The organism is Roseospira goensis (genome assembly GCF_014197795.1).
In the GTDB taxonomy this organism is placed as follows: Bacteria; Pseudomonadota; Alphaproteobacteria; order Rhodospirillales; family Rhodospirillaceae; genus Rhodospira; species Rhodospira goensis.
The window spans coordinates 105,863-147,204 of record NZ_JACIGI010000007.1; the positions used below are offsets into that span (position 1 = coordinate 105,863).

At 72.7% G+C, this 41,342-nt stretch carries 38 protein-coding genes; 19 read left to right on the plus strand and 19 right to left on the minus strand.

Features of this window, described 5'->3' with window-relative positions:
• The first annotated feature begins 94 nt into the window (after positions 1-94).
• From GGD88_RS06055 to GGD88_RS06070, 4 genes are all read left to right on the plus strand, one after another.
• A complete protein-coding gene (locus tag GGD88_RS06055; RefSeq protein ID WP_184432791.1) occupies positions 95-1,054 on the plus strand; it encodes a calcium/sodium antiporter in 960 nt (319 codons plus the stop codon).
• 102 nt (positions 1,055-1,156) lie between these two features.
• Complete coding sequence (locus GGD88_RS06060) at positions 1,157-1,699, plus strand: O-acetyl-ADP-ribose deacetylase (protein ID WP_184432794.1); 543 nt, start codon at positions 1,157-1,159, stop codon at positions 1,697-1,699.
• 109 nt (positions 1,700-1,808) lie between these two features.
• On the plus strand, positions 1,809-2,546 hold the full coding sequence (locus GGD88_RS06065; protein WP_246423595.1) for a pyrimidine 5'-nucleotidase: 738 nt from the start codon (positions 1,809-1,811) through the stop codon (positions 2,544-2,546).
• A gap of 6 nt (positions 2,547-2,552) precedes the next feature.
• Positions 2,553-3,659 carry an alpha/beta hydrolase gene (locus GGD88_RS06070; RefSeq protein WP_184432797.1) on the plus strand — a complete coding sequence of 369 codons (1,107 nt, stop codon included), beginning with the start codon at positions 2,553-2,555 and terminating at the stop codon, positions 3,657-3,659.
• 26 nt (positions 3,660-3,685) lie between these two features.
• Here GGD88_RS06070 and GGD88_RS06075 read toward each other — a convergent pair whose 3' ends face one another.
• The gene (locus tag GGD88_RS06075; RefSeq protein WP_184432800.1) at positions 3,686-4,663 is read right to left on the minus strand and encodes a glycosyltransferase family 2 protein; all 978 of its coding nucleotides are present in this window, start codon (positions 4,661-4,663) and stop codon (positions 3,686-3,688) included.
• A 140-nt stretch (positions 4,664-4,803) separates the two neighbouring features.
• Here GGD88_RS06075 and GGD88_RS06080 point away from each other — a divergent pair, with 140 nt between their 5' ends.
• On the plus strand, positions 4,804-5,850 hold the full coding sequence (locus GGD88_RS06080) for a glycosyltransferase family 2 protein (RefSeq protein ID WP_184432803.1): 1,047 nt from the start codon (positions 4,804-4,806) through the stop codon (positions 5,848-5,850).
• Between the two features lie 22 nt (positions 5,851-5,872).
• On the opposite strand, the gene GGD88_RS06085 is transcribed toward GGD88_RS06080, so the two are convergent.
• The 3 genes from GGD88_RS06085 to rfbA form a co-directional block, all read right to left on the minus strand.
• A complete protein-coding gene (locus GGD88_RS06085; protein ID WP_184432807.1) occupies positions 5,873-7,789 on the minus strand; it encodes a hypothetical protein in 1,917 nt (638 codons plus the stop codon).
• Between the two features lie 367 nt (positions 7,790-8,156).
• Positions 8,157-9,926, minus strand: a complete 1,770-nt coding sequence (locus GGD88_RS06090) for a type I secretion system permease/ATPase (RefSeq protein WP_184432810.1) — start codon at positions 9,924-9,926, stop codon at positions 8,157-8,159.
• Positions 9,927-10,078: 152 nt separating this feature from the next.
• On the minus strand, positions 10,079-10,951 hold the full coding sequence (rfbA, locus tag GGD88_RS06095; RefSeq protein WP_184432814.1) for a glucose-1-phosphate thymidylyltransferase RfbA: 873 nt from the start codon (positions 10,949-10,951) through the stop codon (positions 10,079-10,081).
• A 272-nt stretch (positions 10,952-11,223) separates the two neighbouring features.
• Here rfbA and GGD88_RS06100 point away from each other — a divergent pair, with 272 nt between their 5' ends.
• Entirely contained in the window at positions 11,224-12,024 is an 801-nt protein-coding gene (locus tag GGD88_RS06100) for a hypothetical protein (RefSeq protein WP_184432818.1), read from the plus strand.
• Here GGD88_RS06100 and rfbC read toward each other — a convergent pair.
• Positions 12,014-12,577, minus strand: a complete 564-nt coding sequence (rfbC, locus tag GGD88_RS06105) for a dTDP-4-dehydrorhamnose 3,5-epimerase (RefSeq protein WP_184432822.1) — start codon at positions 12,575-12,577, stop codon at positions 12,014-12,016. The two genes, GGD88_RS06100 and rfbC, sit on opposite strands and share 11 nt — an antisense overlap.
• A 173-nt stretch (positions 12,578-12,750) precedes the next feature.
• Between rfbC and rfbB the strand changes: the two genes are divergently transcribed.
• Together rfbB and rfbD are read left to right on the plus strand one after the other, a co-directional pair.
• Positions 12,751-13,812, plus strand: coding sequence for a dTDP-glucose 4,6-dehydratase (gene rfbB, locus GGD88_RS06110; protein ID WP_343056288.1), 1,062 nt, complete (start codon positions 12,751-12,753; stop codon positions 13,810-13,812).
• Entirely contained in the window at positions 13,809-14,741 is a 933-nt protein-coding gene (gene rfbD / locus GGD88_RS06115; protein ID WP_184432828.1) for a dTDP-4-dehydrorhamnose reductase, read from the plus strand. Before rfbB ends, rfbD begins: the two co-directional genes overlap by 4 nt.
• 17 nt (positions 14,742-14,758) lie before the next feature.
• Here rfbD and GGD88_RS06120 read toward each other — a convergent pair whose 3' ends face one another.
• Both GGD88_RS06120 and GGD88_RS06125 read right to left on the minus strand, forming a co-directional pair.
• Entirely contained in the window at positions 14,759-15,697 is a 939-nt protein-coding gene (locus GGD88_RS06120; RefSeq protein ID WP_184432831.1) for an alpha-E domain-containing protein, read from the minus strand.
• Between the two features lie 4 nt (positions 15,698-15,701).
• Positions 15,702-17,123, minus strand: a complete 1,422-nt coding sequence (locus GGD88_RS06125; protein WP_184432834.1) for a circularly permuted type 2 ATP-grasp protein — start codon at positions 17,121-17,123, stop codon at positions 15,702-15,704.
• A gap of 234 nt (positions 17,124-17,357) precedes the next feature.
• Between GGD88_RS06125 and holA the strand changes: the two genes are divergently transcribed.
• Entirely contained in the window at positions 17,358-18,422 is a 1,065-nt protein-coding gene (gene holA / locus GGD88_RS06130) for a DNA polymerase III subunit delta (RefSeq protein ID WP_184432837.1), read from the plus strand.
• Between the two features lie 7 nt (positions 18,423-18,429).
• Here the strand turns inward: holA and GGD88_RS06135 are convergent, their stop codons facing one another.
• Together GGD88_RS06135 and GGD88_RS06140 are read right to left on the minus strand one after the other, a co-directional pair.
• Positions 18,430-20,586: a TRAP transporter permease gene (locus GGD88_RS06135; RefSeq protein WP_184432840.1), complete on the minus strand. Its 2,157-nt coding sequence runs from the start codon at positions 20,584-20,586 to the stop codon at positions 18,430-18,432.
• Positions 20,587-20,896: 310 nt separating this feature from the next.
• Positions 20,897-21,544, minus strand: coding sequence for an alpha/beta hydrolase (locus GGD88_RS06140; protein ID WP_184432843.1), 648 nt, complete (start codon positions 21,542-21,544; stop codon positions 20,897-20,899).
• Between the two features lie 934 nt (positions 21,545-22,478).
• On the opposite strand from GGD88_RS06140, the gene cysE reads away from it, so the two are divergent.
• From cysE to mnmA, 6 genes are all read left to right on the plus strand, one after another.
• Positions 22,479-23,438, plus strand: coding sequence for a serine O-acetyltransferase (gene cysE / locus GGD88_RS06150; protein WP_184432846.1), 960 nt, complete (start codon positions 22,479-22,481; stop codon positions 23,436-23,438).
• Positions 23,439-23,538: 100 nt separating this feature from the next.
• Entirely contained in the window at positions 23,539-24,000 is a 462-nt protein-coding gene (locus GGD88_RS06155) for an Rrf2 family transcriptional regulator (protein ID WP_184432850.1), read from the plus strand.
• A gap of 40 nt (positions 24,001-24,040) precedes the next feature.
• Complete coding sequence (locus tag GGD88_RS06160) at positions 24,041-25,144, plus strand: cysteine desulfurase family protein (RefSeq protein ID WP_184432853.1); 1,104 nt, start codon at positions 24,041-24,043, stop codon at positions 25,142-25,144.
• A 217-nt stretch (positions 25,145-25,361) separates the two neighbouring features.
• Positions 25,362-25,691 (plus strand): ferredoxin family 2Fe-2S iron-sulfur cluster binding protein, encoded by a 330-nt coding sequence (locus tag GGD88_RS06165; RefSeq protein ID WP_184432855.1) that lies wholly within the window; start codon positions 25,362-25,364, stop codon positions 25,689-25,691.
• A gap of 54 nt (positions 25,692-25,745) precedes the next feature.
• On the plus strand, positions 25,746-26,525 hold the full coding sequence (gene tenA / locus GGD88_RS06170; RefSeq protein WP_184432858.1) for a thiaminase II: 780 nt from the start codon (positions 25,746-25,748) through the stop codon (positions 26,523-26,525).
• 34 nt (positions 26,526-26,559) lie between these two features.
• A complete protein-coding gene (gene mnmA, locus GGD88_RS06175; protein WP_281392846.1) occupies positions 26,560-27,687 on the plus strand; it encodes a tRNA 2-thiouridine(34) synthase MnmA in 1,128 nt (375 codons plus the stop codon).
• Between the two features lie 35 nt (positions 27,688-27,722).
• Here mnmA and GGD88_RS06180 read toward each other — a convergent pair whose 3' ends face one another.
• From GGD88_RS06180 to cobT, 4 genes are all read right to left on the minus strand, one after another.
• A complete protein-coding gene (locus GGD88_RS06180; protein ID WP_184432861.1) occupies positions 27,723-28,361 on the minus strand; it encodes an ABC transporter substrate-binding protein in 639 nt (212 codons plus the stop codon).
• 121 nt (positions 28,362-28,482) lie between these two features.
• Positions 28,483-29,916 (minus strand): SPOR domain-containing protein, encoded by a 1,434-nt coding sequence (locus GGD88_RS06185; protein WP_343056289.1) that lies wholly within the window; start codon positions 29,914-29,916, stop codon positions 28,483-28,485.
• A gap of 611 nt (positions 29,917-30,527) precedes the next feature.
• The gene (locus tag GGD88_RS06190; protein ID WP_184432864.1) at positions 30,528-31,490 is read right to left on the minus strand and encodes a DMT family transporter; all 963 of its coding nucleotides are present in this window, start codon (positions 31,488-31,490) and stop codon (positions 30,528-30,530) included.
• Complete coding sequence (cobT, locus tag GGD88_RS06195) at positions 31,487-32,542, minus strand: nicotinate-nucleotide--dimethylbenzimidazole phosphoribosyltransferase (RefSeq protein WP_184432867.1); 1,056 nt, start codon at positions 32,540-32,542, stop codon at positions 31,487-31,489. Before cobT ends, GGD88_RS06190 begins: the two co-directional genes overlap by 4 nt.
• 84 nt (positions 32,543-32,626) lie before the next feature.
• Between cobT and GGD88_RS06200 the strand changes: the two genes are divergently transcribed.
• Genes GGD88_RS06200 through cobU form a run of 3 tightly spaced genes read left to right on the plus strand, consistent with a single transcriptional unit; the run spans position 32,627 to position 34,664 of the window.
• On the plus strand, positions 32,627-33,430 hold the full coding sequence (locus tag GGD88_RS06200; protein ID WP_184432870.1) for an adenosylcobinamide-GDP ribazoletransferase: 804 nt from the start codon (positions 32,627-32,629) through the stop codon (positions 33,428-33,430).
• 29 nt (positions 33,431-33,459) lie between these two features.
• Positions 33,460-34,113 carry a histidine phosphatase family protein gene (locus tag GGD88_RS06205; protein ID WP_184432872.1) on the plus strand — a complete coding sequence of 218 codons (654 nt, stop codon included), beginning with the start codon at positions 33,460-33,462 and terminating at the stop codon, positions 34,111-34,113.
• Positions 34,114-34,121: 8 nt separating this feature from the next.
• Positions 34,122-34,664, plus strand: a complete 543-nt coding sequence (gene cobU / locus GGD88_RS06210; RefSeq protein ID WP_246423596.1) for a bifunctional adenosylcobinamide kinase/adenosylcobinamide-phosphate guanylyltransferase — start codon at positions 34,122-34,124, stop codon at positions 34,662-34,664.
• On the opposite strand, the gene aroA is transcribed toward cobU, so the two are convergent.
• A complete protein-coding gene (gene aroA, locus GGD88_RS06215) occupies positions 34,642-36,036 on the minus strand; it encodes a 3-phosphoshikimate 1-carboxyvinyltransferase (protein ID WP_184432878.1) in 1,395 nt (464 codons plus the stop codon). The two genes, cobU and aroA, sit on opposite strands and share 23 nt — an antisense overlap.
• 56 nt (positions 36,037-36,092) lie before the next feature.
• Here aroA and GGD88_RS06220 point away from each other — a divergent pair, with 56 nt between their 5' ends.
• The gene (locus tag GGD88_RS06220; RefSeq protein WP_221237028.1) at positions 36,093-36,464 is read left to right on the plus strand and encodes a hypothetical protein; all 372 of its coding nucleotides are present in this window, start codon (positions 36,093-36,095) and stop codon (positions 36,462-36,464) included.
• On the opposite strand, the gene modA is transcribed toward GGD88_RS06220, so the two are convergent.
• The 5 genes from modA to GGD88_RS06245 form a co-directional block, all read right to left on the minus strand.
• Positions 36,461-37,255: a molybdate ABC transporter substrate-binding protein gene (modA, locus tag GGD88_RS06225; RefSeq protein ID WP_184432883.1), complete on the minus strand. Its 795-nt coding sequence runs from the start codon at positions 37,253-37,255 to the stop codon at positions 36,461-36,463. The two genes, GGD88_RS06220 and modA, sit on opposite strands and share 4 nt — an antisense overlap.
• 133 nt (positions 37,256-37,388) lie before the next feature.
• Positions 37,389-38,345: a proline dehydrogenase family protein gene (locus GGD88_RS06230; RefSeq protein WP_184432886.1), complete on the minus strand. Its 957-nt coding sequence runs from the start codon at positions 38,343-38,345 to the stop codon at positions 37,389-37,391.
• Positions 38,346-38,595: 250 nt separating this feature from the next.
• Positions 38,596-39,018, minus strand: a complete 423-nt coding sequence (locus GGD88_RS06235; RefSeq protein ID WP_184432888.1) for a type II toxin-antitoxin system VapC family toxin — start codon at positions 39,016-39,018, stop codon at positions 38,596-38,598.
• Positions 39,015-39,272, minus strand: a complete 258-nt coding sequence (locus GGD88_RS06240) for a FitA-like ribbon-helix-helix domain-containing protein (RefSeq protein ID WP_184432890.1) — start codon at positions 39,270-39,272, stop codon at positions 39,015-39,017. Before GGD88_RS06240 ends, GGD88_RS06235 begins: the two co-directional genes overlap by 4 nt.
• Positions 39,273-39,606: 334 nt before the next feature.
• Positions 39,607-40,821: an NADP-dependent isocitrate dehydrogenase gene (locus tag GGD88_RS06245; protein ID WP_184432893.1), complete on the minus strand. Its 1,215-nt coding sequence runs from the start codon at positions 40,819-40,821 to the stop codon at positions 39,607-39,609.
• Between the last annotated feature and the right edge of the window lie 521 nt (positions 40,822-41,342).

A 41,342-nucleotide genomic window follows, 5' to 3' on the forward strand; every position in this document is an offset into this window, starting at 1 on the left:
AGCCGGTCGTCCGGCCGGTCACCGTGATCGCGCACCGAAGCCGGCGGTCGGGACGACCGGTCGCCGTGCCAGAGGGCTGTGACGAGAGGTCGGCATGAGTCTCGCCATGCTTCTGATCGGGGGGGTCGTGTGCCTTGTCGTGGGCGGCGAGTCCCTGGTGCGCGGCGCCGTCGCGGTGGCGCGGCACATGGGGGTGTCGCCCCTTCTGATCGGGCTTACCCTGGTGGGTTTCGGCACCTCGACGCCGGAACTGGTGACCAGCCTTCAGGCCGCCGCGGCCGGTTCGCCGGGTGTCGCGGTCGGCAATGTCATCGGCAGCAACATCGCCAACATCCTGCTGATCCTCGGCGTGGCGGCGCTGGTGCGTCCGGTGATGGCCTCGCCGGCGGCCTTCCGGCGCGACGGCCCCATGGTCGTCCTGGCGGCGCTGGCGGCGCTGGCGGTGGTCGTGATCGGCGAGGTCGGGCGCGCGGTGGGGGCCGCCCTGGTCGCGGTTCTGGTGGTCTACGTCGTCGCCACCTACCTGCTGGAGCGCAGGGCCGCGGCGGCCGATGCCGGCGCGGTCATGCACGCCGCCGAGGCGGACGCGGCGCTGGCCCCGCCGGCCGGTCTGGCGGGAGCGATCGGATACCTGGTCGGCGGCCTGGCCCTCACCGTGCTGGGGGCCCGTCTGCTGGTGGACGGCGCCATCGGGCTGGCCGCCGACCTGGGGGTGTCGGACACGCTGGTGGGGTTGACCCTGGTCGCGGTCGGCACGTCGCTGCCGGAGCTGGTGACCTCGGTGATCGCCGCCCTGCGGGGCCAGTCGGACGTCGCCTTCGGCAACATCATCGGCAGCAATATCGTCAACATCCTGGGGATCCTCGGGCTGACGGCGGTGGTCGTGCCGATCCCGATTCCGCCGGAGGTCGCCGCCGTCGACATCTGGGTCATGCTGGCGGCAACCGGGGCGCTGCTGGCGGCGGTGGTCAGCGGCTGGCGCGTGACCCGGCTGGAGGGCGCGGTCCTGCTGGCCGGCTACGCGATCTATCTGCTGCGGTTCGCGGTGGTCTGACGGCGGGCGCCCTTTGCCCGGACCGCCTTGACCGCTATGGTTCTTCCCACGACGTGGCCCGGCACGGGCGCACCAACCGCAACGAACCGACAGGGAGGGACCATGAACGCGGCGATCCTGGACCGCATGCAGGTGGTGGAGGGCGACATCACCGCCGAGTCCGTCGACGCCATCGTCAACGCCGCCAACGAGACCCTTCTGGGCGGCGGCGGCGTCGACGGGGCCATCCACCGGGCGGCGGGACCCGGCCTGCGCGAGGAGTGCGCCCAGCTCGGCGGCTGCCTGCCAGGGCAGGCCAAGGTGACCGGCGCCTACGATCTGCCGGCGCGCTGGGTCGTGCACACCGTGGGGCCGGTCTTCGAGGGCCTGAAGCCCGACGACGCCGACCGGCTGCTCGGGGCCTCCTATGTCAACGCGTTGCGCGCCGCCGCCGAGGCCGGCGCGCGCTCGGTGGCGTTCCCGGCCATCTCTACCGGGGCCTATGGCTTCCCGCAGGACCGCGCCGCGCGCGTCGCCATCCTGTCGGTGGCGCGTGCGCTGGAGACCGACGACCGCATCGAGGCGGTGCGCTTCGTCTGTTTCTCGCCCGAGGCGGCGCGGCTGCACCGGGCCGCGATCGAGGCGCTGCGTCAGTTGTCGGACTGACGGCGGCGCACGCCTCCGGCCGGCGGGGTGACGGCGGGCGCCCGCGGCCCCATATCCGAAGGGCGCATCCGCGCCGCCGTCCGTTCGCTCGAACCCCCGAGACCGTCCCATGACCCCCACGCCCATGCCGTCCTGTGGCCTGCGCCATGTGGAACACTGGGTGTTCGACTTGGACAACACGCTGTACCCGGCCAGCGCCCAGGTGTTCGCCCAGATGGACCAGCGCATGAAGCGGTTCATCGCCGACTACCTCGATCTGCCGGAGGACGAGGCCTTCGTCGTCCAGAAGCGGTACTATCACCGCTACGGCACCTCGCTGCGCGGGCTGATGATCGAGCACGGCATGGACCCCCATGCCTTCATGGATTTCGTGCACGACATCGACCATTCGGTGATTCCGGCGGCACCGGCCCTGGACGCCGCCCTGGGGCGTCTGGAGGGCCGCAAGGTGGTGTTCACCAACGGCTCCCTCAAACACGCCGAGCGGGTGCTGGAGCGGATCGGCATCGCCCACCATTTCGAAGCCATCTTCGACATCGAGGCCGGCCTGTTCGTGCCCAAGCCGCACCCCGAGACCTACCAATCCATGCTGGGCCGGTTCGCCCTCGATCCCCGGGTCACGGCCATGGTCGAGGACAGCCTGAAGAATCTGGTGCCGGCGCGCGCCGTCGGCATGACCACGGTGCTGGTGCGCGATCCCACGCACTGGGCGTTCGATCCGGACGCCGACTGGAGCCACTGCCACCATATCACCGACGACCTCACCGGCTGGCTGGCGGCGCTTGTCGAGGCGCGCCGGGCGGCGCGGCCGCACCGCGCGCCGGGATCGGCCCTCGCGGCCGGATGAGCGGGCATGACCGGCGCCGGTGCCGAGCCGCCTGACGACCATGGGTCGGGTTGGGGCCGCCGCTCGGCCCTGAGGCTGGGGCTGCTGGCCGCGGGCGCGCCCGTGCTGGCCGCCTGCGCGCCCCGGCTGGCGCCGCCCGGCCCGGGCACGGCGGCGGCGGCGCCGCGCCTGGGCAGCGACGGCACGGTGTTCGTGGCCGGCGACGGCGCCCGGCTGCCCCTGACGCGCTGGGAGCGCAGCGACGATCCGGCCGCCGTCGTCATCGCCCTGCATGGCTTCAACGACTACGCCAACGCCTTCCGCGAGGCGGGACCGTTCCTGGCCAACCGCGGGTTCGCGGTCTGGGCGCCGGATCAGCGCGGGTTCGGGCGCGCGCCCCATCGCGGCCTGTGGGCCGGCACCGCGCGTCTGGTGGCCGATCTGCGCGAGTTGGTGGCGGTGGCCCGCGCCGCCTGGCCCGGCCGCCGCGTGGTGGTGCTGGGCGAGAGCATGGGCGGTGCCGTGACCATGGTCGCGCTGACCGATCCGGACCGGCCGCTCGCGGTCGACGCCACGGTGCTGAGCGCCCCGGCGGTGTGGGGGCGCGCCGCCATGCCGTGGCTGTACCGGATGGTGCTGGACGTCACCAGCGCCCTGGCGCCGGGCCTGCGCGTGACCGGCAAGGGGCTCGACATCTGGCCGTCCGACAACATCGAGATGCTGCGACGCCTCGGCCGCGATCCGCTGATGATCCGGGCCACCCGCACCGACACCATTCGGGGCCTGGTGGCGCTGATGGACGCCGCGTTGCGGGCCGCGCCCCGGGTGCCGCCACCGGTGCTGTGCCTGATGGGGGCCAACGACCACATCATCCCGGCGCGACCGACCCTGAAGGCGCTGTCGGCGATGGTCGGGGACGGTGACGATCCGCGCCGGCGGGCGGCCCTCTATCCCGACGGCTGGCACATGCTGCTGCGCGACCTGGGGGCGGTGACGCCGCTGGAGGACATCGTGGCCTGGATCGAGGATCCGGCGGCGCCGCTGCCCTCGGGGGCTGACCGGCGGGCGCGCGCCCTGCTCGCCGGCCGTCTGGAGGTGGCGCCGCGCTCCCGCCCGACGGTACCGGCGTACTGATCGCGGCCCGCCGATCGCGGTTTCGGTCAGCGGGCCGGCGGCAGCCGGATCAGGCCGGTCCACAGGCCGCGCAGGATCGCCGCCGCCTTGGCCCTGCCCTGCTCCTCGACCAGCAGGACCCGGACCACCTGCGCCGCCAGCGCGGCCATGTCCTGGAGCGCCCAGCCCGGGTGGACGGCGACCCAGCCGCGCCACAGCCGGGCCCGGTTGCGCGCCATGGCGTGACAGCGGAACGGGGCATGGTTGCTGGCCCACACCGTGCGCCCGAGCAGCCGGTGCGGGGTCTGCCGGCCCAGGGTGTGGTCGAGCACCGCGTCCCCCACGACGGCGAGGCGGTGACCGGCCCGGCGCAGCCGGAAACAGAACTCCACATCGACGTAGTCGATGAAGAAGTCGGCCCGCATGAGACCGGCGGCCCGCAGCGCGCCCGCGCGGATCAGGGACCCCGAGGCGATGACGAACACCGGATCCTCCAGCAGGCCCTGCGCCGGTGCCGGCCCCTTGCGGACCCGCCAGCGCAGACCGCGCAGGAACCCGGGCACGCGCGCCACGGCGGGGTACCGCAGGCGCGGGGCCAGCAGCCCGAACACGCCGGGCCGGGCCGCCTCGACCGCCGCCATGCGGGCCACCATGTCCGGGGCCGGGGTGCTGTCGTCGTCCATCAGCAGCAGCCACGAGACGCCGGCCGCCAGCAGGGCGTCGAGACCCTGGTTCTGGGCCGCCGCCAGGCCGCGGTTGTCGGGATTCGGGAGCAGGGTCAGGGCCGGGTCCGCCGCCGCGGCGGTGCGCAGGGCGCCGACGGTGGCGGCGTCGGAGCCGTTGTCGACCACCACCACCGCATCGACCTGGGCGGACAGCCGGGCCAGCCGGTCGGCGATGGCGGTTCCGGTGTTGTAGGTCACCACCACCGCCCCCACCGGCCCCAGCGCCGGGTGGCGGGGCCGGTCGGGCAGCGGACGCGGACGCGGACGCGGGGGCGGGGATGGGGCGGCGGGCGCGGTCATGGGCGATGGATCGACGGCAGGCGCGGGCAGCATAGGCGGCCCGGCGCGCCGGGGCCAGTGTGGGCGGGCGCGGTTCTGTCGTGACCTGGTGCGGCTGGCGTGCGACAAGGACCTTAGCCCCCACGACTCCCGTCCCGCCCATGCCGTCGCCTGTCGAGTCCCCGCCGCCACCGCCACCGCTGCCGTCGGTCAGCGTCCTGATGGTCTCCTACTACAGCGCGACGCTGGCCCGGCGCGCGCTCGACCATCTGGCGGCCCAGGACTGGCGCGACTTCGAAGTGGTGCTGGTCGAGAACGGGACCGGGGGCGCCGACTGGGCGCGGGCCGAGGCCGACCGCCGCGCCTTCCCCATCACCGTCCTGACGCCGCGCCGCAACCTGGGCTTCGCGGCCGGCAACAACCTGGCGGCGCGGCATGCGCGCGGCCGGTGGCTGGCGCTGCTCAATCCGGATGCCTTTCCCGATCCGGACTGGCTGTCGGCCCTGATGGCCGCGGCCGCGCGCCATCCGGCCGGCACCGCCTTCGGCTCGGTCCAACTCGACGCCGCCGATCCGACGCGCCTCGACGGCGTCGGGGACTGCTGGTGTCCGGCCGGGCTGGCGTGGCGCGGCGGGCACCGGATGCCGGCCGATCGCGCGCCAGACGAGGACCGGGGTGTGTTCGGGCCGTGCGCGGCGGCGGCGCTGTGGGCGCGCGCCGACTTCGACGCCCTGGGCGGCTTCGAGGCGCGCTACTTCTGCTATATGGAGGACGTGGACCTGGCGCTGCGCCACCGTCTGCGCGGCGGCCGCTGTGTGACCGTGGCGGCGGCCCGGGTGCGCCACGTGGGCAGCGGCACCACGGCGCGGCACAGTGCCTTCGCCATCGAGCACGACCGCCGCAATGCGCTGTGGACGGTGGTGCGCACGACGCCCGCGGCGTGGCTGTGGCCGTTGTTGCCAGCGGTGCTCCTGGTCACCCTGGTCATGCTGGCGCGGGCGGCCCGCCATGGGGCGCTGGGGCCGGCGTGGCGGGGGGTGCGGGCCGGTCTGGCCGGCCTCGGTGGGCCGGGCGGAGCCTGGGCGCAACGGCGCGCCATCCAGGCCACGCGGACGGTTCCGGTGCGCAGCCTGGCCCGGGCCATGACCTGGAACCCGCTGCAGGTGCTGCGGCGGGCCCCCAAGAGCTGGCCGGCCGACGCCCCGTGATGGGGCGCGGGACCGCGGTGCGTCAGGCCAGGCCGAGATCGTCCAGGCCGACGCCCACCAGGGTGACCACGTTGTCGGCGTCGAAGCGGATGTCGACACCCTCGCTGGTGGTCACGATATCGTAGTAACTGGCGCTGCTGACGGCCCCGGTCACCGACAGCATGTCGACGGCGGGGTCGAACGCCTCCAGCCGGAGCTGGCCGCCGGAGTAGACGATGATCTGACTGCCGGGCGCGGCCGACCCGTCGCCGGATGCCGGATCCCCGGTGCCGCCGCCGCCGCTCCCATCCGGGCGCACGACCACCATCCAGTTGCCGATGCTGCCGGCATCGGGCGCCAGCGGGTCGATGGTCACCGTCCCGTCGAGATTGCCGAGCAGCGAATCCAGCGCGTCGCCGTCCGCGACGTCGCCGTCGCGCAGCACGTCGAGCAGCCGCAGGGCATCGTCGGTCAGCGCGATATCGTCCCCGATACGCCCCGCCTCGCCCAGGCTGCTGCCGGTCTCGTCATCATCCGTCTTGGCGTCTGAGGCGAGGCCGCCGCCGGAGCCCTGGCCGTCGCCCGCGTCCTCGGTGGTGTCGTTGGGGCCGACCTGGGCGGTTTCGGCCTCCCCGGAGCCGCTGCGGGTCTCGCCCTCGCCCACGGCGGTCTGAGAGGAGGAGCCGCTGGTGCCACCGGACCCGTTGTCCTTGTCCGCGGTGTCGGACTCGGCGTCGTCCTGGCTCGACACCTCGCCGGAACTGTCGAGCGTCGCGCCCGCCGCGACCGGATCCGGCGTCGAGGCGGTCTCGGCGCGCGCCTGCGCTGCCGCCGGCTCGGTGCTGCGTCCGGGCGCGGCCCCCTGCATCAGTTCGGCGAGGAACAGGTCGGCGTCGATCACCGGATCGGGCGTGCCGGGTATGGTGAGGGTTTCCGCGGCCAGGGCCACCGACGGCCTCTCCCCTTTGGCGGCCGGCTTGCCGGCGTCGAGACCCTCGATGGCGCGGGCGCCGTCCGACGTGGCCGTCACGGCGCGGGGGTCGGCCTCGTGGGCGTCGGCGGGCGGAGCGCCCGCGGCGGCGCTGGCGGCCTGTCCTTCGGCGCCCTGGGCGCTGTCGTCCTCCCGCACGGCGCGGGACAGGGTTTCCAACATGGTCTGGGTGGTGCCGTCACGGCTGCCGGTGACGGGGGTCACGGCCGCCACCACCAGGGCCATGGCCGAGGCGAGGCCGGCGCTGTGCAGCATAAAGCCGCCGTGACCGACGCCGCCGCCGGCCGCGTCGGTGGCCGTCAGGGCGATCAGGCTGTCCTGGAGCTGGGGACGGTTGGTCTGCGCACCGGAGGAGCGCGCATCAAGGCTCGCCTTGCCCGCCGTGCCGCCGGCGTCCGCTGCCTTGCGCCCCTGCATCAGGGCGGTGGCGACGAAGGCGGCCAGGACCACGCTGGGGTGCGTGAACAGGCTGGTCACGTTGCTCGAGTCGCTGCCGGTCGCGGACCCGGACCCGGACCCGGACCCGGCGGGGCCGTGGGCGGTGTCACCCCCGCGGCCGGCGCCGCGCCGGGTGCCGCCCGCGGCGGCCCGTCGCTGCGGGGCTTCGGCACCGGTGAAGCCCCCGGTCTGCGACATCAGCAGGGGCTGGCTGTCCAGTATCTTGTCGACGACGTCGCGGAAGCTGTCGCCCTCCACGACCGTGCCGGCCCCAGCCCCGGCGGCCACGAAGCGGCCGTCGATGCGCGCGAAGTGGGCGATCACGTCGCCGCTGCCCGGGCGCAGGAACACCATCCACGGGTCGCCCTCGTCGGTCTGCCCGGAGTCGGTCTCGACGGTCAGCCCGGCGCGCGCCAGCAGGTTCACGACCCGGCACAGTTCGGCAAGCTCCTGGTTGGTCCAGGGGCCGGTGGTGCGGGCCGTCTTCCGACCACGGATGAAGTCGGGGATGGAAACAAGCGACGCGACCATCTCTCTCTTTTCCCCTCGCGGTCTTCGGCGACTCGGGGTCGCTCTGGCGCGGAACCGTCAGCGGACCGGTGCGCGATGTCGGGGCACCACGCGGGATTATGGCTGGCGGCGCCGCCCGCTCACCCGCTTTGAGGGGTGGTGACCAGCGGCTCGCCTTTCCCGCGCGCCGGGCCGGGGCCGATCGAGCCGGGCGTTCGCCCTGGTTTCGACGGGACCCGCGGAGGTCGCGGCAAGTCCTTTGGATTCCTGCGGCAAGTCCTTTGGATTCCTTACGAAACACCCCACGGTAGCACTCTCGAACGGTAAACCGAAGCGGCGCCCGGCGCAAGCGACAACGGGATCGTGCGCGGGCGGCCCGCCCCGCCCCTCACGGCGCGCCGCCGGCGCCGTTGCCCGGCGGTGGAAGCTGGCCGCCGCCGCCCGGCCCGGGGCGTGCGAAGCGCGACAGGATGGCCTGGCGCGGCCCCATCATCTCCACCTGACCGTCGCGCAACACCAGCACCGACTCCACCGCGGCAAGCAGCGCCGGCTTCTGCGTGATCAGCACCACCGTGCATCCGGCCTCGCCCAGTCCTTTCAGGGCCTCGGTGAGGGCCTGTTCGCCGTCGGAATCGAGGAACGCGTTCGGCTCGTCGAGCACCACCAGCGCGGGGCTGCCGTAGAGCGCCCGCGCCAGCGCGACGCGTTGGCGCAGGCCGGCCGGCAGAATGTGGCCGCCCGCGCCGATGGCGGTATCGTAGCCATTGGGCAGGCGCAGGATGGTCTCGTGTACCCGCGCCCGGCGCGCGGCGTCGATCACCGCGTCGGCATCGACGGGTCCCAGCCGGGCGATGACCTCGGCGACGGTGCCCTCCATCAGGTCGACCTCCTGGGAGAGGTACCCGACGTGCTCGCCGAGCTGCTCGGGGCTCCAGTTGCGCAGGTCGTTGCCATCCAACCGGACCGTGCCCTGGAACGGCGCCCACAACCCGACCAGGGTACGGGCCAGCACGCTCTTGCCGGAGCCGGACGGCCCGATCACGCCCAGCGAATCGCCGGGCTCCAGCGACAGCGAGACGCCCTTGAGCGCCGCCAGGCGTGCGCCCGGCGGGGCCACCATCGCCTGTTGCAGACTGACGGCCCCGCGCGGCGCCGGCAGCGGCATCCGGTCACGGGCCGGTTCGCCGCGTTCGAACAGCTCGCGCAGCCGGCGGCGCGCGCCATTCACCCGCAGCATCGCGTCCTGCGCGCGCGTCAGCCGTTCCAGCGCGGCGAACGCGCGTTCGGCCAGCAGCGCCACGGTGATGACCGCCGGGCTGGACAGGAGGTCGTCGGTGTACAGCCAGGCCGCCAAGGCGAGCACGCCGACGACGCCGATACGATGAACCATCGCGGCCGCGGCGCCGAACACGGCCACGCTGTTGCCGGTCGACGAGTCGAGCCGCACCCGGCGGTCATGCATCGCCCGCCAGGCTTGCTGAACCCGCGGTCCCATGCCCATCGCCGCGATGGTCTGGGCATGGCCGAGGCGTTCCTCCAGGCGGGTCTCGGCCTCGATCGCGAGCGCCTGGCCGTCGCGGGCGCGCCGTCTGGTGACCGCGCGCGGCAGCAGCGCCAGCACGACCATGACCAGCGCGACACCGGTGGCCAGCAGGAAGACCCAAAGGTTGAACAGCAGGATCAGTCCCAACAGAACGGCAACCCAGGGCGCGTCGGTCAGATGCACCATGGCCCGGCTGCCCACGAACCGGCGCACCGTTTCGGCGTCGGCCGTGGCGTGCCGCAGGCCGGGCACCGGCGCGCGGGCGGCACCGTCGAACAGCATCTCCAGGATCGGCCCGGTCAGGCGCGCCTCCAGCGCGGCGCCGGCCCGCAGCAGCACCGCCTGGCGGACCCAGTCCAACACCGCCAGCACGATCATGGCGCCGCCGGCCAGCAGCATCAGCATGACCAGGGTGGGCACGGATCGGCTGGTCAGCACGCGTTCAAAGATCTGGAACACGTAGAGCGGCGTGACGGCCAGCAGCAGGGCCACGAACAGGCCGAACGCGATCGCCACCAGGATCTGGCCGCGCAACGCGCCCATCGCCGCCGTGTACTCGGCGATGCGGGACTGGGGCGGGGCCGCGCCGCGCCGCGCTCGGGTCCGTTCAGCCACGGGTCTGTCCTCTCCCTTCCGATGTGGGCGCGACGTGCGCGCCGCCTGCGGTGTGTCCGGTTGCCATCATGAACCATGCCGCGCCGCCGCCGACAAGGGGGGCGAGGTCCGCCGCTCGGAGGGGGCCGTCGCCGGCGCGGGACGTGCGGGGCTCAGGTTTCGCCCGCCGCCAGCGCCAGCAGGTACTGGCCGTACGAGGTCTTCTCCAGCGCGCGGCCCAGCCGGTCGAGCTGGTCGGCGTCGATGTAGCCCATTCGAAAGGCGACCTCTTCGGGGCAGGCGATCTTCATGCCCTGGCGCTTGTCCAGCGTCCGGACATAGTTGCCGGCGTCCAGCAGACTCTCCTGCGTGCCGGTGTCGAACCAGGCGTAGCCGCGCCCCAGGCGCTCCACCTGAAGGGCGCCGCGCGCCAGATAGTCGGCGTTGACGTCGGTGATCTCCAGTTCCCCGCGGGCGCTGGGGCGGATGCCGGCGGCGATGTCGGAGACGCGCGAGTCGTAGAAGTACAGCCCGGTCACCGCCCACCGCGAGCGCGGCCGGCTCGGCTTCTCCTCGATCGAGGTGGCGCGGCCGTCGTCGTCGAAGGCCACCACGCCGTACCGTTCCGGATCGGGGACGTGGTAGGCGAACACGGTGGCGCCGTCGCGACGGGCGGCGGCGGCGCGGAGCTTCTCGGTCAGGCCGGGGCCATAGAAGATGTTGTCGCCCAGGATCAGGGCGCAGGGGCCGCCGTCCACGAACGCGCGGCCGATCAGGAAGGCCTGGGCCAGCCCCTCGGGACGCGGCTGCTCGGCGTACTGGATGGAAACACCCCAGGCGCTGCCGTCGCCCAGCAGGGTCTGGAAGCTGGCCGCGTCGGCCGGCGTCGTGATGACCAGGACCTCCCGGATGCCCGCCAGCATCAGCACCGTGAGCGGGTAATACACCATCGGCTTGTCGTAGACGGGCAGGAGCTGCTTGGAGACGGCCCGGGTGATGGGATGGAGGCGGGTGCCGGCACCGCCGGCCAGAATGATGCCCTTCATGGTGTGCGGCTGTCCTTGCGCGGGCGCGGGCGAGGCGGGGCGCCGGTCTCGGGCACACGGAGTCGCCCCGACCGGCAGTCCCGACGGGAGGGAAGCGCGGCACTGTTTCTCATCTGAACGGCGAACGCAAGCCCGGAGCGGGCGTGTTCAGCCGCGGTCGGGGGCTTGTTGCGCGCCATCGGAGCGTCCATGGTGCCGACTGGGTCCAGGGGCGTGCGCGGGGTGTCGGCGCCGTCCCCGGGCCCCGTGTGCCGCTGTCCCGAGGACCACCGATGGACGACCCCTCCGGCCCCCTGAGCCTGCACGACTGGCGCACGCTGGCGCGCGCCCTGACCGGTGCCGAGCCGGCCGCGCGGCGGGCGCTGGTGCGCTTGATGCGGCATCACGATGTCGAGCCGCGCCAGATCTGGGGGCCGATCTGGGGGCCGATCTGGGGCCAGACGGGGGACGCGCCGCCGGTGGCGCCGCAATCGCGGGCGTCGATGCCGCTGCCGGCGCCCCGTCAGGGGGCGGTGCGCGACCGCCTGCTCGCTCCGGGGGCGGCGCCGCCGACGCTGGCGATCGACGACGCCCCGGCGGCGACCGACGAGGCGGACGCGGAGGCCCCCGACGGGGCGCTCGACTTCGGGGCGGTGGCGGCGGCCTACCCGGGGCCGCGCTGGGAACTGGTGGGACCGTTGGTGGACCTGACCCGGGCGGCCGAGGTGACGGCGCTGGACCACAACGCCATTCGCATGACCACCGACGGCCCCGATCCGGAGGCCACCATCACCCACCCGTCGCCGTTCTGCGAGGATCCGGTGCAGTTCCTGTCCGTGCTGGCGGTGCTGGCGCGGACCACGCCGCACGTGCGGCTGTACCGGGTGCAGCGTCAGCCCGACGGCCCGGCGGCGGTGCTGGTCAAGGTGTTCCCGGACCCCGGGCCGGAGACGCTGGCGGTGCTGGACCAGTTCCATCCGCGCGCCGCCGACCAGGTGCGCACCGCGGCCCGTGCGGTGGCCGACGCGCTGGCCCACCTGAGCGAGGGCGTCGACGCCGCCGACCCGGGCGCGGCGGCCGGGATTACACCGTGAACCAGGCCGGGCTGTCGGCGAGGCGGGGCTGGCGGGTGTCCTTGTCCGACAGCACGGGGGCCCCGACGCCCGCCGGCAGCGGCCAGTCGATGGCGAGGTCGGGGTCGTTCCAGGCGATGCCCTTGTCGCACTCGGGGGCGTAGGAATTGGTCACCTTGTATTCCACCTCGGTGTCGGGCTCCAGGGTGACGAAGCCATGGGCGAACCCGGCTGGGACCAGGATCTGGGTCCAGTCCTCGGCGCTGATGGTGGCGCCGACCCACTGGCCGTAGGTGGGCGAGCCGGTGCGGATGTCCACCGCCACATCCCAGATGGCGCCGCGCACGACCCGCACCAGCTTGTCCTGGGCCATGGGCGGGATCTGAAAGTGCAGACCGCGCAGGGTGCCGGCCTGGGCCGACAGGGAGTGGTTGTCCTGCACGAAGGTCAGGTCGATGCCGGCGTCGGCCAGGGCCTTCTTGTTATAGGTCTCGGAGAAGAAACCGCGGTGATCGCCGAACTTCTTCGGACGGATGATCTTGACCTCGGGAATATCCAGCGCCTCGACCTGCATGGTCCTCACCTCGCTTGGGGGAATCGCGTCGCGGGCCGGTGTAAGCCGCGGCCGCCGCACCCGCAAGCCCCGGCGGCCCGGCCCGGCGCCCGAAACCCATGACAGCCGGACCGCCGATCCGCTATACCCGCCGGCGCTGGATCGACTCCATGGCAACGAACGGAGGGGCGCGCGTGAAGGTTCTCGTCACCGGCGGCTGCGGGTTCATCGGCTCCGCCGTCATCCGCCACATCCTGGAGAGCACCGACCCCGCCCAGGTCGGCGGGGTGGTCAATGTCGACGCCCTGACCTATGCTGCCAATCCGGCCTCGCTGGCCGATCTCGCCGATGATCCGCGCTACACGTTCGAATGCGTGGACATCCGCGACGGGGCCGCGCTGGCGCGCGTGTTCGCCGCTCACGACCCCGACGCGGTCATGCACCTGGCCGCCGAAAGCCACGTCGACCGGTCCATCGACGGCCCGGCGGCCTTCATCGACACCAACATCGTCGGCACCTATCAGCTCCTGGAGGCGGCGCGGGCGCACTGGAAGGCGCTGCCGCCCGACCGCCAGGCGACGTTCCGCTTCCACCACGTCTCCACCGACGAGGTCTTCGGCACCCTGGGCGCCGACGGCCTGTTCACCGAGGAGACCCCGTACGCCCCCAACAGCCCCTATTCGGCCTCCAAGGCGGGCTCCGACCATCTGGTGCGGGCCTGGCACCACACGTATGGTCTGCCTGTGGTGGCGTCGAACTGCTCCAACAACTACGGGCCGCGCCAGTTCCCGGAGAAACTGATCCCGCTGATGATCCTGAATGGGCTGGCGGGCCGGCCGCTGCCGGTCTACGGCAAGGGCGACAACGTGCGCGACTGGCTGCACGTCGAGGATCACGCCCGCGCCCTGTGGACCATCCTCACCACCGGCCGGGTGGGGGAGAGCTACAACGTCGGCGGCGACAGCGAGCGGCGCAACATCGAGGTGGTGGAGACCATCTGCGATACCCTGGATGCCCTGCGTCCGGCGGCGACCCCGCGGCGCGATCTCATCGCCTTCGTCACCGACCGGCCGGGGCACGACTTCCGCTATGCCATCGACGCCACCAAGATCAAGCGGGACCTGGGCTGGGCGCCGCGCCACGACTTCGCCGGCGGTATCCGCCAGACCGTGCAGTGGTACCTGGACAACGAGGCTTGGTGGCGGCCGCTGCGCGACGGCGTCTACGCCGGCCAGCGCCTGGGGGTGACGGCATGACGGCAACGACGGCGGAGGCGAGCAGGGGAGGACGGCACCGCGTGCTGGTGGCCGGGCGCACCGGTCAGCTCGGGTTCGAACTGGCGCGGGCGCGCTGGCCGGCCGGCCTGGAGGTGGTGCCGGTGGGCCGTGACACCCTCGACCTGGCCGACCCGGAAGCCGCCGCCGCGGTGGTGCGCGACGGCCGCTTCGCGCTGGTGATCAACGCCGCCGCGTATACCGCCGTCGACCAGGCGGAGTCGGAGGAGGACCGGGCGACCCACATCAATGCCGACGGTCCGCGCGCGCTGGCCATGGCCTGCACCGACGCCGGCATCCCGCTGATCCACGTGTCCACCGATTACGTGTTCGACGGCACCAAGGCCGGCCCCTACACCGAAGACGATCCGGTGGCGCCGCTGGGCGCCTACGGCCGCTCCAAGCTGGCCGGCGAGGTGGCGGTGCGGGCCGAATGCCCGCACCATGTCATCGTGCGCACCGCCTGGGTGTTCAGCGCCCACGGCAAGAACTTCGTCAAGACCATGCTGCGCCTCGCCGCCGAGAAGCCGGACCTGCGCGTGGTCGCGGATCAGCACGGCTGCCCCACCGCCGCCCACGACCTGGCGCGGGCGTTGATCGAGATCGCGCGGCAACTGGTCCTTGAGGGGCGCACCGACGCCTTCGGCACCTACCACTTCGCCGGCGCCGGGCCGACCACCTGGCACGGCTTCGCCGAGGCCATCGTCGCCGCCCAGGGCGCGCGCACCGGCAAACACCCCCCCGTGCACCCGATCCCGACGGCGGACTTCCCCACCCCGGCCCGTCGGCCGGCGAACTCGGTGCTCGCCACCGATCGCATCGCCGCGACCTTCGGTGTTGCGCCGCGGCCGTGGCGGGAGACCCTGGCCGAGGTGCTGGCGGACCTGGGCGCGACGGCGCCGGCCCGCTGAGCGCGTCCGCCGCGCCCTCAGCGGGTCGGCGTGAACAGGAACGTGCGGCCGATCTCGTTCGAGACCTGGGTGTTGCGGGTGATGAAATCGGTGAGGAAGCGGTGCAGCCCGCGCCGGGTCACGTCCTGGGGCCGGCCGTAGCGCAACCGCGCGTACATCTCTCCGGACAGGCGCGCCGCTTCGGAGGTGCTGCGCAGGCTGTCCAGCACCGGGTGGATCTCGGCGTAGCAGGCGTGCAGCGAGCGCGGGAACTGGCGGTGCAACACCAGCAGGTCCACCACCAGGCGTGGCTTGATGGTGTCGCGGTAGGTCAGGCGGTAGGCCTTGAAGGCGCTCATGGCGCGCAGGACGGCGCCCCACTGGTAGTAGTCCACGGCCTCGTCGGCGTTGGCCTCGTCGGGCACCAGCACGTGGTACTTCACGTCCAGCAGGCGGGCGGTGTTGTCGGCGCGTTCGATGAAGGTGCCCAGGCGGGTGAAGTAGTAGGCGTCGGTGGTCAGCATGGTGCCGCCGAGCACACCGGCAAAGAGCTGGCTACGCTCCTTGACCCATTCGAAGAACTCGCGGAAGCCCCACTCGACCAGCCGCGAGTAGTGGATCTCCCGCATTTCCAGCCAAGTGGTGTTCAGTGATTCGAACACCTCGGTGGGCAGCATGTTGCGTTCGGCGCGGGCGTTCTCGCGCGCCTCCCGCAGGGTGGCGAGGATCGAGGCCGGGTTGTCCGGGTCCAGCGCCATGAAGGCGATGACGTGGCCGGCGCTGACGTCGTCGTAGCGGGCCTCGAAGGCCGGGCGCTGGCCGGAGATGACCAGGGCGGGCAACCATTCGCGCGTCGCGTCCTGGCCGGCGGGCAACTGCGACATGCGATGGCTCACGTCCAGGATGCGGGCCATGTTCTCGGCCCGCTCCACGTAGCGGGCCATCCAGTACAGGTTGGCGGCGGTGCGGCTGAGCATCCCCCTAGCGCTCCAGCACCCAGGTGTCCTTGGTGCCGCCGCCCTGCGACGAGTTCACCACCAGCGAGCCGTCGCGCAGGGCCACCCGGGTCAGGCCGCCGGGGACCACGCTGGTGGTCTCGCCGGTCAGCACGAACGGCCGCAGGTCCACGTGCCGGGGCGCGATGCCCTGGTCGACGAAGGTCGGGCAGGTGGACAGCGCCAGCGTCGGCTGGGCGATGAAGTTGCCCGGATCGGCCACGATGCGCTCGCGGTATTCGCTGATCTCCTGACGGCTGGCCTGGGGGCCGATCAGCATGCCGTAGCCGCCGGAGCCGTGCACCTCCTTGACCACCAGTTCGGACAGGTGGTCGAGGACGTAGGCGCGGTCTTCGTCGTGCTTCAGGAACCAGGTGGGCACGTTGGCGAGGACCGGCTCCTCGCTCAGGTAGAAGCGGATCATGGCCGGGACGTGGTGATAGATCGCCTTGTCGTCGGCGATGCCGGTGCCGATGGCGTTGGCCAGGGTCACCCGGCCCTTGCGGTAGGCCTGGAACAGGCCGGGCACGCCGAGCAGGCTGTCGGAGCGGAACGCCTTGGGGTCCAGAAAGTCGTCGTCGATGCGGCGGTAGATCACGTCGACGCGGCGCGGCCCCTCGATGGTGCGCATGAAGACCGAGTCGTCGTCGACGAACAGATCCTGGCCCTGCACCAGTTCGATGCCCATTTCATCCGCGAGGAAGGCGTGTTCGAAGTAGGCGCTGTTGAACTGGCCCGGCGTCAGCAGCACCACGGTGGGGTCGTCGCGGCCCGGCGGCGCGACGTAGCGGAGGTTGCGCAGCAGCGTCTGCGGGTAGTGGTTCACCGGCGCGACCGTGTAGGCATCGAACAGGTCCGGGAACAGCCGCATCATGATCTCCCGGTCCTCCAGCATGTAGGACACGCCGGAGGGGGTGCGAAGGTTGTCCTCCAGCACGTGGAAGGCGGTCTCGCCGGTGCGCACCACGTCGATGCCGCCGATGTGGACGTAGACCCCGCCGGGCGGGGTGAAGCCCTGCATTTCCGGCCGGTACAGACCGTTGCCGAGCACCAGGTCGCGCGGCACCAGGCCGGCGCGCAGGATCTCCTGGTCGTGGTAGACGTCGTGGATGAAGCGGTTGAGCGCCTCGATGCGCTGGCACACCCCCTTGGAGAGCACCTTCCACTCGTCGCGGCTGAGGATGCGCGGGATGACGTCGAAGGGGATCAGGCGTTCGCCGCCGGCGGCCTCGCCGTAGACGGCGAAGGTGATGCCGATGCGGCGGAACAGCATGTCGGCCTGCGCATGGCGGCGCGACAGCAGGTCGGGCGGCGCCTTGCGGAGCCAGGAGCGGTAGGTCTGGTAGGGGGCGCGGACTTTGGTGCCCGTTCTGTACATCTCGTCGAACGCCGAGGATGCCGCCCCCATACCACACTCCCTGTTCGGCACCTGCCCCATGGGGGTACGCGGATGGGCAATGATGCACCCGCGAACCGCCCTAAAGGCTGCCGTTTGATTACACAGCCGTCAATCGGAAAACGCTGCCAATTCGTTAGGCAGAGTGTGGCCTGTGCGCCACGGGGTGGCCCGACGCACGGCGGTTGGAGGCGGACCCGGCGGCGGGTATGGTCGGGCCGTTGCTGCGTTCGACAAGGGCTGTGCATGAAAATCCCCCCCGGCCGTGCCGCCGCCTTCGTCAAGGCGCCCGACCCCAGCGTCCGCGCCGTGCTGGTCTACGGCCCGGACCGTGGGTTGGCGCGCGAGCGGCTGGACGCGCTGACCCGCACCGTGGTCGCCGACGTCGCCGACCCGTTCCGGGTCACCGAGATGCCGGCGGCGGCGCTCAAGGACGATCCCGCCCGGCTGGCCGACGAGGCGGCGGCGCTGTCGCTCATGGGCGGGCGCCGGGTGGTGCGGGTGATGGACGCCACCGACGCCACCGCCGGGGCGCTGAAGGCGGTTCTGGCGGACGCGGCCGGCGATGCGCTGGTGCTGGTGCTGGCCGGCGAGCTGGCCCCGCGCGGCGCGCTGCGCACGCTGTTCGAGGGCGCCGAGACCGCGGCCGCCCTGGCCTGCTACGCCGACGACGGCGCCGCCCTCGATCAGGTCATCCGCGACACCCTGGCGCCCCACGGCCTGACCGCCGACCGCGACGCCATGGCCTTCCTGGTGGCGCACCTGGGGGGCGACCGGCTGCTGACCCGGGCCGAGTTGGAAAAACTCATCACCTACAAGGGCGGGCCGGGCGAGGTCACGCTGGACGACGCCGCCGCCTGCATCGGCGACACCGCGGCGTTGGGCCTCGACGACCTGGCGCTGGCGGTGGCCGACGGCGACGACGCCCAGGCCCAGCGGGTGCTGGACCGGCTGCTGCGCGGCGGCACCAATGCGGTGACGGTGCTGCGCGCGGTCTCGCGCCACTTCCAGCGCCTGCACCTGGCGGCCGGCTCGATGGCCGGCGGGCGCTCGGCCGATCAGGCGGTGGGGGCGTTGCGGCCGCCGCCCATCTTCAAGCATCGCGACCGCATCACCGCGCAGGTGCGGCGCTGGGACGCCGCCCGGCTGGGCCAGGCGCTCGACCTGCTGCTGGAGGCCGAGGCCGACTGCAAGGGCTTCGGCCCGGCGCCGGCGGTGGTGTGCGCGCGCGCCCTGCTGCGGCTGGCCCAAGGGGCCCGGCTCGGGGCACGTCCCGGGGCAGGCCCGGGCACGCGGCCGCGGCGGGCCTGACGGCCCGCTACCCGCGCGCCTTGCGGCGCCACGACAGCGCGATCAGGACCCCGAGAAGTGCCGCCCCCGACAGGTGGATGGCGAGCGTGCCGTGCGGCCACAGCAGCAGCAGCGCGGCGCCGCCGGTGGCGATGCGCTCCCACCAGTGCAGCCGGCTTTCCAGGCAGCCCTGGAAGGTGCCGGCGAAGGCGTACACGCCCAGGCAGGCGAAGGCGAAGACCTCGATCTGCTCGGCCCACGACCCGGTGACCAGCGGCGTGTAGGCGAACAGCACCGGCACGATGTACAGGCCCTTGGCCACCTTCCAGGCCATGAAGCCGGTCGGCATCGGGCGGGTGCCGGCGATCGCCCCGGCGGCGAACGCGGTCAGGCAGACCGGTGGCGTGACGTTGGAGTCCTGCGACAGCCAGAAGATGATGAGGTGCGCCGCCAGCAGGGTCATGGAGACCGTGACCGGGTCCACGAGCTGATCGGCGAAGCCCGACGTGAAGTCCCCCGGCAGGGCGCTGACCTGGGCCCACACCCGCTCCGCCTCGGCCAGGGGCATGGGCTGGCCCAGGGTTCCGGACAGGTCGGGCAGCAGCATGCCGACCGTCATCGCCATCTGCTGCGGCACGTCGCCGGCGGCGATGGCCTGCACGATGTGGTCGGCCATCATCAGGTCGTTGAGCGCCGGCGCCGACAGCGGCGCCAGCACGGCGTAGGCCGCCGTCACCGGCAGGCCCATGCCCAGCACCAATGAGGCGATGGCGACCAGCACCAGCAGCACCCAGAGCTGGCCGCCGGCCCAGTCGTTGATCATCAGGCTGAAGGTGTTGCCGACCCCGGTGGTGGCGATCACCGCGACCACCACGCCGACCGCCACCAGCAGGATCGCCATGGTGGCGGCGATACGCGCCCCCTCGGCCAGCGCCTCCAGGATGGCGCGCGGTCCCATGCGGTTCTTCGACAGCCAGGACGCCACCACAACGGCGGCCATCGAGATGCCGGCGGCGTAGGTGGGCGTGAAGCCCTGCACCAGCAGGGCGATCAGCACCGCGATGGGCAGCAGGAAGTGCCAGCCCTCCTTCATGACCTGCTTGAAGGACTTGCCGTCCTCCGGGGCCTGGGCGGTCAGGCCCTGGCGGATCGCCTCCACCCGCACGAAGGCGCCCACCGACAGGAAGTAGATGATCGCCGGCAACACCGACAGCGCCACGATATCGACGTACGGCACCAGGGTATAGTTCGCCATGATGAAGGCGCCGGCGCCCATGATCGGCGGCATGATCTGGCCGCCGGTCGAGGCCGCGGCTTCCACCCCGGCGGCGAAGCGCGGCGGATAGCCGGCGCGTTTCATCAACGGGATGGTGATGACGCCCGTCGACATCGTGTTGGCGACCGCCGACCCGGAGATCGAGCCCATCAGGCCGGAGCCGAACACCGCCACCAGCCCCGGCCCGCCCAGCAGGCGCCCGGCGGCGCAGCGCGCCAGGTCGATGATGAAGTCGCCGGCGCCCGAGCGCACCAGGAAGGCGCCGAAGATGATGAACATGGCGACGTAGGAGTAACTGATGCGCGCGATCGGGCCGAACAGGCCGTCGCCGGTGAAGTAGGTGCGCATCATCATCACTTCCGCGGACAGGCCGGAGAAGTGGAACACGCCGTCCACCCATGGCCCCCACCAGATGGCGTAGCTGAGGGAGAGGGCCACCAGGATGGGGATCAGCCAGCCGGAGGAGCGGCGCGCGAACTCCATCGCCAGCAGCAGCGCCAGGCCGGCGGCGATCCAGTCGGCGGTGTCGAACGCCATGCCGCGGTCGTAGAAGGCGTCCTCGTACAGGAACAGGTAGGCCACGGTGCCCAGGCACAGCAGGCCCAGCGCCACGTCGACGCCCAGGACCGCGGCCTGACCCTTGCGGGTGCGCGCCGGGTAGAGCGGGTAGAGCAGGGCGCACAGGAGCCCGAAGAGGCCGAAGTGCAGGGCGGCGAAGCGCAGCTCCGCCATGGTGCCGAAGGTGTTGAGATAGATGTGCACCCCGGCCGTGACGACGCCGATCCAGAATACGGCCAGACGCAGCGGCCCGCGCAGCGGCCGGGCCACGGTGCTGACCTCGCCCACATCGGTGTCGTACCCCGCGTTGGCGCCGTCGCCCGGTGTCTGCTCCGGTGATGTCGGACCCATCACGTCCCCTCCCCTCTTCATGCTGTTTTGCGCATGTTCATTCAATGCTTGCGGTCGGCGCCGGCCCCATGGCCCGCGGCGGGGCAATCGGGGGAACGGGGTCTCGAGCCGTGTCCCGGTCATGCCGGCCCGAGTTCGCGCCCTGTGACTCGGTGTCCACAGGCCGTGACGACCCGTCAGCATTCAAGGCGCGTCCTGGCGCCTGCCCCCGATTGCCCTGGGGCCAGCGTCGTCGTGCGGCGCACGCTGTGTCGCGCGACTGTACCCCGCCCGTGCGGCGGGGGCGATGGCCGATCGGCCGGGGGTGGTTCTACCGGATGCGGTCGGGGTTGGCGGCCAGATAGGCGTCGACCGCCGCCGCCAGCGGCTCCAGGTGGTCGGTGAAGAAATGCGTGGCGCCCGGGATGACCGTGTGGTCCACGGTGATGGTCTTCTGCGCCGACAGCTTGGCGGCCAGCTTGGCGACCGCGGCCTCGGGCACGATCTCGTCCTTGTCGCCGTGCACGATCAGCCCCGACGACGGGCAGGGCGCCAGGAAGGTGAAGTCCTGACGGTTGGCCGGCGGCGCGACCGCCACGAAGCCGCTGATCTCCGGTCGGCGCATCAGGAGCTGCATGCCGATCCAGGCGCCGAACGAGAACCCGGCGACCCAGCAGTGGCCGGCGTCCGGATTGACGGACTGGAGCCAGTCGAGGGCGGCGGCGGCGTCGGACAGTTCGCCCTGGCCGTTGTCGAACACGCCCTGCGACCGACCGACGCCCCGGAAGTTGAAGCGCATGACAGAGAACCCACGTCTGGAGAACACGTGGTGCAGAGCGTAGACGACCTTGTTGTTCATGGTGCCGCCCTGCTGCGGGTGCGGATGCAGGACCAGGGCGATGGGAGCATTGGGGGCCTTGCTGTGATGGTAGCGGCCTTCCAGGCGGCCCTCGGGGCCGTTGAAAATGACGTCGGGCATGGGGGGCGGTATGTTCCGTCTGGCGTTTGGGGCAGGATGAACTCGGGCGGCGTCGGTCTTGAGCGGGGCCAGGACAGGTCCCGGTCGGTCACGGACCGGCCCGGGCGTTTTCTTGACCGGGATTCTCGGATACCATACTCTTCTCCAGACGTGCGAGCGTCCCGGCCGGTGGGCGTTGACGCGGGTTTGGGGCGGCGCCAAATGACACAGGACGAGGTGGTCAGGTCCAGTCGGAAGCGCAATCCCGTTAGTGGGTCCGTCGGCGGGTCCGTCGGCGGGTCCGTCGGGGGGCCTGTCGGCGAGCCCGTCAGCGGGTCCCTCGACGAGCGGTGCGTGTCCGCCCTTCCAAGGCCCACGCGGACCGGTATGCGGACCGGCACGCGGCATGGCAGGCGGCACGACGGTCCGGACCGCCCGGTCCCTAGAGCGCCCCGGCCGGGGCCGATCTCCGGGGCCAATCTCCGGGGCCAATCTCTGGGGCCATTCGCTGGGACCACCACACCAGCAACGGTCCCGACCCGGTGAGGGGTACGTGCCGCCCGGACCGCGACGGGACGAACACGAGACGAACGCGGAGCGACCACGGGACGAACGGCCACAGGACGAACGACCAAGGGACGAACACGGTGCGAAGGACGCGTCGACGCGCAACAGACCCGGCGTTGGCGCAACCGGAGGTCGATCCGACGTTGATCCGACGTTGGCTCGACCACAGGTGACCCGACCACAGGTGACCCGACCACTTGGGACCCGACCAAATAGGGTCTGCGAATCCGGGTGACCCATCCGAGTGAACCAGGGGACAGCGGCTCCGACCGGGCGCGTCCCCGTCAGGAGCCAGGATCCCGGGACCACCAATCCGGGGGTCGAGATCGTGGACCCGCCATCGCCCGGCCGCACTGTAGCACGAACCACCGCAAGGATTTCAAGCATCATGGCCTTCGCCAGACTTCGGGAAGACATCGCCACCATCCTTGAGAAGGACCCCGCCGCGCGGTCCCGGGCGGAGGTGCTGTTCTGTTATCCCGGTTTGCACGCCGTGATGATGCACCGCCTGTCGGCCCCGCTGTGGCGCCGCGGCTGGCGCTTTCTGCCGCGGCTCCTGTCCCATATCGCCAAGGTGCTGACCGGGGTCGAGATCCACCCGGGCGCCACGCTCGGGCGCCGGCTGTTCATCGACCACGCCACCGGGGTCGTCATCGGCGAGACCGCCGAGGTGGGCGACGACGTCACGCTGTACCACGGCGTCACCCTGGGCGGCACGTCGCTGCACAACGGCAAGCGGCATCCGACCCTGAAGGACGGCGTCATCGTGGGGTCGGGGGGCCAGGTCCTGGGGCCGATCACCATCGGCGCCGAGGCGCGCGTGGGGGCCAACGCCGTTGTGCTCTCCGACGTGCCGTCGGGGGCGACCGTGGTCGGCATCCCGGCCCGCGTGGTCCGGCGCGACCGCGTCGATGCCGCCCATCACTGCGAGTTCCAGGCCTACGGCACGCCGACCGACGGCATCACCGATCCGGTCGCCCGCACCATCACCGGCTTGACCGACCATGTGGGCCGGCTGGCGGCCCGGGTCGAAGAGCTGGAGCGCCGGCTCGCCGCCGGCCTCCCGGGGACGGCCGCGGACGGCGCCATCGAGACGGCGCCCGGCGGACACGGGTCCGCTGGCGACGACACCGGCGAGGCGGACGCGGTGACGACGCTGCCCGTCGCGGCGCTCCACGGCACCCAGGCCCAGCCGATACCGCTGCGGGCGACCGCCGGCGGTGGCGAAGGTCCGGGTTCTGGTCCGGGGGGTGCTGCTCCGGGGAATGGCGATCGGATGGCACCGGAGGCGGCCGCGCTGCCCACACCGCCCGATCCGGCCGTGGAGCGGCGCCTGGCCGGTCGCTAGAGGTCTCTAGAGGTCGCTAGAGAAGGTTCTCAGCAACCAGAACGCGCCCCATCGGGCAGAGGTGACGCCGATCCGTCGGCAGCAGAAGGAGGGATGAGGGTTGAGGCTCAGCACCAAAGGTCGTTACGCGGTGATGGCGATGGCCGACCTCGCGGTTCACTCGCAGGACAAGCCTGTGGCGCTCGCGGACATCGCCGAGCGCCAGGAAATCTCCCTGTCCTACCTGGAGCAGCTCTTCGGCCGTCTGCGCAAGGGCGGGTTGGTCAAGAGCGTGCGCGGGCCGGGTGGCGGCTACATGTTGTCGCGCTCGGGCGCCGACATCCGCATCTCCGACATCATCCTGTCGGTGGACGAGCCGATCCAGACCACGCGCTGCTCGCCGGGTTCGCCGGCGGGGTGCCACAACAACAAGGGCCGCTGCCTGACGCACGACCTGTGGGAAGAGCTGGCCAACCAGATCTATCTGTACCTCAGCTCGGTTTCGCTGGAGGACGTCACCCAGCGCCGCGTCCTGGGCACCAGCGGGTTGATCCAGGGGTTCGAGGCCACCGCGGCGCAGTGACGCCGGTGCGACCGCGCGCCGCCGCCTTCGGCCATCGCCCATGGAGACCGCCGCCGTCTATCTCGACCACAACGCCACCGCCCCGCTGCGGCCGGAGGCGGCCGCCGCCATGCGCGCCGCCCTCGACGTGGCGGGCAACCCCTCGTCGGTGCACGGCCATGGCCGGCGGGCGCGGGCCCTGGTGGAAGACGCCCGCGAGGCGGTTGCCGCGCTGGCCGGCGTGCCGCCGGCCTGGGTGGTGTTCACCGGCAGCGGCTCCGAGGCCAACGCCCTGGCCCTGACCGGGCCGGGCGACGGCCCGCGATTGTGCACGGCCGTCGAACACGACTCGGTGCTGCGCTGGGTGGCGCCGGACGGGCACCTGCCGGTCGATGCCGACGGCGTGCTGGATCGCGGCGCGCTCGCCGGGGCGCTGGCGGCGGCGCCGGCGCCGGGCCTGCTCTCGCTGATGCGCGCCAACAACGAGACCGGGGTGCTGCAACCGGTCGCCGAAGCCGCCGCCGTGGCCCGCGCCGCCGGTTGGCGGGTGCACTGCGACGCGGTGCAGGCGCCCGGGCGGCTGGTGCCCTTCGACATGGGCAGCCTGGGTGTCGACCTGATGACCCTGTCGGCGCACAAGCTGGGCGGTCCGGCCGGGGTCGGGGCGCTGATCGTGGCCGATGGCCTGACGCTGGCGCCGCTGGTGCGCGGCGGCGGGCAGGAGCGTGGCCGCCGCGCCGGCACCGAGAACCTGATCGGCATCGCCGGATTCGGGGCCGCCGCGCGCGCGGTCCTGGACGCCGGGGCCGACGAGCCGGTGCGCCTTGCGGCCCTGCGGGACCGCCTGGAAACCGGCCTGCGGGCGTGCTGTCCCGGCGCCGTGGTGCATGGGGCCGACGCCGCCCGTCTGCCCAACACGACCTGCGTCGGCCATCCGGCCCTGGGGGCCGACATCCAGCTCATGCGCCTCGACCTGGCCGGGGTTTCGGTCAGTGCCGGGGCGGCCTGTTCCTCGGGCAAGGTGGCGTCCTCGCATGTTCTGCAGGCCATGGGTCTGGACGCGGCCGCCGCCCGTCGCGCCATCCGCCTCAGCGTGGGGTGGTCGACCACCGACTCCGACGTGGATCGTCTGGTGGCGCTGTGGGGCCGGACCCTGGCCGACTGACACAGCGCCCGCCGACTCCTCCACCCGGGGTTGGCCGGGCACCGCCGGCGCCCTACCTCTGAACCACGACGGGCCGGCGCGCCGGGTCGTGCTGTCGGGCGCTGCCCTTGCGAGTCGCCGGCCCGGGCGCTATCCATGCGGTCCCGAACCGTCCGGACGCCGGGCCGCCGCCGCAGCCGGACCCGAACCGCCGCCGCTGACAGGAGATCGCCGCCCCATGCCGAAGCTTGTGTTCATCGACCGGGACGACACCCGCCACGAGGTGGAGGTGCCGGCCGGTCTGTCCGTGATGGAAGCGGCCCATCGCAACAACATCGACCTGGAGGGCGCCTGCGAGGGCTCGCTCGCCTGTTCCACCTGCCATGTGATCGTCGATCCGGCCTGGTTCGAGAAGCTGTCCGAACCGACCGAGGACGAGGAGGACATGCTGGACCTGGCGTTCGGCCTGGAGCGCACCTCGCGCCTGGGCTGTCAGATCATCATGAGCGACGACCTCGACGGCCTCGTCGTGCGGCTGCCGGCCGAGACCCGCAACGCCATGTTGTGAGCCCGGCCCGCCGTCCCGCGCCCCCGACAGATCACACCCTGAGAGAGCCCCGTCATGCCCGAGGATTCCGAGGACATCGCCACCGCCACAGCCGCCGGCGAGCGCCCGGACGCCTACACGGACGCTCACACGGATGCCCCCCCGGAGACGCCCGAGGCCGTGCCCGGCCTGGCGGCGGCCGACAGCCTGTTCGCGCGCCTGCGTCACGCCTGCTGGCCGGAGTGGCACGCCTATCTCGACCATCCGTTCGTGCGCCGGATGGCCGACGGTTCCCTGCGCCAGGAGTGCTTTCGGCACTACATGGGCCAGGACTACCTGTTCCTGATCCATTTCGCGCGTGCCTATGCCCTGGGCGTGTTCAAGAGCGAATCGCTGGAGGACATGCGCCGCATGGGCGCCGGCATGGCGGCCATCCTCGACGAGATGGGCCTGCACGTGCGCTACTGTCAGTCCTGGGGCCTCTCGCCCGAGGACCTGGAGCGACTGCCCGAATCCAAGGCCACCATGGCCTATACCCGCTACGTGCTGGAGCGTGGCCTCGCCGGCGACCTGCTCGACCTGGTGGTGGCGCTGTCGCCCTGCATCATCGGCTACGCCGAGATCGGCGCCCGCCTGATCGACGGTATCGACGACGATCATCCCTACGGCGCCTGGATCCGCGAGTATGGCGGCGCGGGCTACCGTCAGGTGGCGCGTGACGCGGTCGAGACCATGGACCGCCTGATGGTCGAGCGCGGCGGCCCCGGCCGCATGCCCGGGCTGGTCGACACCTTCCGCCAGGCGACGCGCCTGGAGGCCGACTTCTGGCAGATGGGGTTGACGCTTGCGGACTGAGCCGGCCCTGGGCGCGACGGTGGCGCGTCCCGTCCTGGACGACCTCGGGGCCGACGTGGAACCGGGGCGGGGGCGGCGCGCCGTCGTCGCCATGTCGGGCGGAGTCGACAGCTCGGTGACCGCCGGCGTGCTGGCCGACGCCGGCTGGGAGGTGGTCGGCCTGACCATGCAGCTCACCGATCACGGCCAGGCGACTCCCGGCGGTCGCACCTGCTGTGCCGGCCAGGACATCCACGACGCCCGCCGGGTGGCCGACCGACTCGGCGTGCCGCACTACGTCCTCGACTACGAGGGGGCGTTCCGCCGCGACGTCATGGACCGCTTCGCCGACAGCTACGTGCGCGGCGAGACCCCGGTGCCCTGCGTGCTCTGCAACCAGACGGTCAAGTTTCGCGACCTGCTGGGGGCGGCGCGCGACCTGGGCGCGGATGTCCTCGCCACCGGACACTACGTGCGCCGCCGCGTGGGGCCGGACGGCGCCGAGCTGTGGCGCGGCGCCGAGGCCGGCAAGGACCAGAGCTATTTCCTGTTCGCCACCACGCGCGATCAGCTCGACCGGCTGCGTTTCCCCCTGGGCGGGCTGGACAAGGCCCGCACCCGGGCGCTGGCGGCGCGCTACGGCCTGGCGGTGGCCGACAAGGCCGAGAGTCAGGATATCTGTTTCGTGCCCGGCGGCGACTATGCGCGGGTGGTGGAGCGGCTGCGCCCCGGCGCGCTGGAGCCCGGCGATATCGTGGACACCGAGGGCCGGGTGCTGGGCCGCCACGCCGGCATCATCCACTACACCGTTGGGCAGCGCCGCGGGCTGGCGATCGGCGGCACCGCCGAACCGATGTACGTGCTGCGGCTGGACCCGGTGCGCCACCGCGTCGTGGTCGGCCCCAAGGCGGCGCTGGGCCGGACCGTGTTCACGATCCGCGCGGTCAACTGGCTGGGCGCCGGGGCGGCCATGCCGGCCGAGGGCGTGCGGGTGCGGGTGAAGATCCGCAACACCTTCGATCCGGTGCCGGCGACGGTGGCGCCGCTCGCCGACGACCGCGCCGCCGTCACCCTGGACGACCCGGCGCGCGGCATCTCGCCCGGTCAGGCGTGTGTGTTCTACGATGATGCGCGGGTGCTGGGTGGCGGCTGGATCGAGCGCGACGGACACCGCGCGGCCTGACCGCGCGAGAACCGGGCGGCCCGAGCGGTCCTCACCTATCCCTTCGCCAGCAGCGTTTCGGCCTGGCGGTCGAGGGCCGCGATCAGGCCCGGCAGTCCGTCGCGCGCGCCGATCGACGCCCATTCCGACCGGCGCAGGGCCACCTCGCTGATCGAGCCCTCCAGCAGCACGTCGACGACGCGCGCGCCGTCGGCCGTGTCGGCGACCACGTAGGTGATCGGCACGTCGTCGTCCGCGGGGCGGACGATGCGGGTGTTGACCAGGGTGGTGCCGGCGGGGCCGGGCGCGGTGCCGTCGATGGCAAAGGACTCGCCGCTGAAGCCGTCGAAGCGGTCGGCGTGCACGGCCACGGAGTAGGACGCGAAGGACTCCACCATGGCGGCCCGGGTCGCCGCGTCGGCCGCGCGCCAGGCCTTGCCGGCGGCCGCGCGGGCCATGCGGTCGAAGGCGAAGGTGGCGCGCACCGGGCCGTCCAGGGCCTCGGCGCGGCCGCCTGGACCCAGGTTCTCGGCGCGCCGCATGACGTCCAGCAGGGCCGCTTGGTAGGTCCCGATCAGGGCCGTGGCGGCATCCGGGGGTGGGGCGGCGGCATGACCGGGGCGCGGGTGAGCGGCCAGCAGCGGCCACGCGGCGGCGGCCAGAAGGAGGGAGCGGCGGGGCAGGCGGCGGGTCATGCGGCGGGCTCCTGGGCGCGCGGGGCGGAGACTGACCGCGCACCCTGAGGGCCGGCGATGGCGGAAATGCGGCGCCGTCGTGCGATCGCGATGCCGTTTTGAAAGCGATCCGGGGGCGGTCTCAGCGGGCCGCCACCGTCCAGCCGGTCGGCACCACCACCAGGCACGACCGCTCGCGCGCCCGCAGGTCGCGGCAGGCGGCGCGGGCCTGGCTCTCCGTCCCCATGCCGAGCAGGCGGGCCCGGTACAGCTTGCCGTCCGCGACCGTGTGCGGGATCACGCGCACCCGGATCGGGGCGGGGCCGTCGCGCAGCAGGCGCGCGGCGTCGTGGGCCGCCCGCTCGGCGGCGTTGAGGGAACTGAAGGCCCCCACCTGCACGCCCCAGGTTCCGCCCTGGTCGGGGCCGGTGTCGAGCGCCGCCGTCGTGGTCGCGCCGCGGGCCGACCCCTGGACGGTTTCCGTCCCCCCGGCCGCGCCCGCACCGCCCGGCGCCGCCGGCGGGACTGGCGTGACATGGGCGCTGGCGGCCGGCTTGGGCTGGTCGAGCAGCGAGGAGATGACACGCGGGATCACGGTGCTCAGGCCCGCCACCCGGGTCTCGCCCATCTTGCCCGGGGGCAGCGCCGGCGGCAGCGGGGTGACGCCGGACGGCAGGTCCGGGCGGGCGACGACGCGCACCCGCTGGCCGGTGGCATAGGGGCTGTAGCTGGCCTGGGTGACCAGGCGGAAGCCCTTGTCCATCAACTCCGCCATGTGATCGTCGCGGCTGCGCGCGCTGCGGCCGCCGAACACCACCGCGACCAGGCGGCGTCCGGCGCGGGTGGCCGAGAAGGCGACGTTGAAGCCGGAGGCGCGGATGTAGCCGGTCTTGAGACCGTCGGCGCCGGGATACCGCTTCATCAGGTTGTTGTGGGTGCCGTAGGTGCGGCCGTTGTAGCGGAAGGCCGTGGTCGAGAAGAAGTGGTAGTGGTGCGGGAAGTGCTGCATCAGCGACATCGCCAGCACGGCCATGTCCCGCGCGGTGCTCTTCTGGCCGCTGTTGGGCAGGCCCGAAGCGTTGCGGAAACTGGTCCGGCGCATGCCCAGATCGCGCGCCTTCTGGGTCATCAGGCGGGCGAAATTGACCTCGGTGGAGCCCAGCGCCTCCGCGACCACGGTGGCGACGTCGTTGGCCGACTTGGTGACCAGGGCCCGGATGGCGTCCTTGACCGCGATCGTGGAGCCGGCGCGCAGCCCGAGCTTGGACGGCGGCTGCCCGGCCGCCCGCGTCGACACGTGCAGGCGCGACTCCATCGACAACCGCCCCGTGTCGATGGCCTCGAACAGCAGGTACAGCGTCATCATCTTGGTCATCGACGCCGGATACAGCCGGTTGTCGACGTCGCGGGCGTGCAGAATCCGGCCCGAGGCGGCGTCGACCACGATCGAGGCGTAGCGCGCCAGGGCCTCGCCAGGCATCATGACGGTGAGACCGACAAGCACGGCCACGGCGGCAGTGAGCCGGGCCAGGCGGCGAGGCGGCGCCAGGCGGGCGCGGGGCGGCGGCGTGGACACGAAAGCCTCTCCTGTCGATCAAGGCCGCGACGACCCCCGGTGCTCTTCCCAGGGCTCTCCCAGGGTTTCCCCAAGGCCCCCCAGCGTGACCAGGGTGACTGTCGCGGCGCCACGGCTCCGGCCGCTCCCTCCGCCCGACAAACGCGGTCGGAAAATTAGAGCGGATTCAATATGAAACTCTGCACAGCATAGAAAATCGGTGAGTGCTTGTCCATAGGCGTTTCGTTTTACACAAGGAATCGTATAGCGTGGCGACCCAAATGGCGGTGCCTGGGACAGGGCCGATGTCTCGCATTGTCGGTATCCGCGACTCCTGGGCGGGTCTGCGACGGCGGCCCCAAGATGTCGTGACCAGGGCCGGGCGGCGCCGGTGTTTTGGCCTTGTCTTGGGTGTGGGCGCCCTTGGGCTGGCGGCCTGCACCGCCGGCGGCGACGGTTCCAATCCGCTGGTGCGCAAGGCGACGTGGGTCGCGGTTCTGAACGGCTGCGATATCCGCGCGGCCTGCGGTGCCGGGGCGCCCGACCGCCGTAGGTTGGTTCGCGTCGCCAACGACACGTAAGGGGTTCGAATTTTCGAGATCAGGGCCACGACTCCGGGCCGGGCCGGCGGTTCATCGCCGTGGCTGACCGCGCGCCGCCAGCCACAGCCCGGAGACGATCAGCACCAGACCGAGTCCATGCGCCCACAGCAGGCGCTCGCCCAGGAACACCACCGACAGCAGCCCGCCCACCAGCGGCAGCAGGTACATGAACTGCCCGGCCACGGTGGCGCCCACCATTGCGACCCCGCGATTGAAGCAGGCATAGGCGAGAATCGAGGGGAACACGGACACGTAGGCGATCGCGGCCAGCGCCTCCAGGTCCAGCGGCATGGTGCGGCCCTGGCCCAGCAGTTCCCACAGGTAGACCGGGAAGAGCATGGCCGCCCCGGTCAGGAAGCTGACCGCCAGGAACACCGACGCCGAGATCGCCGGGCGCAGCCGCAGCAGCGCCGTGTAGCCGGCGTAGCAGGCCACGGCGCCGAGCACCCAGACGTCGCCGATGTTCCACTCCAGCCCCAGCAGCACCCCGGGATCGCCGCGGCTGATGACGGCGGCGGCCCCGGCCAGCGACACCACCAGGCCCAGCACCTGCCAGCCCGTCGCGCGTTCGCGGAAGACGGCGAAGCCCCACAGGATGATCAGCACCGGCATCGCGGTCTGGATCAGCAGGGCATTGATGGCCTGCGTGTCCTGAAGGCCGATGTACAGGAAGGTGTTGAAGACCGCGATGCCCAGGCCCGACAGCAGCAGCACGATGCGCCAGTGCCGGCGGATGACCGGCCATTCCGCCCGCACCCGGGGCCAGGCGAAGGCCAGCACGATCAGCCCCGCCAGGGTCCAGCGCCAGAACGCCAGCCCCACCGGCGGCACGTGGCCGCTGACGGCGCGGCCGACGATGGCGTTGCCGGACCAGAACGAGATGGTCAGGAACAGCAGCAGGTAGGGCCAGTCCCCGAGGCGGGCCAGCGGCCCCCAGCGCGACCGCCCCGTGGTCCGCCCCGTGGTCCGCCCCGTGGTCCGCCCCGGCGTCATGACGCCGCGTCCCGGGTCCCGTCTCCGGCGCCGCTCACGCCGGCGTCGGCGAAGGTCGCCATGCCGGCATGGCAGGCCGCCGCATCGCGCACCACCCCGAGCGCCACCGCCGCCCCGCTGCCCTCGCCCAGGCGCATGCCCAGGTCGAGCAGCGGATCCTTGTGCATCGCCGCCAGCAGGCGCCGGTGACCGGGCTCCTGCGAGACATGCCCGGCCAGGGCGTGATCCAGGCCGCCCGGGGTCATCGCCTGCCAGACCGCCGCGCTGGCGCAACAGATGAAGCCGTCCAGCAGCACCGGCACACGGGCATGGCGCGCCGCCAGCACGCCCCCGGCCATCGCCGCCAGTTCGCGCCCGCCGACCCGGCGCAGGGCCTCCAGCGGGTCGGACAGGGTGAACCCGTGGTGCCGGTGCGCGGCCTCGACGACGGACCGCTTGCGGGCCAGACCGGCGTCGTCCAGGCCGGTGCCGCGCCCCACCCAGTCACCGGCGGTGCCACCGAACAGGGCCAGGGCCAGGGCGGCGGCGGCGGTCGTGTTGCCGATCCCCATCTCGCCGACGATCAGCAGGTCGGTGTCCGACAGGTCCAGGGTCAGGCCGGCGTTCAGGGCCGCCACCACCTCGGCCTCGGTCATGGCGGCATCGGTGTCGAAGGGCACCGTGGGGCGATCCAGCGCCAGCGGGACCACCTGGAGGTCGGCGCCGTGGGCGCGGCAGAGCTGGTTGATGGCGGCGCCGCCGGCCTCGAAGTTGGCCACCATCTGCACCGTGACCTCGGGCGGGAAGGCGGAGACGCCGCGTCCGGCGACGCCGTGGTTGCCGGCGAAGACGACGCAGCGCACCCGCTCCACGCGCGCCGGATGGCGCCCCTGCCAGGCCGCCAGCCACGCCGCGACAGGCTCCAGGCGGCCGAGCGAGCCGGCCGGCTTGGTCAGCGTCGGCTCGCGCGCGACCGCCGCCGCGTGCGCCGCGGTGTCCGGTCCGGGAAGATCGTGCGCCAGGGTGCGGACGGCTTCGAGGGAGGCGACGGGGGGCAGCGGCGCGGTCGGCATGGTCGGCTTGGTCCTGGTGTCGGGGGGGAGGGATGGGGTAGGAGAGCCCCTTGCCTTACCCGAACGCGACGGAGAAATCACCCCATGGCGTCGTCGCCGCTGCCGCCCGTCCTGTCCCGGCGCCTGAACGAGGTCCACCTGGCGATCGTGTTCCTGACCCGCCTGCCCTGGGTCCGGGCCGACTGGTCGCACCCGCTCATGAGCGCCGCCTGGGCGTTTCCGCTGGCCGGTGTGCTGCTGGGGCTGGCCTGCGGGGCGGTGGCCGGGGCGGCGCTGGCGGCCGGGGCGGCGCCGCTGCTGGCGGCCGCGCTGGCGGTGGGGGCGGCGACCCTGTTCACCGGCTGCCTGCACGAGGACGGTGTCGGCGATACCGCCGACGGCATCGGCAGCGGCCGCGACCGCGCCCGCTCGCTGGAGATCCTGCGCGATTCCCGCATCGGCACCTATGGGGTGGTGGCGGTGGTGATGACGCTGGGGATCCGGGTGGCGGCGCTGACCCAGCTCCTCCAGGCGGCCGGGCCATGGTGGGCGGGCGCGCTGCCGGCCTGGGTGCTGGCGGCGGCGCTGGGGCGCGGCGCCGGGCCGCTGTTCACCCGGCTGTGCGACCCGGCGCGCGGCGACGGCGTGGGGGCCGGCGCGGGCCGGCCCGACGGCGCGGGGGTGGCGGTGGCGCTGGCGCTGCCGCTGCTGGGGGGCCTGCTGCTGGGCGCCGGGCGCGACCAGGGCGCGGCGACGCTGCTCGGGCTGCTGGCCGCGCTGGGGCCGCTGGTCTGGCTGGCCGGGCTGGCGCGGCGGCGCCTGGGCGGCTACACCGGCGACGTCATCGGCGCCGCCATCCTGATCGTGGAATGCACGGCCCTGGCGCTGCTGGCCGCCGTCTGGGCCTGACCGGGGGACACAAGGGGGGACCGACCGCCATGACACCGACACCCGATCCGGTCACCGACCCGGCGCTGACGCGCTGGTGGCTGCTGCGCCATGCCCCGGTGCCCGATCCCGAAGGCCGCATCATTGGCCGCTCGGATCCGGATGCCCACTGCGGCGACGTCGAGGACCTGGAGGCGCTGGCCCGCCTGCTGCCGCCCCATGCCGTGCTGCTGACCACGCCCCTGCGGCGCACCGGCCAGACGGCGCGCGCGCTGGCCGCGGCCGGGTTGCGGCTGCCGCGCGCGGTCGAGGAGCCCGATCTCCAGGAGCAGCATTTCGGCGCCTGGGAGGGGCTGACCTGGGGCGGCCTGGCGAGCGTCGATCCGCCCGATCCGGAGTTGGCGGCGTTCTGGACCGACCCGGCCCACCGCGCCCCGCCCGAGGGCGAGAGCTTCGCCGCCGTCACCGCACGGGTCGGCGCCGCCCTGGAGCGCCTGAGCGCGGCCCATGCCGGGCGCGACATCGTCGCCGTGGTCCACGCCGGCACCGTGCGGGCGGCGCTGGCGGTGGCGCTCGACCTGGACCCGGCGCACGCCCTGCGCTTCGCCGTCGAACCGCTGTCGCTGACCCGGCTGGACCGGCTCGACGGCAGCCCCTGCGCCGGCTGGCGGGTCGGCTGCGTCAACACCCTGATGACGCCATGAGCGGCGCCATGAGCAGCCCGATGCGCACCCTGATCCTGGGCGGCGCCCGCTCCGGCAAGAGCCGCCACGCCGAGACCCTGGTGCGGGAGGCCGCGCGGGCCGCGGGCGCGACGCCGGTCTACCTGGCGACCTTCCGGCCCTGGGGCGACGACGCCGAGATGGATGACCGCCTGCGCCGCCACCGGGCGCGGCGCGGCGACGCCTGGCGCACGGTCGAATGTCCGGTGGCGCTGCCGGAGGCGCTGGACGCCGAGGCCGGGGTGCCGGTGCTGGTCGACTGCCTGACGTTGTGGCTCACCAACCTGCTGCTCGACGGTCTCGACATCGAGCGCCAGACCGGGCGGCTGGAACGCGCCCTGGCGGCGCGGACGGCGCCCGTGGTGCTGGTGGCCAACGAGGTCGGGCTGGGGCTGGTGCCGGACACGCCGCTGGGCCGGCGCTTCCGCGACGAGGCCGGGCTGTTGAACCAGCGCATGGCCGCGGCCTGCGCGCGGGTGCTGTTCATCGCCGCCGGGCTGCCGCTGACGCTCAAGGAGCCGGGACCCGGCTGACCCCGACCCCGAGCCCGGCCAGCAGGTCGAAGAACGGCGGACATGTCTTGGACACGCAGCCGGGGTCGCGCAGCCTGACCCCCTCCGCCGCCACCCCCAGCACCGCCAGCGCCATGGCGACGCGGTGGTCGTCGTGGGTCGCGAGGTCGCCGTGGGTCGGGCGGCCGGGGTGCACCGTGAGGCCGTCGGGGCGCTCCTCCACGCCGATCCCCAGGGATGCCAGGGCGGCGCAGATGACCGCGATGCGGTCGCTTTCGTGTTTGCGGATGTGTTCGACGCCATGGATCGCCACCGGGGCGTCGGCGAAGGGGGCGATCGCCGCCAGGGTCAGGGTGGCGTCCGACAGCGGCTGCATGTCCACGTCGAAGCCGCCGGTCAGGCGCCCGCCGGCCGGGCCGGTCACGGTCACGGCCTGGGGCTCGCGCGCGACCGCGCAGCCCATGCGCTCCAGCACGTCGATGAAGCGCAGGTCGGGTTGACGCGTGGCCGTGCCCACGTTGGTCACCGTGACCCGGCCGCCGGTGACCGCCGCCAGGGCGAAGAAATACGTGGCGGTCGAGGCGTCGGCCTCCAGCCCCACGTCCGCCGGCCGGTAGCCGCCCGGCTCCACCCGCATGTCCATCAGGTCCGGGTCGGCCTCCAGGACCGCGCCGAAGGTCTCCATCATGTCGAGGGTCATGGCCACGTAGTCCTTCTGCACCACGTGGTCCGCGATCAGCACATGCACGCCGTTGAGCGCCAGCGGCCCGGCCAGCAGCACACCGCTGATGAACTGGCTGGACAGGGCGCCGGACAGGGTGACCGGTCCGCCCAGCAGCGAGGGGGCGACGATCTCCAGTGGCGGCGCCTCCGGGGTCTCCGGGCAGGTGATGTCGGCGCCCAGGGCGCGCAGCGCCGCCAGCAGCGCCGCCATCGGGCGGCCGCGCATCTGTCGGCTGGCGTCGATGGTGAACCGGCCCGGCCCGCCGGCGGCCAGCAGGCCGGGCAGGAAGCGCGCCGTGGTGCCGGCCGAGCCGATGTACAGCCGCGCCTCGGGCCGGGGACGGCGCCGGCCCAGGCCGTCGATCTCCACCGTGGTGCCGTCGACGGCGACCCGGGCGCCCAGGCGGCGCAGGCTGTCGATGCACCAATAGCTGTCATCGGAGCGCAGCAGACCGCGCAGGGTGGACCGGCCCTCGGCCATGGCGGCACACAGCAGGGCGCGGTTGGAGTAGCTCTTGGAGCCGGGCAGGGCGATCTCGGCCGTGATCGGTGCCGGGTGCCGGGCGACGTCGACGGCGGGCACCCCGACCAGCGCCGACCAGGGCGACAGGCCCGAGCCTTCGGCCTCCGCCGTCGCCGCGTCCACCCCGGTCGTTTCGGTCGTCGCCATCGTCTCCTGCCCCCTGTGGTGTCGGTGCGCCGGGAGTGTGGCCGGCCGCATGCGGCGTGGCAAGCTGGATGGGCGGGGCGCGCCGGGCTACCCTGGGGGCCATGACCGATGCCGATGCCTTCGCGGCCTACCGCGCCGCCCTGCTCGCCACCCTGCGCGCCGAGGACCGCCTGCCCGGCCCGCACTTTCGCGACCTCGCCGAGGTGATCGCCGAGCACGGCCCGCCCGAACCCCGGCCCGGCTGGTTGCGCCGGGCGGTCGCCGCGTTCTGCGAGGCCGGGTGGGTGCAGCTTGAGGACCACGCGCTGGCGCCGCCGCCGGTGCTGGACGATGCGACCCCGCTGGCCTATGCGCTCACCCTGCTGGGGATCGCGGTGGCGGACGGCGAACGGCCGCCGGAGCCGTCGGGTTCAGTCGCCGATGGTTAGCGCGCAACGCGCGGTTTGAGCCCATCGGCCAGGAAGGCGGCCCGCGCGGTCTCGCCGTACAGGGCGTGGACGAAAGCGCGCGCCGGGGCATCCGCCGGGGTGCCGGCCTTGACCGCGACCTGATAGACGATCGGGGCGTGAGCGTCGGGCGGGAAGGCGCCCACCATCCGCACCTCCGCATCGCGTGCCGCCGTGTTGGCGAACACCACCCCCAGCGCGGCGTCGCCGCGGGCCACCGCGTCACGCGCCGCGGCCACGGTCGGCGTGGTCAGCACCCGGCGCGACACCCCCTCGTCCCAGCCGATGAAGCGCAGCGCGTCCAGCGCGTCCCGCCCGATCGCGTTGCGCGTTGGGTCGACGATCGCCAGCGGCCGGCGCCGGTCGACCCACCGCGTCAGGTCCATGCCCCGGGTCAGCGCGGCCGGCGCCGGCGCACCCGGGGCCGCCACCAGCGCCAGCCGGTTGGCGAGCAGGTCGGTGGGCGGCTCGACCTGGCCCGCGTCCACCAGCGGCGCCATGTTGGCGGCGCCGGCAACGATCAGGACGTCGTGGACGATCGCGCCGGTCACGCCTGTGGCGCCCGACACGTCGCCAAAGGCCAGCATCAGAGGATGGCGCTCGCGCTGCCGGAAGACAGGCACGATGGTCTCCAGGGCGACCCGCAGCGATGGGTCGGCGTAGACCGCGAACGCTGTCTGCGCGTGGGTGATGCGGGGCAGGGCCACGCCCGTGGTCAGGATGGCGGACAGCGCGGCGAGCAGGTGGCGACGGGACAGCGGCAGGGCGGGCATGGTGGCGGGCTCCGGTGGCTTCAGGCGCCCTCAGCCTCCGACGAGACGATGGCGGCGGCATGGCGCCCACGCAGGAGCAGGGGCGCCAGAGTCCTGTCTTTCGCGTTCCCACGCTCCCGCGTGGGAGCCCGCGCTACCCCACCAGCGAGCGCGCCAGCAGCAGCGCGTTGGCCGGCGTCTCGCCGATGCGGCGCACGCTGTAGGGCCACCAGTCGCGGCCGAAGGGAACATAGAGGCGCACCCGCTCGCCCTCGGCCGCCAGCGCCCGGGCCAGCGGTTCGCGCACCCCCAGCAGCATCTCGAACTCGTAGGTGCCGGGCACCCAGCCGTCGGCCCGGGCGCGCTCGCGGGCATGCGCGATCAGCCGGTCGTCGTGGGTGGCGACGATGGGGTAGAAGCCGCGGTCCCGGGCCTCCGGGCCGAACATGGCGTCGATCAGGCGGCGGCTGTTCGCCTTCACGTCGGCGCGGCGAGTGTAGGCATAGGATGGGGCGCCAACAAAGGCCCCCTTGACGAGCCGCACCCGGGCGCCGCGCCTTATCTGCGCCGCCAGATCAGCGGCGGTGCGCTTGAGGTAGGCCTGCAGGGTCAGCGCCACCGGCAGCCCGCGGTCGGCGAGCCCGTCGTGCAACGCGATGGTGGCGTCGACCACCGAGACGTCTTCCATGTCCAGCATCAGGGCATGGACGCCCGGCCGGGCGTCGGCGGCGGCGCGGATGTCGGCGGCGAGGGTGTCGAGGTGCCGGCGCGCGAGGTCCGGGTCCAGCAGGTGGCCGACCTGGGTCATGTCGACCGAGACATGGACGTCCAGGTCCGTCGCGCCCAGGGCGCGGACGACGGCACGCTTGGCGGCGACGTTCTCGTCGACCAGGGCCGGATCGTCGACGTACTCGCCCAGGTAGAACAGCGAGGCGCGCAGCCCGTGCGCCCGCCAAAGGGCCGCCGCCCGGGCCACGCCCGCGGTGTGGTCACCGGCGGCGATGTAGCGGTCGCGCAGGCCGGCGGTGGCGCGCGACCCCTGCATGACGCGGGTGACGCGGCCCGAGCGGGCCAGCGCGATCATCGACGATTGCCACAGGCGGGCGAACATGGGGTGGGTCCTGTCGCTGAAGGCAGGAAGGAAACGACGCGGCGCGCCCATCTTGCCGTGTGCAACGGCGAGACGGAAGTCATACCGGCCGACGAAAGGACGGGCCTCTCCGTCGGCCGGCCGGCGCCCATGACACCGACAGCACACCCCGCGGCGCCAGCATCGCTCGGACGACCCGCGAACCCGGGTGACTCGGCTTCACCACGGTGGGGTGGACGACCCGGTGTTTCGCGTGGCCTTGACCGTGCGCCTACGGTCCGTCGGTCCACGGGTCGATGGTCGGAATGCCGGCCGCCGCGAACGCGCTGGAGTCGCGCGTGGCGACCGCGAAGCCATGGGCGGCCGCGATGGCCGCAATGTAGCCGTCGGGCGTTGGAAATCCCTTGCCCGCGGTACGGGCCGCAACCGCACGATCGGCATAGTGACGGGCGGCCGGCGTATCGAAGGGAAGAATTCGGCTCTCGAACAGCCTGAGCAGCCCGTCGAACACCTTGGCGAGGGTCTGCTTGCGGCGCCCATCGGGCAGGGCACCAATGCCGAACAGCAGCTCCGCAAGGGTTACGCTGGTGAGAAACAGCGTTTCGGCCGCCTGGGCGTCTAGCCAGTCGCGGACCGCGGGGGCCGGTGCGGGCTTCATCGCCTCGGAGACGACGTTCGTGTCAAGGACAATCATTGAACAAGGCTCAAGGGCACGGCCGGCGTTCTATCGCGGCTTCGGTCCAGCGTTTCGAGATCGGCGTTGGTCAGGCCAGCGGTCCGGCTCAGGGCGGACAGGGCGGACCCGAGGCGAAGGCGCTCGGCGGGGCGAACCGCCGCCTCCAGGATGGCGCGCATTTCGGCTTCGGCGCTGCGGCCGTGCTGCGCGGCGCGGACCTTGAGGGCGCGGTGGGCTTCTGCGGACAGGTTGCGAATGGTCACCGCGGGCATGTGATGGCGTCTCCAGCCCAATGATCGCGATGCCATCATGATAGCAAGGTTGCCATCATGCGGCAATCTGCGCGAAATGTATGGGTCGCCGCCGTTTAGGGTAGACTGTTCGAAATCAGGCCCGCAGATGCGGTCCGATTTCGAACGTGAATCTGCTCTATATTATTGATTTTAGAGCAGATTTACGCGCCAAAATCGGACCGCGGCGCGATTCTATTCTGGCGCGATCTGCTCTATTGCGACAAACCGAAATCGCGTCGCGAGTCCGGTTTGTCGCAATCGGCTGTATCATCGACGGTCCGGCACTCACAGCAAGACAGCGCCGCCGCCGGCCTCACCCCATCGCGGCCTTCAGGCCCGCGTCGAGTTTGTCGAGGAACTGGGTGGTGGTCAGGTATGGCTGGTCCTTGCCGATCAGCAGCGCCAGGTCCTTGGTCATGAAGCCGGCCTCGACGGTCTCGATGCACACCCGCTCCAGGGTCTCGGCGAAGCGCACCACCTCGGGGGTGCCGTCGAACTCGCCCCGGAACTTGAGGCCGCGGGTCCAGGCGAAGATCGACGCGATCGGGTTGGTCGAGGTCTCCTGGCCCTTCTGGTGCTGGCGGAAGTGGCGGGTCACCGTGCCGTGCGCCGCCTCGGCCTCGACCACGTCGCCGTCGGGGGTCATCAGCACCGAGGTCATCAGGCCGAGCGAGCCGAAGCCCTGGGCCACGGTATCGGACTGCACGTCGCCGTCGTAGTTCTTGCAGGCCCAGACGTAGCCGCCCTCCCACTTCATGGCGCAGGCGACCATGTCGTCGATCAGGCGGTGTTCGTAGGTCAGGCCGGCGGCCTCGAAGCGGTCCTTGAACTCGGCGTCGAACACCTCCTGGAACAGGTCCTTGAAGCGGCCGTCATAGGCCTTGAGGATGGTGTTCTTGGTCGACATGTAGACCGGGTAGCCGCGGTTGAGGCCGTAGTTCATGCAGGCCCGGGCGAAGCCGCGGATCGACTCGTCCAGATTGTACATGGTCATGGCGATGCCGGACCCGGGGAAGTCGAACACCTCGTGGGTGATGGCCTCGCCGCCGTCCTCGGGCTGGAAGGTGACGGTCAGCTTGCCCTTGCCCGGCACCTTGAAGTCGGTGGCGCGGTACTGGTCACCGAAGGCGTGGCGGCCGATCACGATCGGCTGGGTCCAGGTCGGCACGTAGCGCGGCACGTTGTTGCAGATGATGGGTTCGCGGAACACCGTGCCGCCCAGGATGTTGCGGATGGTGCCGTTGGGCGAGCGCCACATGGTCTTGAGCCCGAACTCCTCCACCCGCGCCTCGTCGGGGGTGATGGTGGCGCACTTGACGCCGACGCGGTGCTGCCTGATGGCGTTGGCGGCGTCGACCGTGATCTGGTCGTCGGTCTCGTCGCGCTTCTGGATGCTCAGGTCGTAGTACAGCAACTCGACGTCGAGGTAGGGCAGGATCAGCTTGTCCTTGATGAAGGCCCAGATGATGCGGGTCATCTCGTCGCCGTCGAGTTCGACGATCGGGTTCTTGACCGTGATCTTGTCCATGGCGGTGTCCTTTCGGGGGTCCCCTCGCGAGGCCGGCCGCCCCGCGCCCGGCGGGGTCCCGACCCGGAGGCGGGTCGTCGGGAGCGTCCGGGGGTGTCTGGGTGGATCCCAGGGGGCCGGGCGGGGCGGCGGATGCGTGCTACCAGGAGCCGGCGGAGGCACGGACCGGTCGGTCCGCGTCCGGCGCGGCGGCGGGTGTCCGTGGGGGTGCGCCCCCGGGGGCCGCGCACCGGTCCGGGGGGAGGACCCGGACGCGGCGGGCGAGGGCCGGCGTCGGCTGAACGCGCCTCGGGGGCGGCGGTGGACGCGGGGTCGCCCGGCGCAACGGTCTGGACCGCGGCGGCCCGAATGGCGGGGCCTGCGATCCGGCGACGGACGGCGGCACCATAGCAAGACGGTCGGGGAAGGCAAGGCCGGAGTCGGCCGTGTATGGGTTCAGGCTGCCTGAGACTCTGGAGAAGGCTCCTTGAGAGCGTTTTGAAGGTACGCGAGCGGGGTCAGGCCGTTCAAGGCGCGATGGG

Coding starts and splice junctions, on each gene's coding strand:
- GGD88_RS06065 (WP_246423595.1), top strand. CDS start 1,809: ATGACCCCCACGCCCATGCCGTCCTGTGGCCTGCGCCATGTGGAACAC.
- GGD88_RS06080 (WP_184432803.1), top strand. CDS start 4,804: ATGCCGTCGCCTGTCGAGTCCCCGCCGCCACCGCCACCGCTGCCGTCG.
- GGD88_RS06205 (WP_184432872.1), top strand. CDS start 33,460: ATGACACCGACACCCGATCCGGTCACCGACCCGGCGCTGACGCGCTGG.
- rfbC (WP_184432822.1), bottom strand. CDS start 12,577: ATGCAGGTCGAGGCGCTGGATATTCCCGAGGTCAAGATCATCCGTCCG.
- GGD88_RS06135 (WP_184432840.1), bottom strand. CDS start 20,586: ATGGGTCCGACATCACCGGAGCAGACACCGGGCGACGGCGCCAACGCG.
- cobU (WP_246423596.1), top strand. CDS start 34,122: ATGAGCAGCCCGATGCGCACCCTGATCCTGGGCGGCGCCCGCTCCGGC.
- GGD88_RS06140 (WP_184432843.1), bottom strand. CDS start 21,544: ATGCCCGACGTCATTTTCAACGGCCCCGAGGGCCGCCTGGAAGGCCGC.
- GGD88_RS06160 (WP_184432853.1), top strand. CDS start 24,041: ATGGAGACCGCCGCCGTCTATCTCGACCACAACGCCACCGCCCCGCTG.
- rfbA (WP_184432814.1), bottom strand. CDS start 10,951: ATGAAGGGCATCATTCTGGCCGGCGGTGCCGGCACCCGCCTCCATCCC.
- GGD88_RS06165 (WP_184432855.1), top strand. CDS start 25,362: ATGCCGAAGCTTGTGTTCATCGACCGGGACGACACCCGCCACGAGGTG.
- modA (WP_184432883.1), bottom strand. CDS start 37,255: ATGCCCGCCCTGCCGCTGTCCCGTCGCCACCTGCTCGCCGCGCTGTCC.
- GGD88_RS06190 (WP_184432864.1), bottom strand. CDS start 31,490: ATGACGCCGGGGCGGACCACGGGGCGGACCACGGGGCGGACCACGGGG.
- GGD88_RS06070 (WP_184432797.1), top strand. CDS start 2,553: ATGACCGGCGCCGGTGCCGAGCCGCCTGACGACCATGGGTCGGGTTGG.
- GGD88_RS06120 (WP_184432831.1), bottom strand. CDS start 15,697: ATGCTCAGCCGCACCGCCGCCAACCTGTACTGGATGGCCCGCTACGTG.
- GGD88_RS06200 (WP_184432870.1), top strand. CDS start 32,627: ATGGCGTCGTCGCCGCTGCCGCCCGTCCTGTCCCGGCGCCTGAACGAG.
- GGD88_RS06235 (WP_184432888.1), bottom strand. CDS start 39,018: ATGATTGTCCTTGACACGAACGTCGTCTCCGAGGCGATGAAGCCCGCA.
- holA (WP_184432837.1), top strand. CDS start 17,358: ATGAAAATCCCCCCCGGCCGTGCCGCCGCCTTCGTCAAGGCGCCCGAC.
- rfbD (WP_184432828.1), top strand. CDS start 13,809: ATGACGGCAACGACGGCGGAGGCGAGCAGGGGAGGACGGCACCGCGTG.
- GGD88_RS06125 (WP_184432834.1), bottom strand. CDS start 17,123: ATGGGGGCGGCATCCTCGGCGTTCGACGAGATGTACAGAACGGGCACC.
- GGD88_RS06075 (WP_184432800.1), bottom strand. CDS start 4,663: ATGACCGCGCCCGCCGCCCCATCCCCGCCCCCGCGTCCGCGTCCGCGT.
- GGD88_RS06055 (WP_184432791.1), top strand. CDS start 95: ATGAGTCTCGCCATGCTTCTGATCGGGGGGGTCGTGTGCCTTGTCGTG.
- cysE (WP_184432846.1), top strand. CDS start 22,479: ATGGCCTTCGCCAGACTTCGGGAAGACATCGCCACCATCCTTGAGAAG.
- tenA (WP_184432858.1), top strand. CDS start 25,746: ATGCCCGAGGATTCCGAGGACATCGCCACCGCCACAGCCGCCGGCGAG.
- GGD88_RS06085 (WP_184432807.1), bottom strand. CDS start 7,789: ATGGTCGCGTCGCTTGTTTCCATCCCCGACTTCATCCGTGGTCGGAAG.
- aroA (WP_184432878.1), bottom strand. CDS start 36,036: ATGGCGACGACCGAAACGACCGGGGTGGACGCGGCGACGGCGGAGGCC.
- GGD88_RS06180 (WP_184432861.1), bottom strand. CDS start 28,361: ATGACCCGCCGCCTGCCCCGCCGCTCCCTCCTTCTGGCCGCCGCCGCG.
- GGD88_RS06060 (WP_184432794.1), top strand. CDS start 1,157: ATGAACGCGGCGATCCTGGACCGCATGCAGGTGGTGGAGGGCGACATC.
- GGD88_RS06245 (WP_184432893.1), bottom strand. CDS start 40,821: ATGGACAAGATCACGGTCAAGAACCCGATCGTCGAACTCGACGGCGAC.
- GGD88_RS06100 (WP_184432818.1), top strand. CDS start 11,224: ATGGACGACCCCTCCGGCCCCCTGAGCCTGCACGACTGGCGCACGCTG.
- cobT (WP_184432867.1), bottom strand. CDS start 32,542: ATGCCGACCGCGCCGCTGCCCCCCGTCGCCTCCCTCGAAGCCGTCCGC.
- GGD88_RS06240 (WP_184432890.1), bottom strand. CDS start 39,272: ATGCCCGCGGTGACCATTCGCAACCTGTCCGCAGAAGCCCACCGCGCC.
- GGD88_RS06230 (WP_184432886.1), bottom strand. CDS start 38,345: ATGTTCGCCCGCCTGTGGCAATCGTCGATGATCGCGCTGGCCCGCTCG.